A 57671-nucleotide genomic window follows, 5' to 3' on the forward strand; every position below is an offset into this window, starting at 1 on the left:
ACGATCGCCGACGAGATCGTGGTGATGGGCAATGCCAAGGTGCTTCAGACCGGAACTCCGATGGATATCTACAAAAAACCGGTGGACAAGTTCGTGGCCGGGTTCATCGGCACAAGCAACCTGTTACCTGCTCGAATGGCTGGCAAAGACATGGTGCGCGTTGGCGAAACCGAGCTGAAGGTGGGTCATGTAGTGGGCGCGGGCACGGGGGCGGACCAAGACATTCTCCTGATGACCCGTCCAGAAGAGGTGTTCGTGCGCCCGACAGATGCGGGCGTGCCCGAAAACGCGGTGCACGGCACGGTCAGTTTCGTGCGTGACATCGGCGCGACCATCGAGATTCTGGTCGATTGCGATGGGCACGAAGTGATCTCGGTGCTTACGCCAAAGGATTGGCCGGATGTGCGGATCGGTGATGCGGTGACGGTGGAAATGCCCGCCGAAGCCTGCACCGTGCTACCGGCCTGAACGGGGGCAGGGGCATGCAACAGGGCAACAGCTTTACCCGGTCCATCGGTCTTATTCCATCGTCGGTCATGATCGGCGTCTTTTTCTTGGTGCCTTTTGTGTTGATCATCCTGACCAGCGTTTCGGTGCCCAGCGATGAAGGCGATTATCAGTTTGGCTTCAGCCTCGTGCATTTTGAGCGCTTTGCGACTTGGTTCTATATCGAACGGGCATTCTTTTCGGCGGGGCTTTGCGCGTTGATCGCGCTTTTGAGCCTGCTGATCGCCTATCCCTTCACCTACATGCTCACCCGGTTCGGCCCCCGTTCGCAAACCCTCTGGCTGATTTATATCCTTGCACAACTGTCACTCTCCGAGGTGCTGATCGCCTTCAGTTGGCAAATCCTGCTGTCGCGCACTGGCGGCATCGGCAATATTCTGGCCTGGGTCGGTCTGGCCGAGAGCAGCTTTGCCATGACACCCTCGGCGGGGGCGGTGCTGGCGGCGCTTGTCTATCTCGCAGTGCCGTTCTCGGTGCTGCTGCTCTTTCCCGCGCTCAGCCGCCTTGATCGCAGCCTGACCGAGGCGTCCCGCACACTGGGTGCCTCGCCACTGCGCACGTTCTTTACCGTGGTGATTCCGGTCACGCGGCCCGCGATCATTTCAAGCGGTGTGACCATCTTTGTGCTGACGCTAGGAGCGATCATCGTCCCGCAAGTGCTGGGCAAACCCGAGCACTGGACCTTGTCGGTGCTGATCACGGATCAGGCGATCTTCAATTTCAACATGCCCTTTGCCTCGGCGTTGGCGGTTGTGCTGCTGATCATCAGCGGCGGCGTGATCGTGGCGGTCACGAAATTTTCGGGGGGGCGGTCATGACCTTTCTTCGACGTCTCTACCTGCTGATATTCGCACTGTACCTGATCGGTCCGATCATCGTGATCACTGCGGTATCGTTTAACGAAAAGAGGTTTCTTGCCTTCCCGCCGCGCGGCTTCTCCTTTCGCTGGTATGCAGAGATTTTCCTCGATAGCGGCTGGTCCGGCGCGTTGCTCAACTCGTTGATCATCGCGTTCGCCTCGGCGACGTTGGCGGTGCTCATCGCGACGCCAGTGGCGTATATCGCCTGGCGGTTCGGGCTGCGTTATGCGCGCGCGCTCTTTGCACTTGGGATCGCGCCTTTCATCCTGCCGCCCGTCATCATGGCGCTGGGCTTTCTGCTGCTTTTTACCAACGTGGGCATGCATGGGCTGATGATCAACGTGATCATCGCGCACGCAATTTTTCTGTTGGCGCTGCCGCTGGTCACGATCTCTCTGGGACTCGAAAGCGTGGATAGATCCCTGATCGAGGCCAGTCAGACTCTCGGCGCGAGCAACGCGGTGGTGTTCCGCACTGTGATCCTGCCGATTGCCGCACCCTTCGCCTTCGCAGGGTTTGCCTTCTGTTTCGTGCTGAGCCTTAATGAATACATTATCGCTTTGATGACCGTTGGTTTCACGGTCGAGACGCTGCCGATCAAAATTTTCAATGCATTACGCTATGGTTATACGCCGGTGATCGCCTCTATCGCGGTGGTCTTTCTGCTGATCAACATTGCGGTGTTCAGCCTGATCGCCAAATTCTCGAATCTCACACGGATTCTGGGCGCGCAGGACTGATGCATCGGTGGCGAAGAATGTTGCCCAACAGGAGTGCTAACCACCCGCACTGGTGAAACAAGAACCTCTAACGCTCAGGGGGCCTCAAAATGCCTCATGATCGCGCCGATCACGATCCGCTGGAAGAGGGCGCCGCGCTGCGAAGCTCGAACAGGGTTATTTCGACTGCTGGTTGTGAGCAGGCGGGCGGCGTAGGTGAAGCAATCACCGCTTCTATCTAAGCCCAAGGTGATTTGGAGACTGTTACAGTGAACCTGCTGGATTGCGGCTGGCACCGGGCATCGCTTTCAGAACGGCAAGCATGTCATCCAGACTTGCACAAGGCAGCGCCCCGGTTTCAGAAATCTCCGAAGTCACATCCAACGGCAGATCAGAATTGGAGTCCTCCGGAATCTGGTTCAGTTTGCCACCGATTATGACAGGGATGTTCAGGCTGCGTCGCTTCAACTCGGCCATGACCGCACGGGCATAGCCAAGTGCGATCCCGTTATAGGTGCTGATCGCGATGACATCCGCTTGCGCGTCACAGGCCCGCTCTACGAGCACTTCGGCATCAAGGGCGACACCTGCGTCAATGACTTTGGCATTGAGACCTTCCAAGGCCCGGCTGACCAGATAGGCGCCGTGTTCATGCACATCGGTAGTGCCGATGACCACTTGCACGGTTTCAAGCGTCGTATCACTCACCCGGGCCTGATCAATCCAATCCGATGCCATCTTGTCGAGTTCCTCGGCCCAGTCGGCGGGAACAAGCGGCTCCCGTCGCGCAGTTCCAAGCGTGCCTTGCCCCCACAACGCCTCCATTCTTTTTGCACCTAGTCGCCGGATCGCCAGCATGAGAGCGGCGGGATCCCGCGTGTCAATCCCGCGTTCACCAAGCCCCGCAAGCGCGCTTTCGGCAAATCGCCGCCCGCCAAGTACCAACTTTGAGGCGACGGCTTCGATCTTGCTGCGGTCTGTCAGCGCCGCATGACCGTCCGCGTGTTCTGTCAGTCTGGCGGCGAAGGTCTGAGCATCCAGAATTTCGTCAATGTCCGGAATCCGCAGGTTCTCGGTTACCGGCACGGGATTAACCGCGTGACCGGTATGAGCCTGCATGAGCGCGCCGATATCGGCGAGAAGGTAGTTTGCCAAGCTTGCATAGTTCGCCGCGGGTGCCCCGCGATAGGATACGGTATTCCCGAACAGCATCGTGCCGGGCGTGTCGACTTCCTGAGCAAGCGCTGCATGGAACGCCGCACGGGTCAGCGGCGATGAGAAATGATGCCCGAAGCAAAAGGATGCCTTGGCACCGATCAAATCTTCGACAATGTGTTTCTCGATCAGCATCATGCCGAATGCACTCGTCATGTCCAGAAACAGACCCGCGAAGCCATCATCAAGATTTGAATGAACCAAGATGTCCGCATCTTGCGCAGCGATAAGACCAAGCGCCGTTACGGTGGCCTCGGTTGTGGCTACGTCGTCGTCCCAATAGGGAAGGCGGAAGGTGAAATACTGACCAAGATTGCCAATCGACGTCACTCCGGCTGCAAGTGCGGCCTGCACGTTGGACAGTGCCCCTGGCAGGCCCAGCATGAAATCCCCGAAATGCGCGGCGGCCGGGCTGGCGTTGGTAATCCGGGCAAAATCTTCCGGTTCCGTCAACACGATCCCCGTGCCGCGCCCTGCACCCTTGCGTTGTTCGGGAGGGTAACCCATCGACCAATCGAGCGTGATGCCAAACCGGTCGATCCGAACATCACGCTTCAGTGCGGCTTCGTGCAGCTGCGTTATCGCCCCGACGGTTCGTTCGATGCTGCGAAAGCCGATATGGGCATGCTGCATGATGCGCCCTTCGGATGCTTTTTGGCGCTTGTACTCGGCCTCCGATGCCACCCCTTCGGTCTCGAGAAAGAGACACGGCCCGAGTGTCCAATCACCGGCAAGGCGTCGCCCCTCCTCAAGAAGCAAGCTTCCGGGCCGCATTTCAGGAGCGGTGAGCATTAAGTGATGTGTCACAGAGCGCCTCCGTTGTTTGAGAGGGTAAAGTGGCCAAGCAGACGAAATGGTGGAAATAACGCTTTGAAAACCCTATCAGCTTGGTCGAAGTAGACAAATGTGAATCCGGCTTAAGCGGCACTGCACATGGAAATGAAAGGCGGTCAGCGGAATGAAACTTGGCATAATCGGAGTTGGACATCTCGCAAGTTCGGTATTGAAAGGGCTTCTGCACGCAGGAGTGGCGCCACACACGATTTGCCTGTCTCCCCGCGGCCACGGCCCGGATCTTGCGGCTCAACACGGGTTCAACCTCGCCACTGATAATGCCTCCCTCGTCGCAGAAAGTGACGTGGTCCTGCTTGCTGTCCGCCCCGCGGATGCGGCCGATGTCATCAACGGCCTGCCTTGGCGCGCAGAGCACGTCATCATGTCCGCCTGTGCAGGTGTAACGATCGAGCGGTTGGCCCTTGGTGCGGGGCCCGCAAGGGTGGTGCGTATCATGCCGATCACCGCGTCCGAACTCGGCGCCAGCCCCACGATCGTCTATCCGATGCTGCCAGAGTGCCGATCGTTCCTTGAGGCCATAGGCACTGTCATTGCGCTCGACTCGGAAGACCAGTTCGAGGCGGCCACAGTAAGCGCGGCGGTCTACGGTTGGGCACAGGCCCTTATCCGAACGGGTGCCGAATGGGGCGCGCGGAATGGTCTTGATCCTGTGGTAGCCCGGCAGTTGATGGCCCGGACGTTCGTCGCCTCGGGGCGGATACAGGGCGAACAGAACGCACCGATGGACGACATCCTTGCGAGCCTCTGCACACCCGGCGGGATCACCGAAACCGGCCTTCGCAGCATTGAGCGAAATGGTGTGCCCGACGCCTGGACAGATGCCTGCGACCTGGTGTTGCGAAAACTGCGCGGCACGGACTGACGTAAGCTTGGCCTCGGCAATTGGCATGGCACTTCCATCTTTTAAGCGTTTGTAGCGTGGCGCCTCCCCGACATCAGGACCGCGCCAGCAACTGCCTTTCGCCGACCCCTTCGCTTGGTCGCTGTCAGGCCGGGCGACCGCACCCCGATGCTCTAGTCATGGCCTATAGAAAAGTTGTTTCCGGCCCTGTCCTGACCACTGACCAAGTACAGTGGCCGCACCCCGTAGCCTTGCGCGGGGTGTTTCTTGCCGATCTCCGCGCCAAGAGCGTGATCGTATAGCGACGTTGCCGGCATGAAGCGCACGATGAAGGCCGCGCGCCGTTTGTCGGTTCGGTTCGCACTGGACCCGTGGATCATGTAGACGTCGTGAAATGACACTTGGCCTGCCCGGATGATCAGCGGCTCGGCTTGGGCTTCATCGAAATGTTCGGAGTCGGTCACAAGGTTGATTGTCTTGTCCTTCCCATCTTTCCACGAATGACTGAAAAGCTCATGGGCTCTGTGCGACCCGGGGATGAATTTCATCGGGCCGTTATCGGGCGTCACGTCGTCCAGCGGAATCCACATGGTCAGCGTTTCCAGCGGCCGGATGGGATAGTATCCGCCGTCCTGATGCCAAGGGGTCTCTTTTCCGTTATGCGGGGGCTTTCCGAAAAGTGTCGTGCCCCAAAGAATGATGTCATCACCAATCAGTTGCCGCGCGATCGCCATCAGCTCGGGTTGACTGGCGAATTCCAACCACTTTTCCGAACCTTTGATGCCCATCGAACCACCATTTGTCTGATGCGGCGCAAGTATGATGTCCGATTCTACATGTGGATTGCGCTCCAGAAGAGCCTCGTATTCCTGACGCATCTCGGCGATCAGATCCTGTGGGATTTCCCACTTTGGAACGACCCAACCCTTCTCCTGGTATTGCCTGACTTCTTCTTCCGTCAGGCTTGCGCTTGCTGGTGCATTCTCGGCCATCGTCATCTCAATCTCCCAGTCATCTGCGTTATCGTCAATTTTTGTCGGCCAGTTTGTCGACAATCCTGACGACCAGATTGACGACCACGAAACATCCTGTCAACTATGTACCTACCTTAGATGGAGGGGGGGCATGACCCGGGGAACTGTGAATACAGTTGATACCGCGTATGAGCGGCTACGTGACAAACTGGTTGCCTTCGACGTGAAGCCGGGCTCGCGGCTGAACGAGTCGGAAATCGCGGCCGACCTCTCGATGAGTCGCGCTCCCATACGAGAGGCGCTCAATCGCTTAACCGCAGACGGGATGGTGAGTTTTGAGCCCGGGCGCGGCTTCTTCTGTCGCAGGTTAAGTGTTAGTGAAATTACCGATCTCTATGATGTGCGCCTCGACCTCGAGATCGGCGCACTCAAAACGCTCTTGCAGGTCGCAGCAGAGGCCGAGCTTAATCTGTTTGTCGAAAAATGGCGCGCCGATCTGGCTCAGAGTGAACGCATGAAACTGGGCGATCTTGTTGTCTCCGACGAGGAGTTTCATCTTGAAATGGCCGCTTTGGCCGGTAATTCGCAAAGATTGAAATATCTTCGGAACATCAACGACCGGATCAGGTTCGTTCGAAAGATTAACCTAGAATCTCCTGAGCGGTATGGCGAAGCTCTGGAAGAACATGCGAGCCTACTGCAAGCTATTGTCGCGCGTGACGCGGAAAAAGCCGTCGAAACTCTGAGCAACCATCTTGCCCGCTCAACCGACGAAGTCCGCCAACAGGTCCAGAGCGCCCTGACCCGAATATACTCGGATGAGATGGCATGACGTTCGACACGTTTTGTCCGAACTTTCGGCTCTAGCCGCAAATTTCCACAGCGGTCTTCGCAAGCACCTGAGAACACGCCGTATTTTCACGTATTCTTGGCGACCCCGGCAGGATTCGAACCTGCAACCTGCCCCTTAGGAGGGGGCTGCTCTATCCAGTTGAGCCACGGGGCCACGCGCGGATCAATAGCGCGCAAAACCCGGTTTGTCATGATCAGATTTAGCCACTCGGCGCGATACGACGGCGCTTGATCTCGTGTCCCTGTTCGCGATAACATTTTGAATGCGAAACAACGAAAGCGTTCCAACGTGACACGTTCTGAAAACCGGCCGCTTACACTCAGGGATGTCTCCGAAGCTTCGGGCGTGTCGGAAATGACCGTAAGCCGCGTGCTGCGCAATCGGGGCGATGTCTCGGATACCACACGTGAACGGGTGCTGGAGAAGGCCAAGGAACTTGGATACGTCCCGAATAAGATCGCCGGCGCACTGGCAAGTCAGCGTGTCAATCTTGTCGCGGTGATCATTCCGTCGATGTCGAACATGGTCTTTCCCGAGGTGATGACCGGGATCAGCCGGACGTTGGATGAAACCGGGCTGCAACCGGTTGTGGGTTTGACCGAATACAGCCGCGAAAAAGAAGAAAAGGTTCTCTACGAAATGCTGTCGTGGCGGCCTTCCGGCGTTATCATCGCCGGACTCGAACACTCAGAGGCGTCACGCGCCATGCTCAAGGCATCGGGCATCCCGGTGGTCGAGATCATGGATGTAGACGGCACGCCGGTCGACTCGGTGGTGGGTATTTCGCACCGGCGGGCCGGGGCAAAGATGGCCGAGGCGATACTCCGGGCCGGATATGGCCATATCGGATTTTTGGGAACCACCATGTCCCGTGATCACCGTGCCCGCAAACGATTCGAAGGCTTCACCGAAGTGCTGGCCAAGGCAGGAGTTGAGATCGCCGAGCGGGAATTTTATACCGGCGGCTCGGCTTTTGCCAAGGGGCGCGAGATGACGCAGGCCATTTTAGAGCGTGATCCAGAGTTGGATTTCCTCTATTATTCCAATGATTTGATCGGCGCGGGCGGTCTTTTGTGGTTGCTTGAGCAGGGTGTCGATATTCCGGGGCAGATGGGTCTTGCCGGGTTCAACGGTGTCAATCTGCTCAAGGGGCTACCGCGTGAATTGGCGACAATGGATGCATGCCGATTTGAGATCGGCGTCAAAGCCGCCGAAATCATCGCAAATCGCGTGGCCAATCCCGATGCAATCGATCCCGTGCGCATCGTTCTTGAACCCACGATAAGCTACGGAGACACTCTTAGGCGACCGTGAGGGCGGATGCCAAAAGCGGTTCATCATTTGCTGGTGTCTCGGCTTCAAGAAGAAACAGTTTAACCGTTCATCTCGACGACCACGCCAAGGTCGCGCAGGACGTCCCAATAGGCTGGAAAGGTTTTTGAGACGCACATCGGATCCTCGATGGTGATATCGCGAACCAGAAGACCGGCAAGAGCAAAGCACATCGCCATGCGATGATCGGCATAGCTGTCTATGCGGCAGGGGCGGCTTTGCCCGCGCAGAGAGGGATCGGAATGCACAATCAGGTCATCGCCCTCGACACTCGCAAGATCGGGCCGGATGCGCGTCAGCCCATCACGAAGGGCCTCGACGCGGTCGCACTCCTTCACCCGAAGATTGCCAATGCCGGTGAAGTGGACCGGCGTGTTGTTGAACGCGGCCATGACGGCAATGGTGGGCACGGCGTCCTGCATCTGTGACCCGTCTATGCCTGATGGCATGTCGGGGAACGCGGAAATCACAGCATGCGCCGCCGCATCCGGCTGATTGAGAGTGTCCGGCGCGGCACCGATATCGATATCCCCCCCGGTTAACGCTTCGGCGGCCCAAAGATAGGTCGCGGCACTCGCGTCGGGCTCAATCTGATAGGTGGCCGCCCTGTATCCGCCCGGCTCTATCGCAATGCGGTCCGAGGCCGGGAACGTAACCCGGGCTCCGAAGGCCCGCATCACTGCCGCAGTGATATGAAGATAACCTACCGCGCCAATCTTGCCGCCTTCGATATGGATACGGGTTTCCTCGCGGCCCATGGCGGCCAGCATCATGATGGCCGAGATGTACTGGCTTGAAAGTGCGCCACTTACCGCGATGTCGCCCGCATTGAACCGGCCGGTGCCGTTGATCACCACCGGGGGGCATCCGGTCTCCGAGACGGCATCGACGCCCATCGCGCGCAGTGTGTCAACAAGCGGCGCGATCGGGCGTTTTTGCATATGCGCGTCACCCGTGACCGTCACGGCACCGTCTACCAACGCCGCCGCTGCCGTGAGAAACCGCACCGCGGTGCCGGCATTGCCAAGGAAAAGCGGGTCGTCCGGCGCTTGGAGGTGCCCATTGCCGGTGACCTCCAAGGTGGTTTCATCAACCTCAAGGATCTCAACGCCCATGCTCCTGAGCGCGGCCATCATGTGTCGGGTGTCGTCGCTACGCAGGATGCCGGTCAGGTGGCTGCGCCCTTTTGCGAGCGCGGCCACCAGAAGCGCCCGATTCGTGACCGATTTCGACCCCGGAAGCGTGACTTGCCCTTCCAGCGGTTTTTCGGGCGGGATGATCTTGGCGGTGGCCGGGCTGGGGGTCATGATGCTCAAACTTGGTTGCGTTGCTTTGGCGATCCCGCGAGGACTCGAACCCCGAACCTGCTGATTAGAAGTCAGCTGCTCTATCCAGTTGAGCTACGGGACCGCTTGGCCGAAGGCATACCCCCGCCCAAGCCCGAGATCAAAGCCAAAAGATCATCCCGGTACACCGTTTCCCACGCTAAGTGTGATTGTCGCCCCGCGACCCCTGATCTATCGTCGCGCCATGTCATATGCCCCCTATGAAACATTGATCGCCGCCGCGCGGGAAAAGACAACACCCGTCCGGCTTGTCCTTGGTGTCGCTCTCCTGGCACCGATCAGCATGATCCTTTCAGCCTTTGTCCTCGGCTTTTTGATCGGCGCATTGGGGTTTGCCGGAGGAGATGATGAGGCCATGGGCGCTGTCCTCAACGGGCGCAGTGCGCAGGCCGTGTTGCTGCTTTTGTTCAGTTTTACGGGGTATATCTTGGCTCTGGCCATTGTGCTGAGGCTCGTTCACGGACGCCATCTTGCCGGTTTGATCGGCCCTGCGCCACTGACCCTTGATCAGGGGAGGCGCGTCTTCCTGGCCGTGGCCGCTTTCCTCGTCGTCTTCGTCTTGGTTCCCGCCGGGGAAGGGTTTGCCCTGACCCGTCAGCACGCGTTCGGAGAATGGGTCATATTCCTTCTACCGGCGCTGGGCGGCATTCTGGTTCAGGTCTCTGCCGAAGAGTTGGTCTTTCGCGGGTATTTCCAAAGCCACCTTGCCGCACTTGTGCGCAATCCGCTGATCTGGATGGGTGCCCCGGCACTTCTTTTCGGGCTTCTGCATTACGACGTGCGCACATATGGCGACAATGCTTGGCTGATCGTGCTGTGGGCCATCGGGTTCGGACTGGCCGCCGCGGATATCACCGCGCGCGCCGGAACACTGGGCCCTGCGATCGCAATGCATGTGGCCAACAATGCTCTGGCGTTTCTGATCGCGGCGCCCGAAGGTTACCTCGACGGGCTGGCGCTCTATACCTATGATTTTCCGATCCGCGATTCCTCGCGTGTGCTTGAGTGGTTGCCACAAGAGGCTTTGGCAACCTTGTGCATGTGGCTTTGCGCGCGACTGGTGCTGCGCAGGTGACGAAACCCATGCGCGGAATTGCAATCCGTAGTCTTGCGGCTTATGTGCAGGGACAGCGAAAACGACAGGAACAGTGCCCCGATGAACTGGATCACAAACTATGTGCGCCCGCGCATCAATTCGATCTTCTCGCGCCGCGAGATGCCGGAAAACCTGTGGTCCAAATGCGAAGGGTGCGGCACGATGCTTTTCCATCGTGAACTGACGGACAATCTACAAGTCTGCACAAGCTGTGGTCATCATATGCAGATCACGCCGCGCGCACGGTTTCAGGGGCTCTTCGATGGCGGCGTTTTCGCCGAGGTCGAAGTGCCGCAACCAACCACAGATCCCCTGCATTTTCGGGATCAAAAAAAATACCCGGACCGCATGAAAGCCGCGCAAAGAGCCACAGGCGAGAAGGAAGCAATGCTGGTCGCCACAGGTGAAATCGGTCGCACCCCGATTGTGGCCGCGGCGCAGGACTTCTCGTTCATGGGCGGCTCGATGGGGATGTATGTCGGCAACGCGATCATCGCCGCCGCGCAGGAAGCGGTAAAGCTCAAGCGCCCGCTCGTCCTGTTTTCCGCCGCCGGCGGCGCGCGCATGCAAGAGGGCATCCTCAGCCTGATGCAGATGCCCCGCACCACGGTCGCGGTGCAAATGCTGCGCGAAGTCGGGCTACCTTATATCGTTGTGCTGACTCATCCTACGACGGGCGGTGTCACGGCATCATATGCCATGCTGGGCGATGTTCATATCGCCGAACCGAATGCGCTGATCTGTTTCGCCGGGCCACGTGTGATCGAACAGACCATTCGCGAAAAGCTCCCCGAAGGGTTTCAGCGCGCCGAGTATCTTCTGGACCACGGCATGCTTGACCGAGTGACCCCGCGCACCGAGATGCGGGACGAGTTGATCACAATCACCCGAATGCTTCTGGGTCTGCCGCCTGCGGTCAAGGGCGATCTACCTGCGCCCGAAGCGGAGACAGGTGACGAGGACGCGAAACTCCCCGTCGAGGCGGAGAAGGCGGAAGAAGAACCCGCCAAGCAATCGCAGAAATGAACGCGGATACCTCGGACGTCATTCTTGACCGGATGATGTCACTACACCCCAAAATCATCGACCTTACGCTTGACCGGGTTTGGCGCCTTCTTGATGCGCTGGGCAATCCTCAAAACGATCTGCCTCCGGTCATCCATCTGGCGGGCACCAACGGCAAGGGGTCGACACAGGCCATGATCCGCGCCGGCCTCGAAGCGGCGGGTCAGCGGGTGCATGCCTATACCTCACCGCATCTCGCGCGCTTTCATGAACGTATCCGGCTGGCCGGGGCGTTGATTTCCGAGGACGATCTCACTGCGGTTCTCGATGAATGCTACGCGGCCAATGGTGGCCAAAGCATCACCTATTTCGAAATCACGACCTGCGCCGCAATTCTGGCCATGGCCCGAACTCCTGCTGAATTCACCCTTCTTGAGGTGGGGCTGGGCGGGCGGCTCGACGCGACAAATGTCATTGATCAGCCGACTCTGACGGTGATCACGCCCATTTCGGTGGACCATGAGCAGTTCCTTGGCGATACGCTGGCCAAGATCGCGGGCGAGAAAGCGGGCATCATCAAGCGTAACGTGCCTTGTGTGGTGGGCCGCCAACAGGATGAGGCGATGGCGGTGATCGAAGATCGCGCCGCGCGGCTGACTGCGCCCCTTATCGCCCATTCTCAGCACTGGCACGTCAGCGAAGAGCGGGGCAGGCTCGTCTTTCAGGACGAGACCGGGCTTGCCGATCTCCCCCTGCCCAACCTTCCCGGCGCCCATCAGATCGAGAACGCGGGCGCGGCGCTCGCGGCCTTGCGCCATCTTGGCTTCGATCACGCCGCGCAGGAGGCCGCCGTTTCGCGCGCAAGCTGGCCTGCGCGCATGCAGCGCCTTGCGCATGGCCCCTTGGTCGATGCCGCACCCAAGGCGGAAATCTGGCTCGACGGTGGTCACAACGCCGCCGCGGGCGAGGCTTTGGGCCGCCATCTGGGCGGTTTGCCCGCGCGTCCCACCTATCTCGTTTGCGGTATGCTCAACACCAAGGATGTGACCGGCTATCTTCGTCCGCTTGCCGCGCAGGCAAGGCACCTGACCGCGATATCAATTCCCGGTGAGGCGAATACCCTGCCCGCCGAGGTGACCGCCGCCGCCGCACAAGCCGTGGCGCTTTCGGCCGATACGGCCGCTTCGGCGCAGGATGCGATCGCACGGATCGCAGAGAAAACACCCGATGCGCGCATCCTGATCTGTGGATCGTTGTATCTGGCAGGAGCGATCTTGCGCGAAAACGGCTGATTTCCTGCCGATTCGCGAAAAAAGCCAGATCAGCCCGGAAAACGAATCACTTTATGTTGACCGATTCGCAGTGATTCGCCTATATCTGGACTGAGCAGTCACAGCGCCGCTGCCGTAAGGCGATAAGGGCGCAACGACATTGGGGGACAGCGGGACCGTGACACGGGTCTCATTTCAGCCGCAGGCTTATCTGCTTTCGCGTGACCCATCACGCGACTCCAGCGCAAAAGCGCGGGGTCAGGAATGATACGTATCGTATTGATCACCGCCGCGTTTTTCAGTGTCACAATTGTCCTTCTCGTTGTGCAACCCGGCCCTGATCCTCGCGCACCTTTGATGCCTGAAGGCGAGATGGACGTGACACGGGCAGATGCGGGTGTGGACTTGGCGGTCACCGCCAATAAATCGCTGGATCGTGCCACCATAGAACCTGAGACAGTCAATGACGACGACGCGCTCGGGTTTGGTCTGATGGACGGCCTTTCGGATCAGCCGGCGGAGCCCGGTCGGACCGAAAACCGGGCCGACGGCATCATCGCCAGCCTCGGAAACGCGGCGATCAACCAGGGCAATGCCAAGGTCGTATCGTCACAGGGCGAAAAGCCCGAGTTGGAACTCATGGTCATCCGCGCTTTGAATCAGGGACAGTCCGAGGATTACATCGACGCGTTGGTCAACCATGCCGCAAGCGCGGGCACGGTGGATGTGCCCCGCAACCTGATCACCGTGGATGGCAGGGTGGATACCACCGCGCTTCTTTCGGTGCTGGGACCGCAAAGCGCGGGCCCCGGTCCGGGTCGTGACTACGAAGTCGAGGCCGGGGACACATTGGCTTCAATCGCCTATCGGTTCTATGGGTCGACGGCGATGCAAACTGAGATTTTCGATGCCAACAAGGACAAGATCAGTTCGCCGAACAATATTCGTGCGGGCCTGACACTTGTGCTTCCGGCAAAATGACGGGCGAGCGATAACGAGCAGCAGCCAGAAATCCTACCGGACCACGTGGCAGGAATGATTGAGGGGCCGAACCAACGGCCCCCTTTCATTTTCAAGACCCCGCAAACGGATCCACAGGATAGGTCACCCCGGCAAGATAAAGTCCCTGCGGTGGACAGACAGGGCCACAGGCCGCACGGTTCCGCGCCTCAAGCGCGGCTTTCACATCATCGGGGCGCGAACTTCCGGCCCCCACGCGCTCGAGCGTTCCTACAAAGCTTCGCACTTGATTGTGCAGAAACGACCGCGCGCGCAGAGCAAAACGAAGCTCCGGTCCGGCGTGGGTCTCATGCGCCGTGATCTCCAGCATATCGAGTGTTTTCACCGGGCTGGCCGCCTGACAGATCGTGGAGCGGAATGTCGTGAAGTCATGCGTTCCAATCAGATGCGCGGCGCCTTCGCGCATCGCTTCGAGGTCAAGCTGACGGGGCACGCGCCACACCAGACCGCGCTCATGGGTTTCCGGGGCACGCCGCATGAGAAGGCGGAACATATATCGTCTCTCAAGGGCGGAAAACCGGGCATGCCAGTCATCGGCGACATGCGCACAGGCAACGATCGCCACAGGGTCGGGCTTGAGATGATGGTTGAGCGCTTCCGAAAGGCGAAATGGGCTCCAGTCACGAGTTAGATCGCAATGCGCCACTTGGGCAAGCGCATGCACGCCGGTGTCGGTCCGGCCTGCGGCGGCGATGCTGTGCGGTCCGGGCTCAAGCCGCGAGAGTGCTGTCTCGATGGCGCCCTGAACCGATGGCTGCGCCTTTTGCCGCTGCCATCCCGAAAAGGGCGCGCCATGGTATTCGACTTTCAGAGCATATCTGGGCATGAAGGGCGATTAGCCGAAATCACGACAAGGGCCAAGAACCTTCGTCAAAGACGGTCTGCACTGGAATGCAGGGCCGCAGACCGCTAAATCGGTTTGAGAGGGGTTCGGGTGCCGGCATTTCGCGAAATGCCTCACACCGAGGCCGACAAGCAAAAGGGGGCAGGTGGTTTGGTCATCACCACGCTGGCAGACAACCTTACCCGTGGGTTCGAGACCTTCGGCGACACCGTGTCCGAGTCGCTGTTTGAGCCCGTGATTCGCTTGGGGGTGACCGGCCTCTCGCGCGCGGGCAAGACGGTGTTCATCACATCATTGGTGGCCAACCTGATGGACCGGGGGCGGATGCCGGGCCTTCTTGCCGCCAGCGAGGGGCGCATTTCGGCGGCCTTTCTTCAGCCGCAGCCAAACGATGCGGTGCCCCGTTTCGACTATGAGACCCATCTCGCGGCCCTCACCGCGCCCAAGCCGCACTGGCCGGACAGCACACGTGCCATTTCCGAGCTGCGCCTGTCGCTTCGAGTTCGCCCATCGGGTTTGCTTTCGGGCTTCACCGGGCCACGCACCGTTCACATAGACATCGGGGATTATCCGGGCGAATGGCTGCTTGATCTGTCGCTGATGGACAAAGGCTATGCGCAATGGTCCGAAACCGTCCTCACCGCGCTTCGCAAGCGTGAGGATGCGGCGGATTTTGTCGACAAGGCCGGCTCAGCCGAGGCGGATGCGACATGGACAGAGCCACAGATCAAGTCGCTCGCGGCGTCCTATACGGACACCCTACACGCCGGGCGCGCGGCGGGTCTGTCGGGCCTTACCCCGGGGCGGTTCCTTCTGCCGGGGGAAAAGGAAGGCTCCCCCGCGCTGACCTTCGCGCCATTGCCGCCGCTTGAACGCCCCGCACGCGGTAGTCTGTGGCGGGAAATGGAGCGGCGCTACAACGCCTATAAACGTGAGATTGTGACGCCTTTCTTTCGCGATCACTTCTCAAGGATCGACCGGCAGATCGTTTTGGTCGATGCACTGAGCGCCATTCATGCAGGGCCGCCTGCGGTGGCAGATCTGCAATCCACCATGACGGACGTTCTCGGGGCTTTTCGGCCCGGCACAAACGCTTTCCTGTCTCGTCTCTTTGTGGGACGGCGGGTCGAGAAAGTCCTGTTTGCTGCGACCAAGGCCGACCACTTGCATCACACGCAGCATGCCCGCCTGACCGAGATCATCGAGGCACTGACACGTGAAGCCCGCAACCGGGCGGATTTCGCCGGGGCCGAGACGGGGGGCATGGCCATCGCCGCTCTTAGGGCCACCGTCGAGGAAACGCGCGAGCACAAGGGGCAGCCGCTCGATTGCGTGCGCGGTAAATTGCTGGACAGTGGGCGACAGGCGGCCTTCTATCCTGGTGAGTTGCCCGAGAACCCGCAATCGCTTCTTGGTGCCGCGCAATCGGGGGCAACGACTTGGCTTGATGCTGACTATGAGATCATGAAATTCGCCCCCGCCCCGCTCAGCCTGCGACCGGGGGAGGGGCCGCCACACATCCGGCTCGATCGGGCGGCGCAATTTCTGTTGGGGGACCGCCTGTGACCGATGATCGCCCTGCCGCTCGTGGCCCTGTCCTCTTCGATGTCGATGCGGACAGCGCAAAGGCATCCCCCGATCCGGCCAGCGCGCCCCCGGTGCCCGAACCCGAGCAACCCGAACCGCAAGGGCGCGCGATGCAGACGGTGGCGACCATCGCCGCGCGCAAGCCGTCAAGGCTGGGGCAACTGTTCTGGGGGCTTTTGCTGAGTATTCTGGGGGTTGCGCTCTCGGTTGCGGCTTGGGATTTCGCCACGGCGCTGTTAGAGCGCTCACCGCTTCTGGGGTATGCTGTAACGGGTCTCATCGGTGCGCTGCTTGTGGTGCTTCTGGTCATCGCACTGCGCGAGATGGCCGCGTTTTCCCGCCTTAGACGCATGGACCGCTTGCACCATATGGCCGAGGCCGCGCTAATCGATGCCGACCTCAAAGCGGCACGCGACGTGGTGGGCCGGATCGACGCGCTCTATGCGCATCGCGAGGATATGCGCTGGAGCCGGGAACGTCTTGCCGAACGTCAGGGTGATCAGTTCGATGCCGAGGCGCTTCTCGGGCTGGCCGAGGCCGAACTGATGACACCCCTCGACGCCGCCGCCCGAGTTGAAATCGAGGCCGCCGCCCGTCAGGTGGCCACGGTCACGGCGGTCGTTCCCTTGGCGCTCGCGGATGTGGTGGCGGCGCTCACCTCGAACCTGCGCATGATCCGCCGCGTGGCCGAGATTTACGGCGGCCGTTCTGGCACACTCGGAAGCTGGCGCCTTACGCGGGCCGTGATGACACATCTCGTGGCCACCGGGGCAGTGGCCATCGGCGACGACCTGATCAGTTCGGTTGCCGGTGGTGGCGTCCTGTCCAAGGTTTCGCGCCGCTTTGGCGAGGGGGTGGTAAATGGCGCACTGACCGCGCGTGTCGGCGTGGCCGCGATGGAGGTGTGCCGCCCTATGCCCTTTGCCCGGATCAAACGCCCGTCGGTTTCCGGCCTTGTGAAACGTGCGCTTACGGGGCTATTCGGCTCGGGCTGAACACGCCGCTATTCGTGGGCGTGCGTCTTGAGGACATGCAGTGGAACGATCTCGAGTGCGCGCTTGTGCGTGGCATCCAGATACACCTTCGGCGCGCAGCCTTCGTCATGTGCCTGTAGAAACCGCGCGGCACAGAGGCACCAGCTATCGCCGGGCTGCAAGCCGGCGAAATTGAATTCGGGCCGTGGTGTGCTCAGGTCGTTCCCGACATATTTGGAATAGGCCAGAAACTCGGCCGTCATGACCGCGCATACCGTATGACTGCCCTGATCCTCGTCACAGGTATTGCAGTGGCCGTCACGGAAAAATCCGGTGACCGGGTCGTTTTCCGAACACGGAAGAAGCGGCGCATCCAACACATTGACAGCGGGATCTTTTGCAAACATGACACTCTCCTTGCTCATGAGGATAACCCGCTGAGGCTGTGCCGCAAGGGTCAGAGTGATGCAGCGATATTCCGGAACATGTCGACATTCTGCTGAGCAATGCCCGGCGCGCGAAAATCACGGTCGGCGGCGGTGGTCACGATCACCACGTCGCGGGTCTGATCGACATAGATGTACTGCCCATAGATACCCCGTGCCATGAATTGTCAGGGTTTCGATCCTGCGGGTATCCACCATTGATAGCCATAGCCGATGGCGCCGTCCTCCGTTGGGGCCGTGGCTTCTGTCGATGCGCGCACCCAGTCGGCGGGCACGATCTGTTCACCGTCAAATCGTCCCTCTTGTTCGTACATGAGGCCAAAACGCGCATAGTCTCGCGTGGTCAGGTTCAGTCCGCCCAGAACGAATGCCACCCCGACACCATCGGTGATGTAATAGGGCGTAGCCTCGAGCCCCAGTGGCGCGATAACCTTTTCTGACAAGAGCTGTGGCACATCCTGACCGGTGGCGCCGCGCACGACCATGCCGATGACATGCGTGTCGATCGAGACATATTGCCAGGTCTGGCCGGGCTCCGCGAAAGTCTCGGTCAGACCGGCGGCAAATCCATCCATCGTCCCACCCAGAGCAAGCACACGGCCCATGCGATTGATGTCGGAATTGAAATCGAGATAGTCCTCGTCGAAAGTTACTCCGCTCGCCATGTTCAGGACGTCTCTCAGGCGCGTGCCGTCATAAGCACTGCCGCGCAACTCCGGCGCGTATTCGGTTACCGGATCATCCAGCGACGCGATGGCGCCCTCCTCGATCAGTATCCCCACGAGCGCCGAAAGAAAACTTTTCGCAACGGACCAGGAAATCCGCTTGTCGCCCGGTTCAGTCTCAAGGTGATAGCTTTCGTGAACGATCCGCCCTTCGTGCAGCACGAGCAGAGATGTCACGGACCGGTCCCGAATCCAGGCTGTCGTTTGGGATGGAAGCTCTGCCTCTGGACCCATTGGAAGGTGTGAGGCGTCACTGCTCCCGCGCGGTACATCGCGGGTCAGGAACATCGTGTTCATGGAAGAGAAGTTTTCGACGATTTTGTCTTCGGAAAACAGCGAATTGACGGCAAGCAGGCGGCCAATCTCCTCGCGCTTCCAGATGCCGACAGCGATAATCGCGAGCCCCAGAACGATCAGGATTCGAGACAGCCATTTCATAAAAACCCGCATACCCGCACTCCCTCTGAGGTCCAGCAAAGCACCGGTTACGCGCCACGACAAGGTTGACGCGGCGTCGCGGGCCTCAAGCGTTCCACCTTTAACCCGAGACATCAGCCAAAGGCGAAACGCTTCAGCGAAACTTATCCACGAGTTTCTGTAACGGGCTACGCTCATCCTCTTCGGGGGCTGCGGGGCCGGCGGGTTTCTCTGCCTCGGTGCCTGTCTCTGGCGTGGGTTTCTTACCCGTCGAAGGGCGGGGCGGGGCCACCCGTTGTGCAACCGCGTTCAGAAACCTGTCCGATGCACCCTCGGCCAGATGCGGGGCGCCGTCGGCGATGCCGCGTAGCAGATCGTCGAGCCAATCCTGATCACCACGTGCGAAATCATGCAGAACATATTGCGCCACAAGTTCCTTGCGTCCCGGATGTCCGATGCCAAGGCGCACACGTTGATACTCGGGGCCGAGATGCTGATGGAGCGAGCGTAGGCCGTTATGCCCCGCGTGCCCGCCCCCCTGTTTTACCCGCACCTTGCCGGGCACAAGATCAAGTTCGTCGTGAAAAACCGTTATGTCTTCGGGCGCTAGCTTGTAAAAGCGCATCGCCTCGCCCACGGACTGACCGGAGAGGTTCATGAATGTCTCGGGTTTGATAAGCAGCACTTTTTCAGACCCAAGACGCCCCTCGCTCACCTGCCCCTGAAAGCGCGATTTCCATGGTCCAAACCCGTGATCGGATGCGATCCGATCGACCGCCATGAACCCGATATTGTGCCGGTTCTGGGCATATTTCGCACCGGGATTTCCCAAACCAGCAAAGATCAGCATCCGACAGCCCTCAGGTTTCTCTGGCTTCGGTCTAAGCCGCAGGGAGGCCGGAATCAACCTCGCGCCGCGCAACGAAAAACGCGGCCCCGGCGGGACCGCGTTCAATCTGTCTGCGTCAGACCTGCTTAGCTGTTGCTGCCTTCGGCGGGCTGGCCATCGGCATCGGTTTCGATGTCGGCGTCCTGATTGATGACCTCGACGTCATCGGCGTCAACCTCGTCTTCCTCGGCTTCCTGCGACGCCAGGCTCGACGGAGCGGAGACGTTGCAGATCACGAAGTCACGGTCGGTGATCGTGGGGCGGCTGCCATCGGGAAGCGTCACCTGCGAAATGGTGATCGTATCGCCGATATTCTCAAGCGTGCTCAGGTCGACGGTGATCGATTCGGGGATGTCACCCGCAGTCACGATCAGTTCGACTTCGTTGCGCACCACGTTGAGAACGCCGCCCTTGCGCAGGGCCTCACACTCTTCCTCGTTCTGGAAGTCCACACCGATGAACAGGTTGATCTTGGTCGTGCGGCGTAGTCGCATCAGGTCAAGATGTGTTGGAAGGTCTTTGACCACGTCGCGCTGCACATCGCGGCAGATCACGCGCACATCGTCATGGCCATCAACCTTGAGGTTGAACAGGGTCGACTTGAAGCGACCGGCCTTGAGCCTTTTGATCAACGTGTTGTACTGAATGTTGATCGGCAGCGGGTCCACGTCACCACCGAAAACGATTCCCGGAACCATGCCTTCGCGGCGTGCAGCACGAGCGGCGCCCTTGCCCGTCCCCGTGCGTTCCTGGGCGTGAAGATCAGGAATTGATCCAGCCATTTTATCTCTCCATATGCAAAGGCGGGGCTCCTCCAAGGCTGTAGCCCCGCGTGAAGCCGTGCCTTTATGAGATTTTAGCGAGAATGGAAAGAGGGAAAGTCAAACCCGAACGCTGTCGGTGCCCTGTTTTGAATGTCGCGAAAGCACGGGATTGCGGTGTTATCCGCCAAAGACCGGTCCGCGCCCATGCGAAATGTCCTGCCTCATAGGTTTGGCTCGTGCCATCCGTCCGAAAAGCCCTTGGGCACCATCAGGATGTCGCGGTCCACGGTCGTGATGTCCCGATGTCCGCAAAACGCCATGGAAACATCAAGTTCCTTGTGGATCACCTCAAGCGCCTTGGTGACGCCCGCTTCTCCCATCGCCCCCAACCCATAGACGAAAGCCCGTCCGATATACGTGCCCTTGGCGCCCAGTGCGACAGCCTTGAGCACATCCTGCCCCGAACGGATACCGCTGTCGAAATGCACTTCGATCTTGTCGCCCACCGCGTCCAGTATGCGCGGCAGGGCGCGGATCGAGCTGAGCGCACCGTCAAGCTGCCGACCGCCATGGTTGGAGACGATGATCGCATCGGCGCCGACATTCAACGCTTCGCGCGCATCGCGTTCGTCGATGATTCCCTTGATGATCAGCGGGCCGTCCCACATGCGGCGAAACTGTCGGATGCGATCCCAATCAAGGGATTCATCAAACGCTTCGGCCGTCCATGACGAAAGTGAGGACGGGTCGGTCACCCCCGAGGCGTGCCCTACAATATTGCCGAAGAAGCGCCGCTTCGTGCCAAGCATGCCAAGACCCCAATGCGCCTTGGTCATCATGTTGGCCACGGATTTCGCCGTCAGTTTGGGCGGGGCGCTCAGCCCGTTCTTGAGATCCTTGTGGCGTTGCCCCAACACTTGCAGGTCTACGGTGATCACGGCGGCCGAACACTTGGCCGCCTTCGCCCGATCAAAGAGACGTTGCATAAAATCGTCGTCCTTGAGCGTGTAAACTTGAAACCAGAAGGGTTTGGTCGTGTGCTCGGCCACGTCCTCGATCGAACAGATCGACATGGTGGAGAGCGTGAAGGGCACGCCGAAATTTTCCGCCGCGCGTGCTGCCTTGATCTCCCCGTCGGCCGCCTGCATTCCGGTCAGCCCGACAGGCGCGAGGGCGACAGGCATGGACACGTCCTGTCCGATCATCTGGGTGGCGGTGGACCGTTCTGACATGTCCACCGCGACGCGCTGCCGTAGTAATATATCGGAGAAATCCGTGCTGTTGGCGCGAAAGGTCTGCTCGGTCCAGCTTCCGGATTCTGTGTAATCAAAAAACATCTTCGGCACACGGCGGCGGTAGATGCGTTTAAGATCGTCGATATGGGTTATGACGGGCATGGCGGCCTCACATTGGTTATGTTTCCTTACCAATCATTGAGGCATGTCGCAAGCGCCTGAGGGCCGCCCGGCGTGCTAACCGGGCCCTTGGAACCGTTAACCGTCAGGCCGGATTGTCGATCAACGCGCGCAACGCTGCGTTGGCGCTTTCGCTGTCCCATTCCGCGTCCCCCAGCATGCGCGCGATCTCGCGGCCCTCGGGGTCAAGCAGAACGGTCACCGGAAGGCCTGCCACACCCATCTCGCGGGCAAGCGCCTGTTTCGGGTCACGGTGAAGCGGCAGGTTATCTACGCCAATCTCATCGAAAAACGCGACCATCGCCGGTGGCGGGTTGCGGCCGGTGGCAATGGTGACAACCTCGAACGCCTCACCGCCAAGGTCGGATTGCAGCCCGGCAAGCATCGGCATTTCCTTGCGGCAAGGCGCGCACCACGTGGCCCAGAAATTCACCAGCACGTGCTTGCCTTCATAAGCCTTCAGCGTGATCTCCTGTCCGTCCTTGGTCTGAAACGCCGTAGCGGGGACTGGCTTGGGCGCGCTGTGAAACCGCAACTTCTTCATCGAGCCGTCAAGCATCGCCTGAAGTTCTGCCGGATCATGGGCCATCGGCGCGCCGCTGTCTGCCTGCGGGTCCGAACCACCGCGCAGCGCGAGGAAACCCGCTGCTGCAATTGCACAGAGACCAACAGCGATATAGACGAGGGTGGAGCGTGACATGGGACGATCATTCCTTCTGCAATAAAGGGCCGGACGATGACGAAGAAGACCTCGAACCAGATGTGGGGCGGCCGTTTTGCCGACGGCCCGGATGCGATCATGGAAGCTATTAACGCCTCCATCGGGTTTGACAAGCGGATGGCCGAACAGGATATCCGCGGCAGCCGGGCGCACGCCGCGATGCTGGGCGCAACCGGTATCGTATCAGATAGCGACGCCGAGGCGATGCGGGAAGGGCTGCTCACGGTCTTGTCAGAGATCGAAGAAGGCCGCTTCGAGTTTTCGACCGCGCTTGAAGATATCCATATGAATGTCGAGCAGCGGCTGAAAGAGATCATCGGCGCGCCCGCGGGGCGCCTGCACACCGGGCGGTCGCGCAATGATCAGGTTGCCACCGATTTCCGCCTCTGGGTTCGCGATCAACTTGACGCCGCCGAGAGCGCGCTGACCCGGCTTTGTCAGGGCTTTCTTGCTCAGGCTGAGGCGGGCGCGGATTGGGTGATGCCGGGCTTTACCCACCTTCAGACCGCACAGCCGGTCACATGGGGTCATCACATGATGGCTTATGTCGAAATGTTCGGCCGCGATCTTTCGCGCGTGAGGGACGCACGGGGGCGCATGAACGAATGTCCCCTCGGCACCGCCGCGCTGGCCGGTACTTCCTTTCCGCTCGACCGTGACATGACGGCCAAGGAGCTGGGCTTCGACAGGCCGTGCGCCAACTCGCTCGATGCGGTCAGTGACCGGGATTTCGCGCTGGAATTCCTGAGTGTCGCCAGCATTTGTGCCATGCATCTGAGTCGCCTTGCCGAAGAACTTGTCATCTGGTCCAGCGCACAGTTCCGCTTTGTTGCCCTAAGCGACCGCTTTTCGACCGGGTCAAGCATCATGCCGCAGAAGAAAAACCCTGACGCGGCCGAGCTTATCCGGGCCAAGATCGGCCGCATTTTTGGGGCCAACGTGGCCCTGATGACGGTGATGAAAGGCCTGCCACTCGCATATTCCAAGGATATGCAGGAAGACAAGGAGCAGGTTTTCGATGCGGCTGATCATCTCATGCTGGCGCTTGCGGCGATGGACGGGATGGTGCGCGACATGACCGCCAACCGCGATGCGCTCGAAGCGGCGGCGGGAAGCGGGTTTTCCACCGCGACCGACCTTGCCGATTGGCTTGTGCGGGTGTTGGACATGCCCTTCCGCGAGGCGCATCACGTGACCGGCAGCCTTGTTGCTATGGCCGAGGGGCGTGGCGTCGATCTGCCGGATCTAAGCCTCGAAGACATGCAATCGGTGCATTCCGACATCACCGATGATATCTTCGATGTGTTAGGGGTGCATAATTCCGTGGCATCGCGCACCAGTTATGGCGGCACCGCACCCGAGCGCGTGCGCGAACAGGTGGCCCGATGGAAGGAGAAACTGGCATGAAAGCATTGCCTTTGATCTTGGTGGCGGGTTTCCTGACGGCCTGCGGTGCGGATGGGGATCCAACCTATCCCCGCGAACCTGTGTCGCCGCGCACCACGGTAGAAACCAACGTGGGTGTCGGCGACAGCGGGGTCAGTGGTGGCACAAGCGTCAGAACCACAACCGGCCCCTTTACCTTCGGCGTTGGAATCGGCCTTTGAAATCGCGTCTCCTCGGACTGGCGTTTTCAGCTACGTTCTATATTGGCGTGAGTTGCGGATCGCCGCTTTACCTTTACCTGAGGCTGCGCGGGCGTTAAGCGCGGTCACCAGAAATTCAGGTGAAGGCAGGGCGGGCGCGGACCGTTGTGCTTCGGGGGTGAGGATGGACCATTTTCTCTATCGTGACGGACGCTTGCACGCTGAGGACGTGCCGCTGGCCGAGATCGCGGCCGAAGTGGGCACACCGTTCTATGTCTATTCCACCGCGACCTTGACCCGGCACTTCCGGCTCTTTGATGAGGCGCTCGACGGGATGGAGCATCTCGTCTGCTATGCGATGAAAGCCGCGAGCAATCAGGCCATCATAAAAACATTGGCCGAGCTTGGAGCTGGGATGGATGTTGTTTCGGGCGGTGAATATACCCGCGCCAAGGCCGCGGGTGTTCCGGGGGATCGCATCGTCTTTTCCGGTGTGGGCAAGACCCGTGACGAGATGCGCATGGCACTTGAGGGCGGCATCCGACAGTTCAATGTCGAAAGCGAGGCCGAGATGGCCGCGCTTGACGAGGTGGCACAGGGCCTTGGCCTGCGCGCGCCCATCACGGTCCGGGTGAACCCGGATGTGGACGCGAAAACCCATGCCAAGATCGCCACCGGTAAATCCGAGAACAAGTTCGGTATTCCGATTTCGCGTGCGCGCGATGTTTACGCATTGGCGGCTGGCATGCCCGGTCTCGAAGTTGTCGGGATCGACGTGCATATCGGAAGCCAGATCACCGAGCTTGAGCCCTACCGGCTGGCTTATGAAAAAGTGGCCGAATTGACCGAGGCGCTGCGCGAAGATGGCCACGACATTCACAGGCTCGATCTGGGCGGGGGTCTTGGCATTCCTTACGAACGGGCCAACAGTGCGCCCCCCCTGCCGGTCGAATACGGTCAGCTTATCAAGGAAACGCTTGGCCATCTGGGCTGTGAGATCGAGATAGAACCGGGCCGGCTGGTGGCCGGAAACGCGGGGCTTCTGGTCAGTCGTGTGATCTATGTGAAGGCGGGCGAGGGGCGCGATTTCCTGATCCTAGACGCCGCTATGAACGATCTGATCCGCCCGGCGATGTATGACGCGTGGCACGATATCGTGCCGCTGGCCGAGCCCGCAGCGGGCATTGATCAGCGCGCCTACGACATCGTCGGCCCGGTCTGCGAGAGCGGCGACACCTTCGCCAAGGCCCGTATGATGCCCCCCCTGATCGAAGGCGATCTGGTGGCCTTCCGCAGTGCCGGAGCTTATGGCGCGGTGATGTCGAGCGAATACAACACGCGGCCCCTGGTGCCCGAGGTTCTGGTCCATGAGCATCAATTCGCCGTCATTCGGGCCCGCCCGACCTTTGACGAGATGATAAAACGCGATACCATCCCTGAATGGTTGTGATGCGGTGGTCGTGTCACGCCACGGCCCCTGAGGATTCATGACCGCACGCACGGACCTGCCTCGCCCATTGCTTCGCCAACTGCGCCGTCCACTCGCTTTGACATGGACGGGCATGTTGGCCGAACGGGTCTCGCGGGCCTTCTGGCCCGCGTGGAGCGTTCTCGCGCTCGGCATCGGTGCGCTCATGCTGGGCCTGCACGAAACCGCGCCGGTCGAGGTGGTGTGGGGCGCGCTCATCCTTATCACATTGGTGTTCTTGGTCTTTGCCGTGCTGGGCGCGCGCGCCTTTAGGTGGCCGCGCAGAGCTGATGCCTTGATGCGGATGGATGCCGTGATGCCGGGTCGCCCTCTGGCGGCGCTGACCGATGCGCAGGCGGTGGGACGCGGCGATGCCGCATCCGAAGCGCTCTGGCGGCTCCATCAGGAGCGTATGGCCGCGCGCGCCGCCGAAAGCCGGGCCGTGGAACCCGATCTCAAACTGTCGCGCCAAGATCCCTATGGTGTGCGGTATATTGCACTGCTGGCGTTGATGATCGCGGTTATCTTCGGTTCGGTGTGGCGCGTTGGAACTGTCGGTGACATCGCACCGGGCGACACGGCGCTCGCTCAGGGGCCCACATGGGAAGGATGGATCGAACCTCCGGCCTATACCGGCTTGCCCAGTCTTTACCTCGCCGATCAGGATGGCGCATTCAAAGCCCCGGAAGGAAGCCGGATCACATTGCGTTTTTACGGCGAGATAGGCGCGCTAAGCCTTTCGGAGACCGTTTCCGGCCGCACCGAAGATGTGGGTGCGGCAAGTGATCCTGAACAGAGCTTTACCCTCGCGCAAAGTGGTGAATTACGGGTTAACGGCCCGGATGACGTGGCGTGGGACGTCACGGTCATACCCGATACCGCTCCCGAAATCGACTTTGCCGAAGAAAGCGCGACAACTACATCCGAAGGCAACATGAGCCAACCCTTTGCGGCGCGCGATGACTATGGCGTGACCGGGGGGCAGGCCATCATCACTCTCGATCTGGCCGCAGTCGACCGCGACTATGGTCTGTCTGCGCCCCCTGAGGAACGTGATGCGATCATCCTTGATCTGCCGCTGCCGATCACCGGGGATCGCGCCGATTTCACCGAAACTCTGGTCGAGAACCTGTCACAGCACCCTTGGGCGCATCTGCCTGTCACCATGACGCTCGAGGCAGAGGACGACGTCGGGCAAACCGGCAAAAGCCCCGACAAATCAATGAGCTTGCCCGCGCGGCAATTCTTTGATCCGCTGGCCGCGGCGGTCATCGAGATGCGGCGCGATCTGCTTTGGACGCGCGAGAACGCGCCGCGCGTGGCACAGGTCTTGCGCGCTATGTCCTATCGTCCCGATGACACGACATTCAGGCCACGCTCGACCTATCTGCGGCTTCGTTTCATCCTGCGCAGGCTTGAAACTGCGCTCACGCTTGATGCGTTGACAACCGAGACCCAAGAGCGTCTGGCCAGCGCGATGTGGGATCTTGCTGTTTTGATCGAGGATGGCGACGTCGGAGACGCGCTCGAACGGATGCGGCAGGCACAGGAGCGTCTGAGCGAAGCGATGCGTAAAGGCGCGAGCGATGAAGACGTCGCCCGCCTCATGCAAGAGTTGCGCGAGGCGACCGAAGATTATCTGCGCCAGAAGATGCAGCAGGCGCAGCGCGAACAGGGTGAGGGCGCGGATCAGCCACAGCGGGACGGCAACCAGATGGAGCTGACCCAGCAGGATTTGCAGGACATGATGGACCGCATTCAGGAGTTGATGGAGCAAGGGCGTATGGCCGAAGCCCAGCAAGCTCTGGAGGAGTTTCAGCAGCTTATGGAGAACCTGCAAGTCACCGAAGGCCAGCAGGGCGAAGGCGGCTCGGAGGGGCAGCAGGCGATGGAAGGGCTGGCCGATACGCTGAGAGAACAGCAGGGCCTTTCGGATCAGGCGTTTCGCGACCTTCAGGAACAGTTCAACCCCGGCGCCAATGCGGGACAGTCAGGCCAGAACGAAGGCTATAGCGGCGGTGAGGGCCGAGGCGAAAGCCATGAGGGCCAGAACGGTCGCGGAAGCGGCAGTGGTGCCGAGCGCGGCGACGGCAGCCGGCCCCAAGCCGGTGAAGGACAGGGAGATGGCACTCTGGCCGAACGGCAAGAGGCGCTCCGGCGCGAACTTGAGCGTCAGCGCGGCAACCTGCCCGGCGGCGGAAGCGAGGCGGGTCAAGCCTCGCGCGAGGCGTTGGAGCGGGCGGATCGCGCCATGGAGGGTGCGGAAAATGCATTGCGAAACAATGATTTGTCCGAAGCCATCGATCAGCAATCACAGGCCATGGAGGCCCTGCGCGAAGGCATGAGAAACTTGGGCGAGGCCTTGGCCGAGAACCAGCCTCCCGGTGGCCAAGGTCAGGCTCAAGGCCGTGATGGCGGGCAGCAATCCGATCCGCTCGGACGGGCGCCGGGCCAAGGGCGGCATGCCGGCACACAAGAGAACCTGTTGCAGGGCGAAGACGTCTATCGGCGGGCGCGTGAGCTTCTTGACGAGATCCGCCGCCGGTCGGGCGAAGGAGACCGCCCCGAGGTCGAGAGAAACTATCTGCGCCGCTTGCTGGACCGTTTCTAAGCCAACTCGGCACAAAGGTTAACGCCCCGGACCCAACGTCGGTATTGCGTCGGTACCCGTGTCGGTATCACGTCGGTATCTTTGCGAACGGGAGATTGTTAATGCCCCGCTCGCAAACCCCCTGCCGTCGACGGAATAAGGGGGGTCAGATGTCGAACCTAAAGCGTTTCGCCTTTAACCTGAGGCATCAGCGAAAGGCGAAACGCGTGCAACGCCTGACTGTCGTGCTGCGTTTCGCGAAAATCTGTGATCCGGGTTTTTCGCGAAACGCTTTATCGGCCAGATCCTTGGCATCTCCGAGCGAGGCCAGCCGGATTTCGCGAAGAAGCCGCATCGTGGGCTTGAGACAGAAGAACAGCGACCCGATGATGAAAAACCACGCCGCCGTGATCTCGTATTCTTTCCACAGGAACAAAACCGACCCCACCAGAAAGCTTAGCGCGGCGAGAAAGGCGATGATCGTATCAAGGATCTCGAAGGCCGCGTAAATCCGGCGCGACTTGGCCGATTGGGTCTGATTGGACGCACGAAAAAGCTTCATCTGGTCACCTCGTTGATTCTGAACCCTCGGCGCCAAGCAACCGAAGGGAAGACGGGTTGGCAACCGCGTGCGTTATGAACCGGCCGCCCGGACCGTTGCTGCGATTTGGGGGACCGGCGCTTTCGTGCTATGATCGCCCGCATTCAAGACAACATATTTCGGGAGAGGGTTACATGAACACGCTGCGGGCCGTGGGCTTTTGCGCAATGCTTATGTTGGGTCTTGGGACACAGGCGTTGGCCGATTGTTTCGACTATCGCTCAGATGTTCATTCGACATGGGAAACGATCGGGAGTTTGAAAGAGAAGGGCACCGAAGAGATGCGCGGGCGCATAACCGAGGACACGCCGCAGGTGCGCAAGCGCGTCTGGGTGGGCAAGACGGATTTCATCGCCGTGCAGTTTTCGGGGAATTTTGAGCCGGTGATGGTCGTGACTCAGCCGGAAGAAGGCACGCCGCTGACCCAAGGATGGATGAAGGACGATGAGAACGGCAACAAGATTGCCGAAATGCATTACGCCGGTCGGTTGGGGCACAAGACGGGCGATGGTTGGGTGGATGTGGTGATACAGGCCCGCGATCCCGGCGCCGAGGGACGTTTCGGCATATGGATCGTATCGATCGTGGCCGAGAAAATGGAGTGCGATCCGAAATACTTGCCGTTTCAGGGCGGATTTGATTGTCAGGCTTGTGGACAGGCCTCTGTGCCGGTGCGCCCCGATTGTGGCGGCACGATCTGCAAGGCGGATGAATGCTGCCAGTTAATCTTCGGTGTGGTGGCGAATTGTCTCAAGGCGCAAGCGGACAGTAACGGAATGTGTCTGCCCTAAAGCGGTTCGCGAAACGCTTTAGGCTGTGACGAGCCCGTCGAAATCCCCTCGTGAAACCGACTCAGCGTGACAACCCGCCATGCAGCGTCGGCACGTCGAGCGCGCTAAAGCCGTAGTGCCGGAGCCAGCGCAGATCGCTGTCGAAGAACGCGCGCAGGTCGGGGATGCCGTATTTCAGCATCGCGATCCGGTCGATCCCCATGCCGAAGGCGAAGCCCTGCCATTCGTCAGGGTCGACATTGCCCGAGCGCAGGACATGCGGATGCACCATGCCTGAGCCAAGGATTTCGAGCCAGTCGTCGCCCTCGCCTACCTTGAGCGTGCCGCCCTCCCACGAACACCGGATATCGACCTCGGCCGAGGGTTCGGTGAACGGGAAATGCGAGGCGCGGAAGCGCAGCTCGACATTGTCCACCTCGAAGAAGGATTTCACGAACTCCTCGAGCACCCATTTCAGGTTCGCCATCGAGATGTCGCGGTCGATGGCGAGCCCCTCGACCTGATGGAACATTGGCGTGTGGGTCTGATCGTAGTCGGCGCGATACACACGGCCCGGCGCAATCACCCGGATCGGCGCGCCCTGATCCTGCATCGCGCGAATTTGCACCGGGGAGGTATGGGTGCGCAGGACATGCGGCGGGCGGTCGTCCCCCTCGGCGCGGTGGGTATAGAACGTGTCCATTTCGGCCCGCGCGGGATGGTGGCCGGGAATGTTGAGCGCGTCGAAATTATACCAGTCACTCTCGATCTGCGGGCCTTCGGCCACGGTAAAGCCCATGTCGGCAAAAATCGCCGTCACCTCTTCGGTGACTTGTGAAATCGGGTGGATCGTGCCCACGCGGCGGGGGCGCGACGGCAATGTCACATCAAGCCATTCGGCGCGCAGCCGTTCGTCAAGCGCGGCATCCGCAAGCGCCTGTTTCTTGGCCATGAGGGCCGAGTTGATCTCGTCCTTGAGGGCGTTCAGTTTGGGCCCGGCGACCTGACGTTCCTCGGGCGTCATGCGGCCCAGTTCGCGCATGGCGAGGCTGACTTCGCCCTTCTTGCCCACGGCCTGCACACGCAGGGTTTCAAGCGTGGCTTCGTCCGGGGCATCGGCGATAAGCCCGAGATACTTGTCGCGCAGGTCGTCCATGGCTGTGTGCCTCTTCGAATTCAGTCGTCGGTGACCTGCTAAAGGCTGGACCGGGGGAATGCAAGATTGCCGGATGATGCTGCGCGCAGCGGTCAGCCAAAGATCGTGCCAAAGGTTCGGCGCAGGGCCGTGTCCACATCGCCCATGGTGACGGGAAGGCCCATGTCCACAAGGCTTGTGACCCCGTGATCTGAGATACCGCAAGGCACGATGCCGGTGAAATGGTCAAGATTCGGTTCGACGTTGATCGAAATGCCGTGAAAGCTGACCCATTTGCGAAGGCGGATGCCGATGGCGGCGATCTTGTCCTCGGGCGGCTGCCCATTCGGGCCGAGCGGCTTGTCGGTGCGCGCGATCCAGACGCCGACCCGGCCCGGCCTTATCTCACCGCGCAGGTTGAATTCATCCAGCGTGGCGATCACCCAAGCTTCGAGTTGCTCGACAAAGCGGCGCACGTCGCGACCGCGCCTGCCCACGTCGAGCATGACATAGACCACCCTCTGACCGGGGCCGTGATAGGTGTATTGCCCGCCCCGTTTGCTCTCGTAGACGGGAAAGCGGTCGGGGTCGGTCAGGTCAGCGGGGCGGGCCGACGTCCCCGCCGTATAAAGGGGCGGGTGTTCGACCAGCCAGATGCATTCGCGGGCCTCGCCGCGGGCAATGGCCTCGGCCCGCGCCTCCATGAAGGCCGTGGCCTCGTTATAATCCGTGAGGCCGGGGGTGATGATCCATTCAACCATGACCCCGCTTTAGCCCAGATGCGCGAAGGGCGGAAGGCTGTTCGACCGCGGCTCGATGCGGGGGCGACAGGGGCCATCCGACGCGCGGTCTGGCGGGGTTTGACGCCATGCGTCACGGACATGGGCGCCATCGTAACGCGTGCCGAATCGCAGGCTTCTTCCGGCGTCTCGCGCAGCACGGCCCATGCCGCCGGTCGCGGGCAGTCCGATTCTGGAGATGCTGGAGAACGCAGAGGTCTGGACACAAAGAACAGCACTCAAAGCGTATGGAGCGCCTATGCGCATGGTGAATTCCGGCAGTAAAATAACGGTCTTCACGGAGATTAACCTGCTGCTGGCAAAGGCTGAAGATTACTAAGCCCGGCCGCTTGATTTTGCCCTTCACAAGGTTTGGAAGTTTGCATATAAGCGCGCCATCTACCGGATCACGTGCGGTCGTGGCGGAATTGGTAGACGCGCAGCGTTGAGGTCGCTGTGGGGTAACACCCGTGGAAGTTCGAGTCTTCTCGACCGCACCATTTTCAAAGATTTGCGAAGCTGATTTTCCGTCGCTTTGAGCGCGCTCAGGCGAATCGTGTAATGGCGTAGGGGGTCAGCGGTGCGTTCGGTGTGCGGTCTTCCAGAATGTCGGCGATCAACTCGCCCGATTTGGGGGCCATCATCAAACCATAGTGTGAATGCCCGAAATTCACGTGAAGGCCCGGCATGTCGGGCACTTCGCCCAGCACCGGCAGGCTGTCGGGGAAGGACGGGCGCTGCCCCATCCACAGGCTTGGCTGCGATGTGTCGAGATCCGGGAACACGTCCTTTGCGATCCGCATGAGGCGCGCGTGCTTACGCTTGTCGACGGGGGCGTCGATATCGCCGAATTCGGCCTGTCCGGCGACCCGCACGCCATTTTCCATAGAGCTGGCCACGAATTTCGCGTCCGTGTCGGAGATGGAATTGTTGAGCGTGATGCCGGGGTCCGCGAACTGGGCGTGATAGCCGCGTTCAGCCACGAGAGGGATGCGAAGCCCGAGCGGTTCAAGCAGGCGGGTCGACCACGCCCCCATGGAGACAACAACCCGGGGCGCGGTATAGCTTTGGTCGGCGCAGGTGATGGTCCAGCCTGTCGCGGTCCGGGTAAGCGCGCGGATTTCGGTTGTGACGATCTCAACACCCAAGCGCCGGGCCTTGTTGGCCAACACTTCGGCGAGGCGCCCGGGATTGAGTGCGCGCGCCTGACCGTGGACAAGGATCGCGGCCTTGAAGTCGGGGGAAAGTGCGGGCTCGATCCGATGAAGCTCGTCATCTCCGACAAGTTCCAGAGGCGCGCCTTTTTCCTGCCGGATGCGCGCGTCCAGCGATGACAGCGATGCCCGGTCCGCCTTGCGATAGGCAAGAACATAGCTGCTGTCGCGCAAAAGCGCTTCGTGGCCGGTGCCTTCGAGGTGGCGGCGAAAAAGATCGACCGAAGGGCCGCAAAGCACCGACATCGCAGTCGACAGCTCGCGCACCCGCGCCTCAGAGCCGTTGCGCAGAAACCTCAGCCCCCATGGCACCATGCGCGGCCAGAAACGCGCCCGCACCGCCAAAGGACGATGATAGCCCAGCATGAGCTTGGGTATCTGTGGCAACAGGCCCGGCATGGATTGCGGGATCACCGACCAGGGCGAGATGACCCCGGCATTGCCGAAAGAGGTTTCCTGACCCGGTTCGCCCCGATCCATGAGGCGCACCGGCACCCCGCGTTCGACCAGTGACAGGGCCGTGCAGATGCCGACGATTCCCGCGCCAAGGATGGTGACAGGTTCCGCGCTCATGGCTCAGATCAGGTCCGCGGATCGCCGGCTGCGGGCGATGAGCTGCGAGATGATGGCCGGCGCTGCAATGATCAGGGCCACGAGATCGGCTTCGAGTGAGGGCGCGATGAAGACCAGCCCGGCCAGAGCCATGAGCCAGCGGAAGATGGCGCCCATGGGCGCGAACCAGAAGCCGACAACCGCCGTCGACAGCGCAAAGACCCCCGCGATACAGCTTGCTGCCGTATAGGAGAATTCCCACAGGTCGAACCCTGTCTCGGACACGAAAAGAAGCACCGGGGCATAGACGAAGGCCATCGGGGCCACCACCTTGCCCAGCCCCAGCGAGAAGGCCGATATGCCCGTGCGGAACGGGTTCGAGTTGGCGATCGCCGCCGCCGCATAGGCCGACGTGCAGACCGGTGGTGTGATCTCGGCCACGACGCCGTAATAAAGCACGAACATGTGGCTTGCGATGGGCGGGATGCCAAGCTGTGCGAGAGCGGGCTGCGCGACCGAGACAAGCATGATGTAGAGCGCCGTGGTCGGCACGCCGGCCCCCATCAGGATACACGCCAGAGCGATGAAGACGAGGCTGAGGAAAAGCGTGAGGTCTTGCACCGAGAAAAGCTCGTAACTCCCGAAAGTGAATAGCCAAGAAAGATCGGTGCCAAGGTTCGACGCCGCCTGTGTGACCATGAAGCCGATACGAAAGCCGACACCGGTGGTGTTGATCACGCCGATGACGATGCCCACAGCGGCCGAAGCGGCCCCCACGGCCAGCGCGTATTTCACACCCGTTTCGAACGTGTCGCTCATCTCGGGCAGGCGGATACGCTCTTGCGGGTTGAGCGCGCCCAGCAGTGAAGCGGCGACAAGGATCGCGGACATCGTGAAGTCAAACCCGCCGCCCATGTATTTCCAAATGACGAAGCCGATGAAGGCCACCATGTAGACAAGCGAGAGAGGTTCCTTCCATCGGCTCATCCCTGCGATGAGGGCAAGGGATATGCCGCAGAACGCGGACATGTAGGGTGTATAGCCAGAAAAAAGCACAACCAGCAGACCGACGAGGGGCACGATATTGGCCCAGCCGTCGCGCCAAACCGCGCCCAGCCGGGGCAACGCGTCCTTGGTGAGCCCCTGAAGGTCAAGCCTACGCGCCATCAGGTGCACAACGGTGAAGACACCGACATAGTGCAGCAGGGCCGGAAAGATCGCCGCGATGACGATCGTGGTGTAGGGCAGTTCAAGAAACTCGGCCATGATGAAGGCGGCGGCGCCCATGATCGGCGGTGTGATCTGACCGCCCGCCGAGGCCGCGGCCTCGACCCCGCCCGCGAAATGGCCGGGGTATCCCAGACGTTTCATGTTGGGGATGGTCAGCGCTCCGGTCGAGACGGTGTTGGCCACCGACGACCCCGAGATCGTGCCAAAGAAGGCCGAGGACACGACCGAGACCTTGGCCGGGCCGCCGGTGTAGCGGCCAGCGAGGATCGTGGCGTTGTCGATGAAAAGCTGTCCCAGACCTGTGCGCTGGGCAATGACGCCGAAGAGGACGAAATGAAAGACGATGGTCGAGACGACCCAGAGCGTGACGCCGAAGATGCCTTCCTGAGGGAAGTACATGGACGACACGAACGTGTTGAACTTTACGCCCGGATGCTGAAGCAGGCCGGGGAAATACTGACCGAAGAGCGCATAGGAAATGAACAGACAGATGATCGCGGGCAGGATCCAGCCCAGTGTGCGGCGCGCGATATCGAGCACCAGAATGATCAGGATACAGCCAAAGAGAAGGTCATATCCGTTGGGATTGCCCATGCGGAAGGTCATTTCTTCGATGCCGAGCCACGGAACCCCGCGCCATGCAAACCCGACATAAAGCGCCGAGGCCACGCCCAGCACCATCAGGATCACATCGAGATAGGGCACGCCGCCAAGCCGCAGGGCGCCAGTTTTGAGATCGAAAGCAGTGCGCGTTTTGACCAGCGGATACAGCGCGTATGTCAGGATGAAGAGCCCCGAGAGGTGCCAGCCCATATGCCAGAAATCGGCGGGCAGGGCAAAGCCGGCTGTGAGATAGTGATAGACTGCGAAGGTCAACGCCACATAGCGCAGGAAGGCCCCGAAGTGGGGTGTCACGGAGCGGGTCGCGGCCCCCTCATCGTATTTTTTCTCGATCGCCGAAAGCTCGTCGGCGGTCAGTTCCTTGGCCACGTCCTGCGTTCCGTTCGTCATTGGCCGATACTCTCACGTGTGTTGGTCGGAAAAAGGGCGGCGCGCATGTCACGCGCCGCCCGGACTTGTGCCTCAGGCGGAGTGGATCACTCCATCAGGCCCGCTTCTTTGTAGAACTTCTCGGCACCGGGATGCAGCGGCACGCCAAGCGAACCCACGCCGTCAAGCGCGGTCTCGGCCGTGATTTGCTTGCCCTTGGCATGGCCATTGTCCAGAAGGTTGCGGGTGTTGTCGTTCCACAGCGCCTTGGTGATGCCATAGACGAGTTCTTCACTAAGGTCCGAAGACACGATCAGCAGGGCCGAGACGGCAGGTGTCTGGACCTCGTAGTCCACGCCTTCATAGACCCCTGCGGGGATCGAGGACGGGATATAGGCCGGGACCGCGTCGTTGATCTTCTTGAGGGCCTCATCCGAGAAGCTGTGAAGCTCCATGCCTTTGGTCGTGGACAACTGAACCATCGCGGAGACGGGCCAGCCCGCCGCATAGAAATAGGCGTCAAGCTGACCGTCGGCCAGCCGCTCGGCGGATTGGCTGTTGTTCAGTTCGGCCTCGTCCATGTTGTCACGGTTGACGCCCCATTTCTCAAGCATCTGAAGCACGGCGACCTGCGTGCCCGAACCGGCCTGAGCAATACCGACGCGCTTGCCCTTGAGGTCGGCAAGGCTCTTGATCGATTCGCCTTCGGGCAGTACGAGATGCAGATCCTCGGGGTAAAGGTTGGCGACGATGCGCAGTTTCTCATGCGGCTTGCCGTCGAACTTGCCTTCGCCGAGATACATCGAGCGGGTGACATCCGCCGCCGCCAGACCCGCTTCGAGTTCGCCGTTCTGCACGGCAGTGTTGTTAAAGACCGAAGCCGTGGTGGATTGCGCGATGGCGATCAGGCCGGGCACACCGCATTGGCCGCCTTCGTCGCATGGGCGCGAGCCCGGGGGCGACGAGATGCCGTTGGCAATGGTGCCGCCGATCGGGAAATAGGTTCCGCCCGCGCTTCCTGTGCCGATGCGGAAGAAGGTCGGATCCTGCGCGACCGCTGTCCCCGCCGTGAGCGCGACCGCAAGGGCCGTGCCTGCAAAGGTAGAGAATAATTTCATTTTTTCCTCCCAGTTAAGTGACAATTGTCACGAGTCGTCGAAGTCTCATCGACGTCACGGTAGCGCAGGGCCGCTTAATTGCAAACTTGAATATCTTTTGTTTCGATAGATTTAGGTTATACATCGCGGAATGAACCTGTCTCAGCTCACAGCCTTTCAGGCGACCATGACCTCCGCCTCGCTTTCGGATGCGGCGAGCAAACTTGGCCGGAGTCAGCCTGCTGTCAGCGCCGCGATCAAGGCGCTTGAAGAGCAGCTCGGGTTTCAGCTTTTCCGCAGGGAAGGGCGCAAGCTGGTGCCGGTGCCCGAGGCGCATTACCTGTTGTCCGAGGCCAACACGCTTCTGGCTCAGATGTCGCGGGTGCGGCACACGATGCGCAGCCTCAAGGAGGCGCGCGTTGGCACGCTCAGCATCGCGGCGATGCCCGGCCCGGTCTCGATGCTATTCCCACAATTCGTTGCGCGTGAAATCGGTCAGGACACTGGTATCACCGTCTCTCTCTCGGCGCGAAGTTCGGCGCAGATCATCGAGTTGGCGCGGGCGCAGAGCATTGATTTCGCCTTTGCCGATGCGCTGGATGATCCGGACGCGGGCAACCTCTATCGCGCCGAGATCGTGACCGGACGTTGCTTTGTGGCGATACCCGAGGCGCATCCGCTGGCGGACCGCGGCGACGTGCATCTTGCCGATCTCGACGATGTGCCGATGGGGTCGCTCTATGCCACGCATGTCCATCAGCGCGACGTGCTTGCCGCGTTCAACGCACAGGGGCTGCGGTTCCGCGCGATGGTGGAGAGTCAGACCTTCCTGCCGCTCCTGCAATTTGTTCTGGCGGGACAATGTTGCGCGATCATCGACCCTTTGACCGTGGCGCATGTGACCCGCATTGAGCCGGCCATGGAGGGCCTGTGCATAAAGGCGCTGGCCGGGCCGCTCAGATATAGATACGCGATCATCTCGTCGCGCCACAGGCCCGTGTCCGTCCTTGCGCAAAAAATGCGCGATGCCTGGCGGTCCGAGGTGCTGCGATTGCTGGACGATGTGGGCGCCGAGCCGTGGCTTGAAACCGGAGAAACGAGCGGGCAGAACGGGGTAAGCTATACGTTTTAAGGCGTGTTTGCGGGCTCGGATAACTATAGGGGGCGTGGCCGATTTCGGATTTCGACAACAGGCTGACGGCTCTGCGGCGGGCGTTTCATCGCGATCCCGAACTGGGATTCGAGGAGTGGCGCACCCGCGAGCGTGTTGCCGAACGTCTTCGTGCGGTCGGGGTCGAAGTGCATGACAGTGGTGTGGGCGTGGTCGGGGTTCTGCGCGCCGGGCAGGGCAACCGCGCGATCGGGCTCCGCGCGGATATGGACGCGCTGCCGATCCATGAAGTCAGCACCCATGACTATCCAAGCGGGACACCGGGAAAAATGCATGCCTGCGGGCATGATGGGCATATGACGATGCTTCTGGGGGCCGCCGAACGGCTAACCGAGGCGCGGGATTTCGACGGCACCGTGGTCTTTTTCTTTCAGCCGAACGAAGAGCACGGATTGGGCGCCAAGGCGATGATCGACGAGGGTGTGCTTGACCGGTTTCCCATCGACGAGGTCTATGCGATCCACAACCTGCCGGGGGCTCCGGTTGGGCAAATCTCGACCCGCGTGGGGCAGATATGCAACTCGGAAAGCCTTTTCGAAATTGCGATCGAGGGACAGGGCGGCCATGCCTCGATGCCGCAGGCGGGGGTGGACGCGATCACCGTTGCCTCCGAAATTGTCCTGTCACTTCAGACTGTTGTGGCGCGCAAGATGGCGCCGGGGGCAGGTGTCGTCGTGTCCGTGACCGAGATCGAAACCGATGGCGCGCGCAATGTCCTGCCGGGCCGTGCGACCCTCAAAGGCGACGTGCGCGCGCGCCAGCCCCAAGATCGTGACGCGGTAGAACGCTTCATGCGGCAAATCATCGAGGGCGTTGCCAGCGCCCATGGCGCGGGCGTGGCGTTCAAGTTCGAAGCGGCGTTTGTCGAGGCGATCAATGCACCTAGCCCGACCGAGGCGGTCGTGCGCGCGGCCCGCGCCACTGGGCTTGAGACGATCCCGGACCGCGCGCCCATGAGCTTTTCCGAGGATTTCGCACAGTTCAGCGCGGCGGTGCCGGGATGTTTCCTGTTGCTGGGCAACGGCGAGAGCGGCCCTCATGGTCAGCCGCTTCATGCGCCGGATTATGATTTCAACGACGCGATCCTGCCCATCGGGGCGCGGTTCTGGCATGCGCTGGTGCGCGACCGGTTGCCGCGACGCGAAAGCTGAGCCAGGCGCGAGCTGTTCAATTCTTGACGAAAGGTTAAGGCCGCCGCGCGCGGTGTTGCGTGATCGCGTCGGAGAATCAGGCGCGGAACCCGAGGTTAACAAGGGTTTCGGGCCGGTTTTACCGTGTCGGCATTCACGTCGGTATTCACGTCGGTATCACGTCGGTGCGGTGCCGGGAAAAGGCCGGAGTTAACGCGGCGAGCGCCCCGGATCAAAGGATATGAGGCAGGAATGCTGATCTAAAAGCCGTGAAAAAACCGGGGCCGATTTTCATGAGGTTCATCCCCGGCGTCGCCCGGACCGCCCCATCAGACCGCCGGTTCCTGCTGGGTGATGCAGTGAATGCCGCCGCCGCCGATGGCGATGGCTGGGATGGCCACGGGCACGATGCGCCGGGAGGGGAAAAGATCCTGAAATATCTCGCGCACGATGCCATCCTCGGGGAGGTCATACTGTGGCATGATCACCGCGTCGTTGCAGATGTAGGAATTGACATAGCTGCGGCAGAAGCGATCATCATGGCCGCCGGTGTCGGCATCCGATGCCTCGGGGATCATGACGAGCGTGATTTCGCGCCCCTGCGCGTCGGTCTGCCCCCTGAGCGCGTCTATATTGGCTTGGGCGATCTCATACCAGTCGCCGGCGTCCGGCGGCAGGGTTTCGACCATGACGACACCCGGTGCGGCGAAGGCTGCGATGCCGTCGACATGGCCATCCGTCTCGGTTTCAAGGACATTGCCGGGCAGCCAGATCACCTTTTCGCCGCCGAGCATTTCCTTGAGTTCCGCCTCGATCGCGTCACGGGTCCAGCCGGGATTGCGGTTGGCGTTTGGAAAACAGCTTTCGGTGGTGAGGATCGTCCCTTGGCCGTCAACCGCGATGCCGCCACCCTCGGCCACGAGGCCGGAGTGGAACGCGGGCACCTTGGCGGACGAAAGGATCGCGTCGGCGGCGGCGTCATCGCCATCATAGGGATCGTATTTGCCGCCCCATGCATTGAAGCGGAACACAGCGCCTGCGCGCGCGCCATGCGCATCGGTCAGGAAACAGGGCCCCGCGTCGCGCGCCCAGCTGTCATCGATGGGGCAGTCCAGAAGCGCGATATCCGATCCCAGCATGTTCCGCGCCGCGGTCCTGTCCTCGGGCCGCACGAGCATGGTCAGCGGCTCGAACGTGGCGATGGCATGCGCGACATCGGCATAGTTGCGGCACGTGGCCTCCATGTCGTCCCAGACTTCGGGGCGCGATGGCCACATCATCCATGTGCGCGCATGGGGCGCCCATTCGGCGGGCATACGAAAACCGGCTGCGCGGGGTGTTTCGGCCATGACTGATCCTTTGCGTGCGACGAAAGCCATCGGAATGGACGCCTTCATGGTTGCAGCGGAACGGGCGCCTGTCCATCACTGTCGTGCAAAGACCTGTCCAAGCCGAGACATGGGCGGGATTAGCCAGCGCCTAATCACTGATTATGCAAGCACGACTTTTCATCCCCGACGCTGTGGATATCCTTTCCCGAGGGAGGCCGCATCGCTTGGGCGGCACAAATTGCACTGGTCCTTGGGGTTGACTGAGATGCGGAGATCGAGAAGCCTCGGGCCGCATTCGGACCCGTGCAAATGCTGCCGGATCGCTGGAGGCCCCATGCGATGCCGTGCCAAAGGGAGGGGTTAGACAGGTGTCAGACGACCAGACGATCGCGGTCGACGTGCGAAATGCGGTCAAACGCTATGGCGATTTCACGGCGCTCAAGGAAATATCGCTCGCTATACGCGACAACGAGTTCTTTACCCTGCTGGGGCCGTCGGGCTGTGGCAAGACCACGCTTTTGCGGATGATCGCGGGGTTCGAGGATGTGACCGAAGGCGGGATCTTCCTTTTCGGGGACGAGATCGAATCTCTGCCGCCCAACAAGCGCCCGGTGAACACCGTCTTTCAGAACTATGCGCTTTTCCCGCTGATGACCGTGCTTGAAAATGTGAGTTTTGGACTCGAGATGTTGGGCACCGCCAAGACAGAGGCGCGCAAGCGGGCGGGGGAGATGCTTGAGCTGGTTCAACTCACACAGTTCGCCAACCGCAAGCCATCGCAACTTTCGGGTGGACAGCAACAGCGGGTGGCGCTGGCGCGGGCGCTGGCCCCCAATCCCAAGGTTCTGCTTCTGGACGAGCCGCTTTCGGCGCTTGACCTCAAGCTACGGCAGACGATGCGGTTCGAGCTCAAGGAGATACAGCGCGAGACGGGCATCACCTTCATCTTCGTGACCCACGATCAGGAAGAGGCGCTGACCATGTCGGACCGGGTCGCGGTCATGTCGGCGGGCGCGTTGCAGCAACTGGGCGATGCGCGCGACATCTATGAGCGGCCGCACAACATGTTCGTGGCCGATTTCATCGGTGAGACCAACCTTCTTGAAGTGACCGTCGACAAGGTTGAGGGCGCGCGCGCGCTTTGCCATCTGGGCGGGGGCCACGCGCTTGGTTGTGAGGCGACCGAAGGGGTCGGTGCGGGCGCACATGTGCATCTGTCGGTCCGGCCCGAGCGGCTTTATCTTTCGGATGCGCCGGTGGCGGATGAAAGCCTCAAGGGCACGGTGCGGCACAACATCTTTGTGGGCACCGACATTCAGTCCATCGTGGACCTTGAGGACGGGCCGAGGATGACGGTGCGAACATCGAATTCGGATCGCGGCAACAAGCGCATCTTCGAGCCGGGCACCACGGCCTTCATCAATATGGAGCGGGGGGCCGCGCGCCTCCTGGTGGACTGATGGCGGGGGGCGCTGCAAGCGGCGGGTCGGCGCGGTCCGACACCTACAAGGAAGCGCGCTATTGGCTTCTGGCGCCATCGTGGGTAGTGCTTATTTTCGTGGTGCTGATCCCGGTGCTGATGATGCTGATCTATTCCTTCCTGACGAAGGAATTCCGCGGCGGCGTGATCTGGGAGTTCAGCCTTGACGCCTATGATCAGTTCTTTTGCAGCAGGGGTCTTTTCGGAGATGAGCCCTGTTCGATCGAGTGGACCTATATCAACATTTTCTGGCGGTCGATCTGGCAGGCGGGGGCGGCGACGCTCCTGAGTCTCGTGATCGGGTTTCCCACCGCCTATTTCATTGCCACCCGCCCCGAGAGGGTGCGCCCCGTCTGGGTGTTTCTGATCACGATCCCCTATTGGGTGAACCTGCTGATCCGGACAGTGTCGATGAAGTTCATGCTGCGGGACAACGGCCCGCTCAACGATATGCTGCTGGCCACGGGTATCATCGACGATCCGCTGCGTATCGTGAACACCAATTTCGCGGTGCAGCTTGGGCTTTTCTATTCTTACCTACCGTTCATGGTGCTGCCGATCTATGCGAGCGTGGAGCGGTATAATTTCACGCTGAGCGAGGCTGCGGCGGACCTTTACGCCAGCAAATGGGTCACGCTGCGCCGTATCCTGATCCCGGCGGTGAAGCCGGGGGTGATCGCGGGGTGCATCCTTGTCTTTGTGCCTTCTCTGGGGTCGTTTCTTGCGCCTGACCTTCTGGGTGGGGCAAAGAACTTCATGATCGGTTCGCTGATCGAGGAACAGTTCAAGGGCAATGCCGGCAATTGGCCCTTCGGGGCGGCGGCGTCGATGATCCTGCTGACGGCGGTTCTGATCATCTTGGTGATCTTTGCCCGGCAGCAGGCCCGCGCTCAGAAGGCGGTGAACTGATGGCGCGGCGCGGCTATGACATCAAGCGGTTCACCGGCTTTCTGCCGATGACGATCCTGTGTATCGTGATCCTTTACGCGCCTTTGGTGATCGTGACGGTCTATTCTTTCAATGACAGCCAGTCGATCACCAACTGGGAGGGGATCAGCCTGCGCTGGTATGTGGACGTGTTCACCGGGCCCGAATCCGAGAAATTCAAGCTCGCGGCGTGGAACAGTTTCACCATCGCGATCATCGCGGCGGGAACGGCCACCACGCTTTCGACGCTGGCGGCGACGTCGATCATCCGGGGCGGACGGTTCCGGCTGCGCATGTTGTCGCTCGGCCTGATCAGCATGCCGCTCATGGTGCCCGAAATCGTGACGGCGGTGGCCACGCTCATCTTTTTCAACTCGATCGGGTTCACGCGCGGATACCTGACGATCCTCGTTGCGCATATCGCGTTCTGCATCCCGTTTGCCTATATGCCGATCGCGGCGCGGATGCAGGGGATCGAGGACACGTTCGAACAGGCCGCACTGGACCTTTACGCGACCAAGCGGCAGGCGTTTACCAAGATCCTGCTGCCGATGATGATGCCGGGGATCATCTCGGGGTTCCTGCTGGCCTTCATTATCTCGCTTGACGATTTCATCATCACCAATTTCGTCAAGGGCGCAGGCGTCGAGACCCTGCCCACGGCGATCTTTGGCGCGGTGAAACAAGGGATCAAGCCCAACATCATGGCCATCTCGACCATGCTTCTGGGGGTGTCGATCCTGATGGTCACGATCTCGTATTTCGTGAGCAAGAAAGACGAACTTGGCTGACACGGCCCAAGACGCGACACACACACCAACAAGGAGGAAACGACATGAAACTCACGCTCAGAACAACCGCCACGGCCATGGCGCTCGCGCTTGGCGCGACGGCGGCGCAGGCCGAAGGGGAGCTGGTGATCTATCACTGGTTCGAATACATCCCCCAAGAGCTTCTGGACAAGTTTGCCGAGGAGCATGACGTCGAGGTGACGATGGACACCTACGACTCGAACGAATCGCTTCTCGCATCCCTCAAGGCGGGCGCCATCGGCACCTATGACGTGGCCGTGCCCGGCGACTACATGGTCAAGATCATGGCCAACGAAGGCCTGCTTGACACGATCGAAGAGGGCGAGCTTGAGAACAAGGACAATATCGAGGAAGACTGGGCCGACCCAAGCTTTGATCCGGGGCGCGCGCATTCGATCCCGTATCAGTGGGGGTCGACCTCGTTCATGGTGAACCGTGACGTCTATCAGGGCGACATCAACACCACCGATATCCTGTTCAATCCGCCCGAAGAGCTTTCGGGCAAGATCAACATGCTCGACAGTCAGGGCGAAGTGCTTGCGATGGCGTCCCTGCATATGGGCATCCCGCAATGCTCGACCGATCGCGAACAGCTCAAGGCGCTCAATGCGATGTTGCAGGAGGCCAAGCAACATTGGGCATCCTTTAACAGCGACACCGCCAAGGAGGTTCTGGTTTCGGGTGATGCGGCCGTGGGTCAGATCTATGACGGCTTTGGCGCCAAGGCCCGCGAAGAGGGCGCGAATGTGGAATATGCCTTCCCGAAAGAGGGTTACATCGTGTGGATGGACAATGTCGTCCTGCTCAAGGATGCGCCCAACCGGGAGAATGCGCTCAAGTTCATGGATTTCCTCCTTGAACCCGAGAACATCGCGGCGGTGACCAACTATGCCCGCTATAGCGCGGGTGTGGACGGGGTCGATCCGCATCTCGACTCTGAGCTTGCGACATTGCCAGAGTCGAACCCGCCGGAAGACGCGGGCAAGACCGTCTTTATCGAGGTCTGCGATCAGGAAACGCAGGAAGTTTATGACCAGATCTGGACCAACCTCAAGAAGTAAGCGTCACGTCACGTGATGCGCGCGCGGGCCGCCCCCCGGGGTGGCCCGTTTTGCGTTGTCGTCTGTCGGTTTGGCGCTTTCTTGAAAAGAAAGCGGATAGAACTCTTTAAAGCGTTTCGCCTTTAACCTGAGACATCAGCGAAAGGCGAAACGCGGGCAACGATTGGATGTAGCACTGCGTTTCGCGAAAATCTGTTATTCAGGTTTTTCGCGAAACGCTTTAGAAGATTTCTATCACGTTGTCCGGTCAAGCCACCCGTCCCGCGTGATGCGGAAGCCCGGCACATCCTCGGCATAGGCCCGGCGGGAGCCTTCGGGATGCAAGCCAGACTTGACAAGAACCCGTTGCGACGCGGTGTTTTCGGGATCGGTGACGGCCACCACCTCGGGCAGACCGGTTTGCGTGAATGCGAAGCGCAGGAGCGCCATACAGATCTCGGTGGCGAACCCCTTGCCCCATGCATCCGGCAGAAGCATGTAGCCCAGTTCGATCTCGTGGTCGGGATAACGGTCCGGCAAGAGAGAGGTCCAGTCGGTGTCTTCCTCTTCGACCGGCAGCGGCGTGAGCACCCCATCCCCGATCATTTCGCCGGTGTCCTTGCGCGCCGCGGCCCACATGCCAAGCCGTCCGCCTGCGCCCCTCCGAGTGATGAGCGGCATGAGCTCCTCCACCGCCTCGGGGGTCATCGGGTCGCATACATAGCGGGTGACACGGGGGTCGGTCAGCGTTTTGATGGCAAGGGGAAGGTCTTCGGACATATAGGGCCGCAGCAAAAGGCGCGGCGTTTCGATCATAAGCGCGTCGCGGGCAAGCGGGGTGACCGGCCGCCTCATCCAAGCACCTTGTCAACCGCGCGGGCCGCCTTGTCGCCGCTTTTGAACGCGCCACTGCACAAGGCGGCATGCGATCCGCCCATCGCTTCGCCCGCAAAGAAGACGCGGTCGGCCACAGGGCGCGCCAACGCGGCGCGCGCGTCGTAATGGCCCGGTCGGGCGGCGGCATAGGCCCCCAGTGTTGCCGGGTTTTGCGCCCAATCGGTCAGGTGCCCGGTGACGAAGGCCTTGCGCGCCTCTGAGCCTGCGACGCGGACAAACTCATCAAGCACAAAGCGCACTGCCGCGTCCTGCCCGGCGCGTGACAGGTCCCATCCGAAGCTGCCGCCGACGAAACCCACCACGTAATCATAGCCGAAAGGCCATGTGATGAAGAAGGATGCGCGCGCAGGCATGTCATCGGGAACGTGGTAGGTGAGCCAATGATTCGGCACGAGACCGAAGCGTGATCCGGGGCGGAACCGCAGGGCCACCTTGGCCAGAAGGCCCATCGGCAGGTTCCCGATGGCCGCTTGCGTGGGATCCGGCAGGTCAGGGGCAAAGCGCAGCCCGCCCGCGTTGAGCACACCGGTTGAAACCGTCACGATGGCGGCCTTGGCGGTGATCTGTCCGGCTGTTGTTTCGGCCCGGACGCCGGGGCCGGAATAATCTACCTTCGTGGCGCGGGTGCCGGTTTTGACCGGAATGTCGCGGTAATGCCGCGCCACGAGCGCGCCCAGCCCCGAGGGCACCATGTAGCTTGGCGTGGCCGGGGCGGATTCCCACCAGTCGCGGGTCGAGAGATCGGTGAAATCGACCCCGAAATCCATTGGTCCGATCCAGCTTTGGGTGGCGCCCGTATCGCGCGCGTCCTTGGGCAGGACCGAGGCGGCCGGGACATCGCGCCCGGCTCGGCCAGCGGTGTTGAGCGCGGTGGTGACGGTCCCGTATCCGCGGTCATAGGCGGCGATCTGGGCGGGTGTGGCGCGGGTGTCGCCCACGAAATAGGCTTCTCCCGCCTCGGAATGATTCAGAAGATCGACCCCTTCGCGCCGGGCCATGCCGACGAAGGGGTTGCTCGGGCCGTCATTGATCCATGAACAGCCGTGATCATAGGGCGCGCCCATGATCGCGGTTTCGGTATAGGCGCGGCCGCCAATCCGGTTCATCGCTTCGATCACCGTAACGGAGCGGCCCGACGCGCGCAGGGCGCGCGCCGCCTGAAGCCCGGCGATCCCCGCGCCGATCACGACGACATCCGGAGAGGCGGGCGTGTCCGCGCTCAGAGCGGGGCGTGCGGACAGGGCCGCGAGCCCGGCGAGAACAAAGCGGCGGTCGGGGAAGGGGGTGGTCATGGTGCTGGCTCCTTCAAGGATTGACTGACACGCGCATTAGGCGAGGTGCCGGAAGCTGGCTCAGCCACTGTGTGGTCTCGGGCCTCCGATGCCCCGCAACCTGCCGGGCGCCACCCCAAAAAGAAGTCTTGACAGTTTGGGTATACAGCGAATTGAATGAATATTCAATTGATGGCGTTACGTGCGCCGTCAATGCACGATCAGGGGGCTGGTGCGGAGATCCGCGTCACGGCCCAGACACCGGGCAAACCCGGCGAGACAACAGGGAGTTATTTAAGATGGATGTTCTGGATCAATTGGGAGCAATGCGCGAAGGCAAGATGAGCCGGCGCGCGTTTACCCGGTCGCTCATGGCGGCGGGCGTCGCGGTGGCGACGGTGCCGATGGGATCACGCGGCGCACGCGCCGCAGAGGGCGATCAGGCGACGTATTTCACCTGGGGCGGGTATGATATCCCCGAATTCTTTGCCGAATACCGCGAGAAGCATGGTGACACCAATCCCGATTTCGCCATCTTCGGGGCGTCCGAAGAGGCCCTGACCAAGATGCGCGGCGGGTTCGTCGTGGACGTGTCGCACCCCTGCAACCAGTCGGTGCCGCGCTGGGCGGCGTCCGGACTGTTTCAGCCTGTCGACATGTCGCGCCTGAGCCATGGCGGCGACGTGATGCCCGAGCTTCTGGCGCTTGAGGGCAATGACGCCGATGGCGGCAACTGGATGGTGCCGTTCGACTGGGGTCAGACCTCGATCACCTATCGCACCGACCTTGTCGAGGTCGAGGGCGAAGAGAGCTGGGACATGCTCTGGGATGAGCGCTACAAGAACAAGCTGGGCAGCCTCGGTGCCGGAGCGGATGCTTGGTGGGTCGGCGCGATCAAGGCGGGGGTCGATTTCGACAACCTCGATTCGCCCGAGGCCTTTGAGAAGATTGCCGCGGTCATGCGCGAGCAACGTCCGCTTATTCGCATGTATACCGACGACACCACCACTCTGGAACAGGCGCTCGCCTCGGGCGAGCTGGTCGCGGCGATGACGTGGAACTCCTCGGCTGTGGCCCTTCAAGGCGAAGGTGTGCCGGTGCGGTTCGCACAGCCCAAGGAAGGCGCGCTGACCTGGGTTTGTGGCCTGATGATCCACAAGGACGCGCCCAATGTCGACAAGGCTTATGACCTGATCGATTCGATGCTGAGCGTCGAGACAGGCAAGTTTCTTGTCGGTGATTACGGTTATGGCCACTCGAACGCCAAGACGTTTGACGAGTTCGATGCCGAGACGCTGACCGGGCTTGGCCTGAGCAAGAATCCCACGGAAATCCTGAGCGCGGGTCACTTCCAAAAGCCACAATCGCAGGAGTGGGAATCGAAGATGAACGCCATGTTCGAACAGATCAAGGCAGGCTTCTGATACCACGCCTGATACGTCCGGGCGGCCCCTTTGCGGGTCGCCCGGATGTGGTCCTTGTATGTGCGGTTGTGGCGTGCGCGCCCGGCCACTGACGCCCTTTACCCAGCAAAAGGCGACTCCATGAGCGATACCCCAGCCAGTTTACCCGACGCCGTCGAGCGACCCGAGCCGAAACCCGCATCGCGCGGCGGCTTTTCGGGCCTGCTTCATCGCAGCGAGGTCGCGCGGGGCTATACCCTTATCAGCCCGACGCTTCTGTTCCTGACGATCGGGATCGTCATTCCGTTCATCATCCTGATCACCATGAGCCTCTGGACCGCGCAGGGCTTTGGCTTTGACACCACGCCCACGACCAAGAATTACGAAGCGGTCTACAACCAGCCGCTTTATGGGGCGCTTTTGGGCCGGTCTTTGTGGATTTCGGGCTTCGCGACCATCGCGACGGTCGTTCTGTCCTATCCGATGGCCTATTATGTCGCCTTCCACGTCCACAGGAACAAGATGATGTGGATCGTGCTGATGACGCTCCCGTTCTGGACAAGCTATCTTCTGCGCGTCTTCGCATGGAAGGTGGTGCTGGGCTATGAGGGGGTGATCAACTCGGCACTGTTGTCGATGGACCTCATCGAGCAGCCGCTGGAGTTTCTGCTCTATAGCCCCAATGCCGTGATCATCACACTGGCGCACGCGTGGGCCGCGTTTGCCATCCTGCCGCTTTATGTTTCGCTGGAAAAAATCGACCGTTCACTGCTTGAGGCGGCGACGGATCTGGGCGACGGGCTAGTGGCGCGGTTCTTTCGCGTGACCTTTCCGCTTTCGCTTCCCGGTGTGATCGCGGCGAGCCTGCTGATCTTTATCCCGACGACGGGCGATTACATCACCCCCGCGCTTCTGGGTGGGCCTGATGGCATGATGATCGGCAATCTCATCCAGCTTCAGTTCGGGCCGGTGAACAACTGGCCGATGGGGGCGACACTCGCCATCATCCTGATGCTGTGCATCGCGGCGATCGCGGCGATATTCATGATAACCACCAAGATCGTGAAGGACCGCATCCTATGAGCAACAAGTCCTACATCAACCGACCGAACCGGCCGCTTCAGATTTACGCGATCCTGTTTCTGGTCTTTCTTTACGCGCCGGTCATGTTCCTGCCGCTCTTCAGCTTCAACGACTCGATCTATGTGCGCTTTCCGCTCAATGAGTTCACGCTCAAATGGTATGGAGAACTTTTCCACCGTGAGCCGGTGTGGAACGCGCTGATGAACAGCGTCAAGGTTGGCGTCGCCACGGCGATCTGTGCCACCGGGCTTGGCGTTTTTGCCGCCAAGGCGATCACGCGCTACCGGATGCCGGGCAAGGCGCCGATGGTCGGGTTTGTCATGCTGCCGCTGGTGGTGCCGGGGATCATCTTTGGCGTGGCGCTCTTGGTTCTGTTGAGCCAGCTTGGCGTGCCGCTCAGCCTCTATACCGTCACCATCGGTCACATGATCATCTGTCTTCCTTTTTCGATCGCGACGCTTCTACCCCGGTTCGAGGGGTTTGACGGGTCCATCGAAGAGGCCTCGGCGGACCTTGGCGAAAATGCGTGGTGGACCTTTTGGCGGGTGACGTTCCCGATGGTGTTCCCCGGCATTCTGGCCAGTCTTCTGCTGACCTTCACCATCTCGTTCGACGAGTTCATCATGGCCTTTTTCCTGACCGGAACCGAGCCGACGCTGCCGATGTATATCTGGGGTCAGCTCCGCTTTCCGCAGGAATTCCCCTCGATCCTCGCGCTGGCGTCGATGATCATCGCGGCCTCGTTCGTGATCGTGTTCCTGGGACAATGGGTCAACCGTGACTCTGCTTTTGCCGCAGCCAAGAAAGGCGATTAATACCATGAGCGAACAAGCCTTCATCTCGATTCAGAACGTCGACAAGTATTTCGGCAAGTTTCAGGCGATCGATGACGTTTCGATAGATATCGGCCATGGCGAGTTCTTCTCGCTGCTGGGGTCGTCGGGCTGTGGCAAGACCACGCTGCTGCGGATGCTGGCGGGGTTCGAGAACCCCACCAACGGCGAAATCTATATTGATGGTCAGCCCATGTCGTCGGTGCCTCCGCACCGGCGCCCGGTCAACATGGTGTTTCAGAGCTATGCGATTTTCCCGCATCTCAACGTGCGCGACAACATTGCCTACGGTCTGCGCAAGCAGAAGCTGAGCAAGGCGAAACGCTATGAGATGGTCGACGAGATGCTCAACCTCATCGCGCTTCCCGAGTATGGTGATCGCAAGGCCAACGAGCTTTCGGGGGGTCAGCGGCAGCGTATCGCGCTGGCGCGGGCGCTTATTCTGAAACCCAAGGTGCTGTTGCTGGACGAGCCGCTTGGCGCGCTCGACAAACAGTTGCGCGAACAGATGCAGCTTGAGCTGCGCGCGCTTCAACGGCAGGTGGGCATCACCTTCGTCTTTGTCACCCATGATCAGGAAGAGGCGCTGACGTTGTCGGACCGGATCGCGGTGATGAGCGAGGGGCGGGTGCTGCAACTCGATACGCCGTCGGGCCTTTATGAGCGGCCCCGCAGCCGGGAGGTGGCATCGTTCATCGGAACGATGAATTTCTTCGAAGCCAAGGTGCGCGAGGCCAAGGGCCCCGATCTTGTTGTCGAGGCCGAGGGGCTTGGCACCGTGCGGGGTAACAGCGGCGAGCGGCATTTCGCGGAGGGAGATACGGTTCAGGTCGCGATCCGCCCCGAGAAATTCCAGTTGAGCGAGGCCAAGCCCAACGGCGGCGACCCCGCCAATGCCGTGCAGGGCAGGGTGGGCAATGCCGCCTATCTGGGAGAACGCAGTCATTTCTTTGTCGAGGTCGCGGGCGGGGGAAAACCCATCGCGGTGTCCGCCCAGAACAAGGGTGTCAAAAGCTCGAGCGATGACACCGCAGAGGATGTCTGGTTGAGCTGGACCGACGACTCGGTCGTTGTGCTGGCCACGGATTAAGGGCAGGTGACGCCCGGATTGAACGAATGAAAGCAGAACGATGGTGGACGCGACACTCAATCAAGGAACGGGGGAAAAACCCGTCGGCCGGACCGCATCGCGCGAGGTGCGGCGCCAGCAACTGATTGATGCGACGATCGAATCAATCAGCAGGCACGGCATCCCCGGCACCACGATGACCACGGTGACGGGCCTTGCGGGCCTGTCGCTCGGGCTTGTGAACTTTCATTTCAAGACCAAGAAATCTCTCTTCGAGGAAACCCTCCGCTATCTCGCGCTGGAATACCGCGAGCATTGGCAGGGCCGTGTGGCAAAGGCCGGAAACAGGGCCGCTGACCGTCTACGTGCCATGGTCGAGGCGCATTTCGAACCGATCGTGTGCAACCGGCGCAAGCTGACCGTCTGGTTCGCCTTTTACGGTGAGGCCGCGTATCGCGGTGCCTACCGTGAGATCATGTGCGAGATGGACCCGGAGCGGTGGAACATCGTGACCGCCATGTGTGCCTCGATCATCGAAGAAGGTGGATACGAAGGTATCAGCCCCGAAAATGTCGCCGACACGCTTGAGGGGCTTTATGACGGGTTCTGTCTCAACATCCTGATGTATCCAGACGAATACCCGCCCGAAACCGCGAAGGCGCGGGTTCTGGGCTATCTTGCCGGTGTGTTCCCACAGCATTTCACTGATGTGGCGCCGGCCTGTTCAACCCCCTGTAGGCAAGGCAGTTCATGACCCGAGATTCCCGTTATGACATCCTGTTCGAGCCGGTTCGAATAGGACCGGTCACCGCGCGCAACCGGTTCTATCAGGTGCCGCATTGCAACGGCATGGGCCGGCAGCACCCGACATCATGGGCCGAGATGCGCCGGGTCAAGGCCGAGGGCGGCTGGGCGGTAATCTGCACCGAGGAGGTGGATTTCGACGTGTCGGGCGAAAGCACGCCTTACAACGAAGGCCGCCTGTGGGATGAGCGTGACATACCCTATCACGCGCGGATGACCGAGAAAGTACACGACTACGGAAGTCTTGCGGGGATCGAGCTTGCCCATCCCGGTGGTGCGACTTCGAACCTTTATAGCCGGGAAGTGCCGTGGGGTCCCTCGGCGCGGCCTGTCGATTATCATCACCCGGTTCAGGTGCGCGCGATGGACAAGTCCGATATTCGCGCCATGCGCCGGATGCATGTGGACGCCGCGTTGCGCGCGCGCGACGCGGGATATGATGTGATCTATGTCTACGCGGGCCACCAGCTTACCACGCTCATGCATTTCCTGTCGCGCGAGCGCAATCACCGTACGGATGAGTATGGCGGGAGCCTTGAAAACCGTGTGCGCCTGCTGCGCGAGGTGTTGATCGACACCAAGGAGGCGGTTGGCGACACCTGCGGCATCGCAATGCGCTTTGCCGTGGACGAACTGAGCGGACCTGCGGGGATCGAAGCCGAGAGCGAAGGCCGCGACGTGGTCGAGATGCTGGCGGACCTGCCGGACCTTTGGGATGTGAACGTCTCGTCATGGGAGCATGACAGCCAGACCTCGCGCTTTGCCGATGAGGGCTTTCAGGACAGCTATACCCGCTTCGTCAAGCAGGTGACGTCGAAACCCGTGGTGGGCGTGGGGCGCTATACGTCACCAGACAAGATGGTCTCACTGATCAAGTCGGAACACATGGATTTCATCGGGGCGGCGCGCCCGTCGATCGCGGACCCGTTCCTGCCCAACAAGATCGAGGAAGGCCGGATCGAAGACATCCGCGAATGTATCGGCTGCAACATCTGCGTGTCGGGCGACATCATGGCGATGCCCATGCGCTGCACGCAGAACCCGACGATGGGCGAGGAATGGCGCCGCGGCTGGCATCCCGAACGCATCGGCAAGGCCCATGCAAGCGAAAGCGTTCTTATCGTCGGCGCGGGCCCTGCCGGACTTGAGGCTGCGCGCGCGCTCGGGCAGCGCGGTTATGAGGTGACATTGGCCGAACGTGGCGGCGCGGTGGGTGGCAGGCTCCTGCGTGAACGCTCGCTGCCGGGGCTGAACGCGTGGTTCCGGGTGGTGGATTACCGCGACTACCAGATCAGCCAGATGCCGAACGTGAACCTTTATCTTGAAAGCGACGTGGACGCGGAGATGATCGAAGAGCTGGCGCCAGATCACGTCGCGATCGCCACCGGGGCGCATTGGGTGGCCACCGGCGAGGGCCGTAGCCATGCCAAACCCATTTCAGCCGACCCGGCCATGCAGGTGCTGACGCCCGATGACATCATGGCCGGAACCGAGCCGCGCGGGCCGGTCGTGATCTTTGACGACGAACACTATTATATGGGCGGTATCCTTGCCGAGAGACTGCGTGAGGGCGGTGCCGAGGTCACGCTTGTCACACCTGCGGCCATCGTGTCGGAGTGGACTGAAAATACGCTTGAGCAGGACCGCATTCAGACCCGGTTGATGGAAATGGGTGTGAAGATCGTCGCCCTGCATACGGTCGACGAGATTCATGACGGGGGTGTCACGCTTAGCTGTGTCTATACCGGGACGGAAACGCGCGTGTCCTGCGAGAGCGTCGTTCTGGTCACGATGCGCCGCCCCGACGAGGCGCTATGGTCGGCGCTCTCTGAGCGCGGCACGTTCTCGGCCACCCGGATCGGTGACGCGCTTTCGCCCGGCACAATCGCCGCCGCTGTCTGGTCGGGCCACCGTTATGCCCGTGAGCTTGGAGAGGGGCCCGCCGAGGGGGTGCCGTTCCTGCGTGAAATCCCGGCGCTTGCCGCCGATTATTGATCCGAGGCCCCACATGACGCGCGACCCCCGCTATGACATCCTGTTCGAGCCGATGAAGATCGGCCCCGTGACGGCGAAAAACCGGTTCTATCAGGTGCCGCATTGCACCGGCATGGGGTATCTGCGGCCCCGCACCCTTGCCGCGATGCGCGGTGTGAAGGCCGAAGGCGGCTGGGGCGTGGTCTCGACCGAATATACCTCGATCCATCCGACCTCGGATGACCTGCCGCATCCATCGGCCTCGCTCTGGAATGACAGCGATATCCGGGCCCATGCCCTGATGACGGAAAAGGTGCATGAGCATGGCGCGCTTGCCGCCGCCGAGCTTTGGTATGGCGGCGCGCGGTCGGCCAATATCCTCACGCGGGAAGTGTCGATGGATGTGGCTGACATGCCCAATCTTGCGGGGCATCCGTTTCAGATACGCGCGATGGACAAGAGTGACATCCGCGCCCTGCGCCACTGGCATCGCAAGGCCGCGCTTCGGGCACGCGACGCCGGCTTCGACATTGTCTATGTCTATGCTACCCATACCTATCTTCTGGCGAATTTCCTGCATCCGCGCGTCAATCAGCGCAGCGATGAATATGGCGGAAGCCTTGAGAACCGCACGCGGCTTGTCCGTGAACTGATCGAAGAGACCAAGGACGCCGTGGGCGACCGCTGTGCCGTCGCCGTGCGCTTTGCCGCCGATGAGGAGATCGGCGAGGATGGTGTGCCGATCCATGGCGAACGTCGCGACATGCTGGCGATGATGGCCGAACTGCCTGATCTTTGGGATATCAACATCGCCGATTATGGCGTCGAGATGGGTGTTTCACGCTTTGTTCAGGAAGGGGCGCTCGAACCCTATATGGATTTCGTGAAATCGGTAACGACCAAGCCGGTTGTCACGGTGGGTCGCTTTACCTCGCCCGATACGATGGCGGGGCAGGTCAGGCGTGGCATCACCGATTTCATCGGCGCGGCGCGCCCGTCGATCGCCGATCCCTTTCTGCCGAACAAGATCGAGGAAGGGCGCCTTGAGGATATCCGCGAATGTATCGGCTGCAATATCTGTTATTCGGGTGACAGTATCGGCACGCCGATCCGCTGCACCCAGAACCCGGCCATGGGCGAGGAATGGCGCAAAGGCTGGCACCCCGAAACGATCACCCCCAAAACGAGCGACAGCAGCGTGCTGATCGTGGGCGCGGGGCCTGCCGGGCTTGAGGCGGCGCGTGCGCTGGGGCAGCGCGGGTATCACGTGATGCTGGCCGAGGCGACCGACACCCTTGGCGGGCGTGTCACGCGCGAGGCGGCATTGCCCGGCTTCTCGGAATATGCCCGCGTCCGCGACTGGCGCGAGGGGCAGATGCGCGAAATGGTCAATGTCGAGATATTCCGCGCCAGCCGGATGGGCGCAGCCGAAGTGCTCGAGGTGGGGGCCGATCACGTGGCTATCGCAACGGGCGCGCGCTGGCTCAGCGATCGGTTCGATGGTGAGATCCGGGTGCCGGTGGCCCAAGGCGCGGCGGCCGAGCGTCTTTTTACCCCCGATGACATCCTTGCAGGGCGCATGCCCGAGGGCCGCGTGATCGTTTACGATGAGGACGGGTATTACATGGGCGGCGCGTTGGCCGAGGTGATCCGCGCGCGCGGTAATGAGGTCACGCTTGTCACCCCGTCCGACGTGGTGTCGGAATGGGCGGGCAAGACCACGGAACGCTGGCGTGTGCGCACGCGGCTTATGAGTATGGGGGTTGGGATCGAGGTGGCGCATGCGCTGAGCGGTTTCGACGGGGCGGAGGCGCGGCTTGCCTGTCAGTATTCCGGCGCGGCCAAGGTGCAGCCCGCCGACAGCGTCGTGATGGTGACACAGCGCGCGCCCGAAAATGCCCTTTATCGCGATCTTCTGGACCATGCCGGCGGGGACGTATCGGCGCTGCCTTTCACCCTCAGGCGGATCGGGGATTGTGAGGCACCGGCGATCATCGCCGCCGCCGTTTATGCCGGACACCGCTATGCCCAAGAGCTTGAAACCACACCGGACCTTGACGAGCCTTTGAAACATGATCGTATCGACGTGGGCCAGACGCCCGAGGGTGCGCATCTGATGACCTGAGGAGACCGCGATGACCGAAGACCCGAAGCCCAGCCGCGACTATCTGGATACACTTCAGCTTTACTACGAAGAAGAAATCGAGGGCGAGGCGTTCTTTGCCGCCATTGCCGAGCGGCTTGAAGACAAAGCGGAGCGTGAGAAGATGCAGCTTATGGCGGATGTGGAAACCCGCGCCGCCGCCGCTGTTGCGCCGCTTTTGCAAAAGCATGGCCTGACCCCGCGCGACAGGGACGAGCTTCATGCCAACGGGCGCAAACAGGCTGGCGCACTCAAACCCGACTACGCGGCCCTTATCGCCGAATGGCAGCGGGATTTTCCGGAGTTCATGGACGATTTCGAAGGTCTCGAAGCGATGGCACCCGCCGAGGATTTGCCCGCGCTGAAGGTGCTGACTGCACATGAGGTGGCGGCCATCCGGTTTCTGGATGACGAGGTGGCGGGCAAGGCGGACAGCGCGGCACCGCTCAGGACGTATCTGGAGACAGGCACGGCATGATCCGGATCGCGGCCATCACGGGCGCGGTGGTTGCCGCGTTGGCGGGCGGTGGGGCCTATCTTCACTTGTCCGACAGCCCCGAGGCCGCCGCGCCGACAGACCTGCCCGCCGCCGGGTGCAGCAGTTGCGACGCGCGCAAGCAGGGGTTGGCCGAGAAGCGTGCCCAAAGGGACGCCGACGGGCAATGACCGCGCTTGACCATCTATTTGCGCCGCTGACGATCCGGGATCACACCATACGCAACCGTATATTTTCGACCGGGCATATGACGGTCATGCTCAGCGATGGTGTGCCGACCGAGCGGATGGTGGCCTATCATGCGGCCCGCGCCGCCGGGGGGGTCGGGCTGATCATCCTTGAGGCGGCGCGCGCGCATCCCTCGGGCGACTCGGGCCGCCCGGCGATCCGCGCCTATGACGACGCGTGCATTCCGGGCTATGCCCGCCTTGCCAAGGCGGTGCAGGAGCATGGCTGCAAGCTTTTTGGACAGCTCACGCATCCGGGCCGGGAAATGGGCCTTGCCGCCGATGGCACGCATGCGGTGGCCTATGCGCCCTCGGCCATACCGAATGAGCGGTTTCACACCATGCCGCGCGAAATGACCCCCGACATGATCGCCGATATCGTCGCGGGGTTTGGCGCGGCGGCGGGGCGGATGCGACAGGCCGGTCTTGACGGGGTCGAGGTGGTGGCCTCGCACGGCTATCTTCTCAGCCAGTTTTTGAACCCGCGCATCAACCGGCGCGCGGATCGCTATGGCGGCAGCGCCGAAAACCGGATGCGCTTTGTGCGTGAGGTCATTGCCGCGGTGCGCGCGGGCGCGGGCGAGGAGATGATCGTCGGGATGCGTCTTTCAGGTGAGGACAATGACCACCATGGCCTTGAGCAGCCCGAGATGGCCGAGATCGCTGTGGCATTGGCCGAGGACGGGCAGCTTGATTACCTCAATGTCGCGGCGGGCACGTCGGCGGGGCTTGCCGGGTCTACTCATATCGTGCCGCCCATGGCCTATGACGTGGCCTATACCGCGCCGCTGGCTGCGGCGATTCGGGCGCGTGTCGCGCTACCGGTCTTTGTCGCGGGGCGCATAAATCAGCCGCAGGATGCCGAAACCGTGCTTTCATCCGGGCAGGCCGA

At 61.1% G+C, this 57671-nt stretch carries 52 protein-coding genes, 3 tRNA genes and 1 pseudogene (2 of these 56 cut by a window edge); 35 read left to right on the top strand and 21 right to left on the bottom strand.

Annotated features, from left to right (window positions below; translation table 11 throughout):
• The 3 genes in view from V8359_RS15605 to V8359_RS15615 are tightly spaced (at most 14 nt apart) and all read left to right on the top strand, a layout consistent with a single transcriptional unit that may run on beyond the window.
• A protein-coding gene (locus V8359_RS15605) for an ABC transporter ATP-binding protein (protein ID WP_336429996.1) crosses the window boundary here: on the top strand, nt 1–468 show its 3' end. It extends 594 nt beyond the left edge of the window; 468 of the gene's 1062 nt are visible here — the last part of the coding sequence; its start codon lies beyond the left edge, outside the window; its stop codon occupies nt 466–468.
• 14 nt (nt 469–482) lie between these two features.
• Nucleotides 483–1325: an ABC transporter permease gene (locus V8359_RS15610; protein ID WP_336429997.1), complete on the top strand. Its 843-nt coding sequence runs from the start codon at nt 483–485 to the stop codon at nt 1323–1325.
• Nucleotides 1322–2107, top strand: a complete 786-nt coding sequence (locus V8359_RS15615) for an ABC transporter permease (RefSeq protein ID WP_336429998.1) — start codon at nt 1322–1324, stop codon at nt 2105–2107. Before V8359_RS15610 ends, V8359_RS15615 begins: the two co-directional genes overlap by 4 nt.
• Before the next feature lie 243 nt (nt 2108–2350).
• Here the strand turns inward: V8359_RS15615 and V8359_RS15620 are convergent, their stop codons facing one another.
• Nucleotides 2351–4108: a cobalamin-dependent protein gene (locus V8359_RS15620; protein ID WP_336429999.1), complete on the bottom strand. Its 1758-nt coding sequence runs from the start codon at nt 4106–4108 to the stop codon at nt 2351–2353.
• Nucleotides 4109–4259: 151 nt separating this feature from the next.
• On the opposite strand from V8359_RS15620, the gene V8359_RS15625 reads away from it, so the two are divergent.
• Nucleotides 4260–5018 carry a pyrroline-5-carboxylate reductase family protein gene (locus V8359_RS15625; RefSeq protein ID WP_336430001.1) on the top strand — a complete coding sequence of 253 codons (759 nt, stop codon included), beginning with the start codon at nt 4260–4262 and terminating at the stop codon, nt 5016–5018.
• Between the two features lie 152 nt (nt 5019–5170).
• Here the strand turns inward: V8359_RS15625 and V8359_RS15630 are convergent, their stop codons facing one another.
• The gene (locus V8359_RS15630) at nt 5171–5995 is read right to left on the bottom strand and encodes a phytanoyl-CoA dioxygenase family protein (RefSeq protein WP_336430002.1); all 825 of its coding nucleotides are present in this window, start codon (nt 5993–5995) and stop codon (nt 5171–5173) included.
• 127 nt (nt 5996–6122) lie between these two features.
• On the opposite strand from V8359_RS15630, the gene V8359_RS15635 reads away from it, so the two are divergent.
• On the top strand, nt 6123–6803 hold the full coding sequence (locus V8359_RS15635) for a GntR family transcriptional regulator (RefSeq protein ID WP_336430003.1): 681 nt from the start codon (nt 6123–6125) through the stop codon (nt 6801–6803).
• A 97-nt stretch (nt 6804–6900) separates the two neighbouring features.
• On the opposite strand, the gene V8359_RS15640 is transcribed toward V8359_RS15635, so the two are convergent.
• Nucleotides 6901–6977 (bottom strand) — tRNA-Arg (locus V8359_RS15640).
• A 135-nt stretch (nt 6978–7112) separates the two neighbouring features.
• On the opposite strand from V8359_RS15640, the gene V8359_RS15645 reads away from it, so the two are divergent.
• On the top strand, nt 7113–8138 hold the full coding sequence (locus tag V8359_RS15645) for a LacI family DNA-binding transcriptional regulator (RefSeq protein WP_336430004.1): 1026 nt from the start codon (nt 7113–7115) through the stop codon (nt 8136–8138).
• Between the two features lie 59 nt (nt 8139–8197).
• On the opposite strand, the gene V8359_RS15650 is transcribed toward V8359_RS15645, so the two are convergent.
• Nucleotides 8198–9463 carry a 3-phosphoshikimate 1-carboxyvinyltransferase gene (locus V8359_RS15650; RefSeq protein ID WP_336430005.1) on the bottom strand — a complete coding sequence of 422 codons (1266 nt, stop codon included), beginning with the start codon at nt 9461–9463 and terminating at the stop codon, nt 8198–8200.
• A gap of 26 nt (nt 9464–9489) precedes the next feature.
• Nucleotides 9490–9566 (bottom strand) — tRNA-Arg (locus V8359_RS15655).
• A gap of 120 nt (nt 9567–9686) precedes the next feature.
• Here V8359_RS15655 and V8359_RS15660 point away from each other — a divergent pair.
• From V8359_RS15660 to V8359_RS15675, 4 genes are all read left to right on the top strand, one after another.
• Nucleotides 9687–10577 (top strand): CPBP family intramembrane glutamic endopeptidase, encoded by an 891-nt coding sequence (locus V8359_RS15660; RefSeq protein ID WP_336430006.1) that lies wholly within the window; start codon nt 9687–9689, stop codon nt 10575–10577.
• 81 nt (nt 10578–10658) lie between these two features.
• A complete protein-coding gene (gene accD, locus V8359_RS15665; RefSeq protein WP_336430007.1) occupies nt 10659–11624 on the top strand; it encodes an acetyl-CoA carboxylase, carboxyltransferase subunit beta in 966 nt (321 codons plus the stop codon).
• The gene (locus tag V8359_RS15670) at nt 11621–12895 is read left to right on the top strand and encodes a bifunctional folylpolyglutamate synthase/dihydrofolate synthase (RefSeq protein ID WP_336430008.1); all 1275 of its coding nucleotides are present in this window, start codon (nt 11621–11623) and stop codon (nt 12893–12895) included. Before accD ends, V8359_RS15670 begins: the two co-directional genes overlap by 4 nt.
• A 243-nt stretch (nt 12896–13138) precedes the next feature.
• Nucleotides 13139–13855, top strand: coding sequence for a LysM peptidoglycan-binding domain-containing protein (locus V8359_RS15675; protein WP_336430009.1), 717 nt, complete (start codon nt 13139–13141; stop codon nt 13853–13855).
• 91 nt (nt 13856–13946) lie between these two features.
• Here the strand turns inward: V8359_RS15675 and truA are convergent, their stop codons facing one another.
• On the bottom strand, nt 13947–14720 hold the full coding sequence (gene truA / locus V8359_RS15680) for a tRNA pseudouridine(38-40) synthase TruA (RefSeq protein WP_336430010.1): 774 nt from the start codon (nt 14718–14720) through the stop codon (nt 13947–13949).
• Between the two features lie 168 nt (nt 14721–14888).
• Here truA and V8359_RS15685 point away from each other — a divergent pair, with 168 nt between their 5' ends.
• Nucleotides 14889–16304, top strand: a complete 1416-nt coding sequence (locus tag V8359_RS15685) for a YcjX family protein (RefSeq protein WP_336430162.1) — start codon at nt 14889–14891, stop codon at nt 16302–16304.
• Complete coding sequence (locus tag V8359_RS15690) at nt 16301–17320, top strand: YcjF family protein (RefSeq protein WP_336430011.1); 1020 nt, start codon at nt 16301–16303, stop codon at nt 17318–17320. The genes V8359_RS15685 and V8359_RS15690 overlap by 4 nt, the downstream gene beginning before the upstream one ends.
• Before the next feature lie 8 nt (nt 17321–17328).
• Here V8359_RS15690 and V8359_RS15695 read toward each other — a convergent pair whose 3' ends face one another.
• The 6 genes and pseudogenes from V8359_RS15695 to V8359_RS15720 all read right to left on the bottom strand — a co-directional run bounded on the left by V8359_RS15695 (nt 17329) and on the right by V8359_RS15720 (nt 22544).
• Nucleotides 17329–17706, bottom strand: coding sequence for a DUF2237 family protein (locus V8359_RS15695; RefSeq protein WP_336430012.1), 378 nt, complete (start codon nt 17704–17706; stop codon nt 17329–17331).
• 50 nt (nt 17707–17756) lie between these two features.
• Nucleotides 17757–18920: pseudogene (locus V8359_RS15700) on the bottom strand (serine hydrolase domain-containing protein).
• Nucleotides 18921–19041: 121 nt separating this feature from the next.
• Nucleotides 19042–19737 (bottom strand): aminoacyl-tRNA hydrolase, encoded by a 696-nt coding sequence (gene pth, locus V8359_RS15705; protein ID WP_336430013.1) that lies wholly within the window; start codon nt 19735–19737, stop codon nt 19042–19044.
• Nucleotides 19738–19862: 125 nt separating this feature from the next.
• Nucleotides 19863–20558, bottom strand: a complete 696-nt coding sequence (locus V8359_RS15710) for a 50S ribosomal protein L25/general stress protein Ctc (protein ID WP_336430014.1) — start codon at nt 20556–20558, stop codon at nt 19863–19865.
• 203 nt (nt 20559–20761) lie between these two features.
• Nucleotides 20762–21937, bottom strand: coding sequence for an alpha-hydroxy acid oxidase (locus tag V8359_RS15715; protein ID WP_336430015.1), 1176 nt, complete (start codon nt 21935–21937; stop codon nt 20762–20764).
• Nucleotides 21938–22040: 103 nt separating this feature from the next.
• The gene (locus V8359_RS15720; protein ID WP_336430163.1) at nt 22041–22544 is read right to left on the bottom strand and encodes a TlpA family protein disulfide reductase; all 504 of its coding nucleotides are present in this window, start codon (nt 22542–22544) and stop codon (nt 22041–22043) included.
• A 147-nt stretch (nt 22545–22691) separates the two neighbouring features.
• On the opposite strand from V8359_RS15720, the gene argH reads away from it, so the two are divergent.
• The 5 genes from argH (at nt 22692) to V8359_RS15745 (ending at nt 28341) form a co-directional block, all read left to right on the top strand.
• Entirely contained in the window at nt 22692–24083 is a 1392-nt protein-coding gene (argH, locus tag V8359_RS15725) for an argininosuccinate lyase (RefSeq protein WP_336430016.1), read from the top strand.
• Entirely contained in the window at nt 24080–24283 is a 204-nt protein-coding gene (locus V8359_RS15730; protein WP_336430017.1) for a hypothetical protein, read from the top strand. The genes argH and V8359_RS15730 overlap by 4 nt, the downstream gene beginning before the upstream one ends.
• On the top strand, nt 24280–24381 hold the full coding sequence (locus tag V8359_RS15735) for a DUF2834 domain-containing protein (protein WP_336430018.1): 102 nt from the start codon (nt 24280–24282) through the stop codon (nt 24379–24381). Before V8359_RS15730 ends, V8359_RS15735 begins: the two co-directional genes overlap by 4 nt.
• A gap of 65 nt (nt 24382–24446) precedes the next feature.
• Complete coding sequence (lysA, locus tag V8359_RS15740) at nt 24447–25712, top strand: diaminopimelate decarboxylase (RefSeq protein WP_336430019.1); 1266 nt, start codon at nt 24447–24449, stop codon at nt 25710–25712.
• Between the two features lie 37 nt (nt 25713–25749).
• Entirely contained in the window at nt 25750–28341 is a 2592-nt protein-coding gene (locus V8359_RS15745; protein ID WP_336430020.1) for a TIGR02302 family protein, read from the top strand.
• A 187-nt stretch (nt 28342–28528) separates the two neighbouring features.
• Here the strand turns inward: V8359_RS15745 and V8359_RS15750 are convergent, their stop codons facing one another.
• Entirely contained in the window at nt 28529–28882 is a 354-nt protein-coding gene (locus tag V8359_RS15750; protein WP_336430021.1) for a YrhK family protein, read from the bottom strand.
• Between the two features lie 173 nt (nt 28883–29055).
• On the opposite strand from V8359_RS15750, the gene V8359_RS15755 reads away from it, so the two are divergent.
• Nucleotides 29056–29712, top strand: a complete 657-nt coding sequence (locus tag V8359_RS15755; RefSeq protein WP_336430022.1) for a hypothetical protein — start codon at nt 29056–29058, stop codon at nt 29710–29712.
• A gap of 61 nt (nt 29713–29773) precedes the next feature.
• On the opposite strand, the gene pheS is transcribed toward V8359_RS15755, so the two are convergent.
• On the bottom strand, nt 29774–30847 hold the full coding sequence (pheS, locus tag V8359_RS15760; RefSeq protein WP_336430023.1) for a phenylalanine--tRNA ligase subunit alpha: 1074 nt from the start codon (nt 30845–30847) through the stop codon (nt 29774–29776).
• 92 nt (nt 30848–30939) lie between these two features.
• On the bottom strand, nt 30940–31587 hold the full coding sequence (lipB, locus tag V8359_RS15765) for a lipoyl(octanoyl) transferase LipB (RefSeq protein WP_336430024.1): 648 nt from the start codon (nt 31585–31587) through the stop codon (nt 30940–30942).
• A gap of 431 nt (nt 31588–32018) precedes the next feature.
• Between lipB and V8359_RS15770 the strand changes: the two genes are divergently transcribed.
• Nucleotides 32019–32105 (top strand) — tRNA-Leu (locus tag V8359_RS15770).
• 45 nt (nt 32106–32150) lie between these two features.
• On the opposite strand, the gene V8359_RS15775 is transcribed toward V8359_RS15770, so the two are convergent.
• The 3 genes from V8359_RS15775 to V8359_RS15785 form a co-directional block, all read right to left on the bottom strand.
• Nucleotides 32151–33392: an NAD(P)/FAD-dependent oxidoreductase gene (locus V8359_RS15775; RefSeq protein ID WP_336430025.1), complete on the bottom strand. Its 1242-nt coding sequence runs from the start codon at nt 33390–33392 to the stop codon at nt 32151–32153.
• 3 nt (nt 33393–33395) lie between these two features.
• A complete protein-coding gene (locus V8359_RS15780) occupies nt 33396–35612 on the bottom strand; it encodes a TRAP transporter permease (protein WP_336430026.1) in 2217 nt (738 codons plus the stop codon).
• Between the two features lie 86 nt (nt 35613–35698).
• Nucleotides 35699–36709, bottom strand: a complete 1011-nt coding sequence (locus V8359_RS15785) for a TAXI family TRAP transporter solute-binding subunit (RefSeq protein WP_336430027.1) — start codon at nt 36707–36709, stop codon at nt 35699–35701.
• A gap of 130 nt (nt 36710–36839) precedes the next feature.
• Here V8359_RS15785 and V8359_RS15790 point away from each other — a divergent pair, with 130 nt between their 5' ends.
• Nucleotides 36840–37820, top strand: coding sequence for a LysR family transcriptional regulator (locus V8359_RS15790; RefSeq protein WP_336430028.1), 981 nt, complete (start codon nt 36840–36842; stop codon nt 37818–37820).
• 41 nt (nt 37821–37861) lie between these two features.
• A complete protein-coding gene (locus tag V8359_RS15795; RefSeq protein WP_336430164.1) occupies nt 37862–39010 on the top strand; it encodes an amidohydrolase in 1149 nt (382 codons plus the stop codon).
• Between the two features lie 308 nt (nt 39011–39318).
• Here V8359_RS15795 and V8359_RS15800 read toward each other — a convergent pair whose 3' ends face one another.
• On the bottom strand, nt 39319–40338 hold the full coding sequence (locus V8359_RS15800; protein WP_336430029.1) for an agmatine deiminase family protein: 1020 nt from the start codon (nt 40336–40338) through the stop codon (nt 39319–39321).
• Nucleotides 40339–40688: 350 nt separating this feature from the next.
• Between V8359_RS15800 and V8359_RS15805 the strand changes: the two genes are divergently transcribed.
• The 4 genes from V8359_RS15805 to V8359_RS15820 are packed head-to-tail and all read left to right on the top strand — an operon-like array spanning nt 40689 to nt 44600.
• Complete coding sequence (locus V8359_RS15805; protein WP_336430030.1) at nt 40689–41780, top strand: ABC transporter ATP-binding protein; 1092 nt, start codon at nt 40689–40691, stop codon at nt 41778–41780.
• On the top strand, nt 41780–42709 hold the full coding sequence (locus tag V8359_RS15810) for an ABC transporter permease (protein WP_336430031.1): 930 nt from the start codon (nt 41780–41782) through the stop codon (nt 42707–42709). Before V8359_RS15805 ends, V8359_RS15810 begins: the two co-directional genes overlap by 1 nt.
• Nucleotides 42709–43518: an ABC transporter permease gene (locus tag V8359_RS15815; protein WP_336430032.1), complete on the top strand. Its 810-nt coding sequence runs from the start codon at nt 42709–42711 to the stop codon at nt 43516–43518. Before V8359_RS15810 ends, V8359_RS15815 begins: the two co-directional genes overlap by 1 nt.
• Before the next feature lie 44 nt (nt 43519–43562).
• Nucleotides 43563–44600, top strand: coding sequence for an extracellular solute-binding protein (locus V8359_RS15820; RefSeq protein ID WP_336430034.1), 1038 nt, complete (start codon nt 43563–43565; stop codon nt 44598–44600).
• 234 nt (nt 44601–44834) lie between these two features.
• Here the strand turns inward: V8359_RS15820 and V8359_RS15825 are convergent, their stop codons facing one another.
• Both V8359_RS15825 and V8359_RS15830 read right to left on the bottom strand, forming a co-directional pair.
• Nucleotides 44835–45434, bottom strand: coding sequence for a GNAT family N-acetyltransferase (locus V8359_RS15825; RefSeq protein ID WP_336430035.1), 600 nt, complete (start codon nt 45432–45434; stop codon nt 44835–44837).
• Entirely contained in the window at nt 45431–46768 is a 1338-nt protein-coding gene (locus V8359_RS15830) for a flavin monoamine oxidase family protein (RefSeq protein ID WP_336430036.1), read from the bottom strand. The genes V8359_RS15825 and V8359_RS15830 overlap by 4 nt, the downstream gene beginning before the upstream one ends.
• Nucleotides 46769–47046: 278 nt before the next feature.
• Between V8359_RS15830 and V8359_RS15835 the strand changes: the two genes are divergently transcribed.
• From V8359_RS15835 to V8359_RS15880, 10 genes are all read left to right on the top strand, one after another.
• A complete protein-coding gene (locus V8359_RS15835) occupies nt 47047–48171 on the top strand; it encodes an ABC transporter substrate-binding protein (RefSeq protein WP_336430037.1) in 1125 nt (374 codons plus the stop codon).
• A gap of 120 nt (nt 48172–48291) precedes the next feature.
• Complete coding sequence (locus V8359_RS15840) at nt 48292–49233, top strand: ABC transporter permease (protein WP_336430038.1); 942 nt, start codon at nt 48292–48294, stop codon at nt 49231–49233.
• Nucleotides 49230–50048, top strand: coding sequence for an ABC transporter permease (locus tag V8359_RS15845; RefSeq protein WP_336430039.1), 819 nt, complete (start codon nt 49230–49232; stop codon nt 50046–50048). The genes V8359_RS15840 and V8359_RS15845 overlap by 4 nt, the downstream gene beginning before the upstream one ends.
• 4 nt (nt 50049–50052) lie before the next feature.
• Entirely contained in the window at nt 50053–51156 is a 1104-nt protein-coding gene (locus tag V8359_RS15850) for an ABC transporter ATP-binding protein (protein WP_336430040.1), read from the top strand.
• A 40-nt stretch (nt 51157–51196) separates the two neighbouring features.
• Nucleotides 51197–51889, top strand: a complete 693-nt coding sequence (locus V8359_RS15855) for a TetR/AcrR family transcriptional regulator (protein WP_336430041.1) — start codon at nt 51197–51199, stop codon at nt 51887–51889.
• On the top strand, nt 51886–53934 hold the full coding sequence (locus tag V8359_RS15860) for an oxidoreductase (protein WP_336430042.1): 2049 nt from the start codon (nt 51886–51888) through the stop codon (nt 53932–53934). The genes V8359_RS15855 and V8359_RS15860 overlap by 4 nt, the downstream gene beginning before the upstream one ends.
• A 13-nt stretch (nt 53935–53947) precedes the next feature.
• Complete coding sequence (locus V8359_RS15865) at nt 53948–56038, top strand: oxidoreductase (protein ID WP_336430043.1); 2091 nt, start codon at nt 53948–53950, stop codon at nt 56036–56038.
• 10 nt (nt 56039–56048) lie between these two features.
• The gene (locus V8359_RS15870; RefSeq protein WP_336430044.1) at nt 56049–56534 is read left to right on the top strand and encodes a hypothetical protein; all 486 of its coding nucleotides are present in this window, start codon (nt 56049–56051) and stop codon (nt 56532–56534) included.
• Nucleotides 56531–56722 carry a hypothetical protein gene (locus V8359_RS15875; protein WP_336430045.1) on the top strand — a complete coding sequence of 64 codons (192 nt, stop codon included), beginning with the start codon at nt 56531–56533 and terminating at the stop codon, nt 56720–56722. The genes V8359_RS15870 and V8359_RS15875 overlap by 4 nt, the downstream gene beginning before the upstream one ends.
• Nucleotides 56719–57671, top strand: the start of a protein-coding gene (locus V8359_RS15880) for an oxidoreductase (protein ID WP_336430046.1). Its footprint extends 1003 nt past the window's final position; only the first 953 of its 1956 coding nucleotides appear in the window; the start codon lies at nt 56719–56721; the stop codon falls past the right edge of the window. The genes V8359_RS15875 and V8359_RS15880 overlap by 4 nt, the downstream gene beginning before the upstream one ends.

The organism is Roseovarius sp. E0-M6 (genome assembly GCF_037083845.1).
In the GTDB taxonomy this organism is placed as follows: domain Bacteria; phylum Pseudomonadota; class Alphaproteobacteria; order Rhodobacterales; family Rhodobacteraceae; genus Roseovarius.

What these genes read in the sequence shown, in the direction of transcription:
- V8359_RS15860 (WP_336430042.1), top strand. Translation starts at nt 51,886, where the DNA reads ATGACCCGAGATTCCCGTTATGACATCCTGTTCGAGCCGGTTCGAATA.
- argH (WP_336430016.1), top strand. Translation starts at nt 22,692, where the DNA reads ATGACGAAGAAGACCTCGAACCAGATGTGGGGCGGCCGTTTTGCCGAC.
- V8359_RS15850 (WP_336430040.1), top strand. Translation starts at nt 50,053, where the DNA reads ATGAGCGAACAAGCCTTCATCTCGATTCAGAACGTCGACAAGTATTTC.
- V8359_RS15695 (WP_336430012.1), bottom strand. Translation starts at nt 17,706, where the DNA reads ATGTTTGCAAAAGATCCCGCTGTCAATGTGTTGGATGCGCCGCTTCTT.
- V8359_RS15800 (WP_336430029.1), bottom strand. Translation starts at nt 40,338, where the DNA reads ATGGCCGAAACACCCCGCGCAGCCGGTTTTCGTATGCCCGCCGAATGG.
- V8359_RS15715 (WP_336430015.1), bottom strand. Translation starts at nt 21,937, where the DNA reads ATGCCCGTCATAACCCATATCGACGATCTTAAACGCATCTACCGCCGC.
- V8359_RS15615 (WP_336429998.1), top strand. Translation starts at nt 1,322, where the DNA reads ATGACCTTTCTTCGACGTCTCTACCTGCTGATATTCGCACTGTACCTG.
- V8359_RS15775 (WP_336430025.1), bottom strand. Translation starts at nt 33,392, where the DNA reads ATGAGCGCGGAACCTGTCACCATCCTTGGCGCGGGAATCGTCGGCATC.
- accD (WP_336430007.1), top strand. Translation starts at nt 10,659, where the DNA reads ATGAACTGGATCACAAACTATGTGCGCCCGCGCATCAATTCGATCTTC.
- V8359_RS15865 (WP_336430043.1), top strand. Translation starts at nt 53,948, where the DNA reads ATGACGCGCGACCCCCGCTATGACATCCTGTTCGAGCCGATGAAGATC.
- V8359_RS15845 (WP_336430039.1), top strand. Translation starts at nt 49,230, where the DNA reads ATGAGCAACAAGTCCTACATCAACCGACCGAACCGGCCGCTTCAGATT.
- V8359_RS15825 (WP_336430035.1), bottom strand. Translation starts at nt 45,434, where the DNA reads ATGAGGCGGCCGGTCACCCCGCTTGCCCGCGACGCGCTTATGATCGAA.
- V8359_RS15815 (WP_336430032.1), top strand. Translation starts at nt 42,709, where the DNA reads ATGGCGCGGCGCGGCTATGACATCAAGCGGTTCACCGGCTTTCTGCCG.
- V8359_RS15675 (WP_336430009.1), top strand. Translation starts at nt 13,139, where the DNA reads ATGATACGTATCGTATTGATCACCGCCGCGTTTTTCAGTGTCACAATT.
- V8359_RS15785 (WP_336430027.1), bottom strand. Translation starts at nt 36,709, where the DNA reads ATGAAATTATTCTCTACCTTTGCAGGCACGGCCCTTGCGGTCGCGCTC.
- V8359_RS15820 (WP_336430034.1), top strand. Translation starts at nt 43,563, where the DNA reads ATGAAACTCACGCTCAGAACAACCGCCACGGCCATGGCGCTCGCGCTT.
- V8359_RS15650 (WP_336430005.1), bottom strand. Translation starts at nt 9,463, where the DNA reads ATGACCCCCAGCCCGGCCACCGCCAAGATCATCCCGCCCGAAAAACCG.
- V8359_RS15780 (WP_336430026.1), bottom strand. Translation starts at nt 35,612, where the DNA reads ATGACGAACGGAACGCAGGACGTGGCCAAGGAACTGACCGCCGACGAG.
- pth (WP_336430013.1), bottom strand. Translation starts at nt 19,737, where the DNA reads ATGCTGATCTTTGCTGGTTTGGGAAATCCCGGTGCGAAATATGCCCAG.
- V8359_RS15790 (WP_336430028.1), top strand. Translation starts at nt 36,840, where the DNA reads ATGAACCTGTCTCAGCTCACAGCCTTTCAGGCGACCATGACCTCCGCC.
- V8359_RS15670 (WP_336430008.1), top strand. Translation starts at nt 11,621, where the DNA reads ATGAACGCGGATACCTCGGACGTCATTCTTGACCGGATGATGTCACTA.
- V8359_RS15660 (WP_336430006.1), top strand. Translation starts at nt 9,687, where the DNA reads ATGTCATATGCCCCCTATGAAACATTGATCGCCGCCGCGCGGGAAAAG.
- V8359_RS15610 (WP_336429997.1), top strand. Translation starts at nt 483, where the DNA reads ATGCAACAGGGCAACAGCTTTACCCGGTCCATCGGTCTTATTCCATCG.
- lysA (WP_336430019.1), top strand. Translation starts at nt 24,447, where the DNA reads ATGGACCATTTTCTCTATCGTGACGGACGCTTGCACGCTGAGGACGTG.
- V8359_RS15720 (WP_336430163.1), bottom strand. Translation starts at nt 22,544, where the DNA reads ATGGCCCATGATCCGGCAGAACTTCAGGCGATGCTTGACGGCTCGATG.
- V8359_RS15625 (WP_336430001.1), top strand. Translation starts at nt 4,260, where the DNA reads ATGAAACTTGGCATAATCGGAGTTGGACATCTCGCAAGTTCGGTATTG.
- V8359_RS15745 (WP_336430020.1), top strand. Translation starts at nt 25,750, where the DNA reads ATGACCGCACGCACGGACCTGCCTCGCCCATTGCTTCGCCAACTGCGC.
- V8359_RS15755 (WP_336430022.1), top strand. Translation starts at nt 29,056, where the DNA reads ATGAACACGCTGCGGGCCGTGGGCTTTTGCGCAATGCTTATGTTGGGT.
- V8359_RS15840 (WP_336430038.1), top strand. Translation starts at nt 48,292, where the DNA reads ATGAGCGATACCCCAGCCAGTTTACCCGACGCCGTCGAGCGACCCGAG.
- V8359_RS15870 (WP_336430044.1), top strand. Translation starts at nt 56,049, where the DNA reads ATGACCGAAGACCCGAAGCCCAGCCGCGACTATCTGGATACACTTCAG.
- truA (WP_336430010.1), bottom strand. Translation starts at nt 14,720, where the DNA reads ATGCCCAGATATGCTCTGAAAGTCGAATACCATGGCGCGCCCTTTTCG.
- V8359_RS15710 (WP_336430014.1), bottom strand. Translation starts at nt 20,558, where the DNA reads ATGGCTGGATCAATTCCTGATCTTCACGCCCAGGAACGCACGGGGACG.
- lipB (WP_336430024.1), bottom strand. Translation starts at nt 31,587, where the DNA reads ATGGTTGAATGGATCATCACCCCCGGCCTCACGGATTATAACGAGGCC.
- V8359_RS15855 (WP_336430041.1), top strand. Translation starts at nt 51,197, where the DNA reads ATGGTGGACGCGACACTCAATCAAGGAACGGGGGAAAAACCCGTCGGC.
- V8359_RS15730 (WP_336430017.1), top strand. Translation starts at nt 24,080, where the DNA reads ATGAAAGCATTGCCTTTGATCTTGGTGGCGGGTTTCCTGACGGCCTGC.
- V8359_RS15835 (WP_336430037.1), top strand. Translation starts at nt 47,047, where the DNA reads ATGGATGTTCTGGATCAATTGGGAGCAATGCGCGAAGGCAAGATGAGC.
- V8359_RS15630 (WP_336430002.1), bottom strand. Translation starts at nt 5,995, where the DNA reads ATGACGATGGCCGAGAATGCACCAGCAAGCGCAAGCCTGACGGAAGAA.
- pheS (WP_336430023.1), bottom strand. Translation starts at nt 30,847, where the DNA reads ATGGACGACCTGCGCGACAAGTATCTCGGGCTTATCGCCGATGCCCCG.
- V8359_RS15830 (WP_336430036.1), bottom strand. Translation starts at nt 46,768, where the DNA reads ATGACCACCCCCTTCCCCGACCGCCGCTTTGTTCTCGCCGGGCTCGCG.
- V8359_RS15875 (WP_336430045.1), top strand. Translation starts at nt 56,531, where the DNA reads ATGATCCGGATCGCGGCCATCACGGGCGCGGTGGTTGCCGCGTTGGCG.
- V8359_RS15635 (WP_336430003.1), top strand. Translation starts at nt 6,123, where the DNA reads ATGACCCGGGGAACTGTGAATACAGTTGATACCGCGTATGAGCGGCTA.
- V8359_RS15810 (WP_336430031.1), top strand. Translation starts at nt 41,780, where the DNA reads ATGGCGGGGGGCGCTGCAAGCGGCGGGTCGGCGCGGTCCGACACCTAC.
- V8359_RS15750 (WP_336430021.1), bottom strand. Translation starts at nt 28,882, where the DNA reads ATGAAGCTTTTTCGTGCGTCCAATCAGACCCAATCGGCCAAGTCGCGC.